Below are 48234 nucleotides of genomic sequence, written 5' to 3'. Positions count from 1 at the left end.
TAGCAAGGGTGGCATTCGCCCTGATGAAGAATCAGGACGAATACACCACCAAAGGCGTCAAACCGGCTTGCTGAAAACCATAGAATCTCCCACAGAGAACACACAAGCCTTGAGCCTTGTGCAGTAAATGTGGGAGCGGGTTTACCCGCGAATGGCCGAGAGGTGGTCTATCAAGCAGGCTCTGCTTCCAGCTCCAGCATCGCCTCACGGTACCGCGCCAGTTCCTCGATGGTCAGCACCGGCAGATTGTACTGCCGCGCATACACCGCTACCTGCTCGCCACGGGCCATGCTGCCATCGGGGTTCATCAGCTCGCACAGCACCGCAGCCGCTCGCAGGCCTGCCAGGCGGGCGATGTCCACCGAGCCTTCGGTGTGCCCACGGCGGGTCAGTACCCCGCCATTGCGGGCGCGCAGCGGGAACACATGCCCCGGGCTGACGATATGGCGCTGTTCGGCGCTGGAGCGCAATGCCGCGCCAATGGTGGTGATGCGGTCCTGGGCGGAAACGCCGGTGGTGATACCTTCGGCCGCCTCGATGGTGACGGTGAAGCCAGTGCCGTGGCGGGCCTGGTTGTTCTGCACCATGGGTGCCAGCTGCAACGCGTCGACGGTGGCTTCGTCCAGGCACAGGCAGACGATGCCGCTGCAATCGCGAATCATCATGGCCATGGTCTGCAGCGTGATGTTCTCGGCGGCGGCAATGATGTCCGCTTCGTCCTCGCGGTCGTCATCGTCGAGCAACAGCACAGGGCGCCCGGCCTTGAAGGCGGCGATGGCCGCGGAAACATTGGGGAATTGCGGGTGTTGAAGGGTGGACATGAAACGCTCCTCGTGAATGATCGATGAACGTCTCGGGGCGAACAAAATGCGCGCGCAGGGGCGCCTGAATGGCCCCTGCCTGACGCCTTCTTTCATCCGGACTATGACCGTCGGCTCTGGAGTTGCACCAGATCTGCTGACCCCCGGCATGGCCGGGGCGCTCGCGGGCTCATCTTTCGATTTACCGCCGGTGGGGACTTTCACCCCGCCCTGAAGACCGGCCAAGCATACCGCACAGGGCTACCCTGTTGGCAACCCGTGGGCCTGCGACCTTTGGCGCAATCGTGCTGTGTCATGGGCTAACAAGTGCGCTGCCCGTGCGGGCCTCTTCGCGGGCGCGCCCGCTCCCACAGGACCACCACAGCGTTCAAGACTTGTGTGGGAGCGGGCATGCCCGCGAAGAGGCCCGCACAGGCTTACCGCGACATCCCTTCAATCACCCGATTCAACGAAGCCGGCAACATCGGGCCATGCCCCAACCCGGAAAACCGCTCGAACCGCACCTGCAACCCCGGCACCCTGGCCAGGTCCGTCACCAGCTCACGTGCCGGCCGCTCCACATCCCCTGGCACCGGCATGCGCGGGTTTGCCGGCTCTTCACCGCCACGCATCAGCAACAACCGCGGCCGGCTGCTGCCCAAGCGCTGCTCCAGCCCCTGCGCTTCGCTCACGATTGCGCCGTCATGCCACCACAGCGAAGGGCTTGCTGCCGCATAGTCACTGAACGCCCCGGGGCGGGTGAACAACGCATGCAGCACAGCCAACCCACCGTAGGAATGGCCCCATAGCGTCTGCCGTTGCACGTCGATTGGGGCCAGCCCGGCCACCATCGGTCGCATGCGTTCGGTCAGCAGGTCAAGAAACGCGTCCGCGCCACCGCTGGGCTCCCCGGTCAGTGGGTCACGTTGCTCTGCCTGCCCAGGTAATGCCGGGGTGTAGTCATAGGTACGCCCGGTGCGCTCGATACGCTGTTCGGTCTGGTACCCAACGGCCACCAGCAAGGGCGCCTGGCCGGCGGCGAGCTTGTCCAGTAGCTGGCTGTCCAGCGCGCCTATCGCGGCATTGCCATCAAGCATCCATAGCACCGGGTACCCCGATACTGGCGCCGGGCGCTTTGGCTGGCCGACCCACAAGCGGTAATGGCGCTGGCCGTCGGCCGAGTCCAGGTCGAGTTGGGTGAAGCGGTAGGCCAGGTCCTGGCGCTGCAGCAGCGAGGTGTCCATCTTCTGGTTTCGCTCGGGCTGCGCCAGGGCAACAGGCGCAGCGAGGGCCAGTGCCAAAGCCAGGGTCAGGGTCATCTTGCTCATCAGGCGTCTCGTCAGGGCTTTGCGAGGGGCGCAAGGCTGTAGCGCCCAGATGATAATCAGTCCTGATTGAGGGTAAAGCGCATTAACTTTCTAAACAGTGCCGGGCGGCGGGCAGGGTCAAATGCAGGCACAAACCAGGGTGACCATTACTGGCCCATAACCGGCCACCTTGCAGTTCGATGGCGCGGCGAGCGATGGCCAGGCCAAGGCCGAAGCCAGCGCCGCTGTCGGCCAGGCGCTGGTAAGGCTTGAAAATGCGTTCGAGGTCGGCGTGCGCTACACCGGGGCCCTGGTCGCTCAGGCGCAGGTGCCATATGTCGCCCTCGCGCCAGCCATCCAGGCTGACCCGGCCCTCGGCCGGGGAGTGGCGTATGGCATTGCGCAGCAGGTTTTCCAGGGCCTGGGCCAGGCTGTCCAGGTGAGCCTCTACCAGGCAGTCGGTTCCCAGCGAGCATGGCAGGCGTGCAGGATCCCAGCCGCTTTCGAAGCAGACGTCCTGGCACAGGGCTTCCCAGACGGAAACCATCAACACCGGCTCGCTCGGCAAGCTGGGTTGTTCGGTGTCCATCCAGGCCAGGTCCAGGGTGTCTTCCAGCAGCTTCTGCATGTCGGCCACTTCGCGGTCCAGGCGCTCGCGCAACTGCGGCGGCGGCAAATCGCTGTCATGGGCAATGCGCAGCCGCGCCAGCGGGGTGCGCAATTCGTGGGACAGCGTACGCAGCAGCAGGCGCTGTTGCTCCAGGCTCTGGCGCAGCCGCCCGGCCATGTGTTCAAAGGCTTGTGCCAGTTCACCCAGTTCATCGCGGCGCTCCTGCAAGGGCAGGGTGGGGCTGTCCAGGTCATCGGCACGCAGGGCGTCGGCGCGGTCGCGCAGGCGGTTGAGCGGCACCACCAGATGCCGGTACAGCGCCAGGCCCAGCAGCAGCGCGAGCAGGGCAGGGGCAACACCGTGGGTAACCACATGGGTCCAAGGTGTCAGGCCGGTGGGCAGCAGGCGTTCGGGCAGTTGCAGTACCAGGCGGCCGTGTTCGGGGTGTTTCGGGAATTCGATGCTGACGTATGGCAGCTCATCCCGCAGTCGCCGGCTCATTGGCCAATCGAGTTTGCGCATGAAGGTCAGGTGGCTGGCCTGCTCGGCGCTCAGCGGCGTGGTGGCAAGGCTTTGCAGGTGCGGCCCGATAACCGCCACCCAGGTGTCCTCGGCTTGTTCCAGTTGCCTGCGCCAGGTCTCGACGCCCACTGCACCGCCTTGCTCCCAGGCGTCTTCAGCTTGTTGCGCATAGCGCGCCAGGTAGTCCTGGTCGGCCTGGGACAGGAAATAGGTGCTGCGCTCCACCGACAGGCCCCATGTCCAGATCAGCCAGACAAGCAACAGGCAGAAGCTGACCTGCAGCAGGGCCAGTTTCCACAACAACGGGTGGCGCCGCATCAGGGCTGCTCCGCGTCGACCAGGATGTACCCCTGGCCGCGCACAGCCTGGATCTGCAGGTGCTGGGCATTGATGTCGGCCAGTTTGCGGCGCAGGTTGCACACGTGCACATCCAGGCCCCGGTCTAGGCGGGTATAGGCCCGGTGCAGCACGGTCTGGTAGAGGAATGGCTTGCTCAAGGCTTCGCCGGGATGCGCCCGCAGCGTCACCAGCAAGCGGAACTCGGACGCGGTAAGGCCCGCGGCACTGCCGTTGTGGATAACATCCTGGCGGTCGTGGTCCAGCATCACCTCACCGACGTCGGCCCGCAGCGCCGTGCCGCGATCGAATGCCACGCGCCGCAGCAAGGCGTCGACCCGTGCGTCCAGCTCCGCCAGGCTGAAGGGCTTGGGCAGGTAGTCGTCCGCACCCCGGGTAAAGCCGCTGATGCGGTCCTGCTCGGCCCCCAGCGCCGACATCAGCATGACCGGCACCGCCTGTTGCCGACGCAGCTCGTCGAGCAGACTGAGGCCGTCCATGCCTGGCAGCATGATGTCCAGCAGCACCAGCTCGAACTGCGATTGCCGTATGGCATTCAGGGCCTGTGTGCCACTGGCGCATGCCTGTACCTGAAAGCCGCGGTTGAGGAAATGGCGTTCCAGGTCATGACGCAGGCTTGCGTCGTCTTCGGCAAGGAGGAGTGAGGTGGGCACGGCGAGCCTTGAATGAGAACTTGTATCAGTTACGAATCATCCCATTGCGCGTGGCCAGAGGGCAACGCCTTGATGTGTTAAGAAGGTTAATGATGCTGCACCCCCGTTTTTCCTCCGGTATCGTTCGCAAAAAGCAACTTGTATCGTTTGCGAATTAATATCATTTGGGCAAAGGGTGTGTCATGACCGGTTTCAAACGTGTGGGGAGCCCGCGACGGGTACGGGGCTTGCTGGTGCTGGGGTTGCTGGCGCCGTTTTCGTTGTCGGCGCTGGCTGAAACGGTAGCGACCCAGGCGGCCGCCGAAGACAGCTCACTCGACCTGCCGGCACTGACCATCGAAGGCAACCGCCTGTACGACATGCTGCCCTCGGAAGCGACCGGTGGCTACAGTGTCGATGCCGCGACCGTGGGCACCAAGACGCCTGCGGCGCTCAAGGACATCCCGCAATCGATCACCGTGTACACCCAGGACTACGTCAAGGACCGCCAGTTCGTGCACCTGGACGACCTGGCCAAGTACACCGCCGGCCTGCGCACCCTGACTAACGACAGCGGCCGCTCGTCGATCTACGCCCGTGGCTACGAGTACAGCGAGTTCAACATCGACGGCCTGCCGGCTCCCATGGCCAGCATCTTCGGCACCGTGCCGTCGCTGGCGGCGTTCGACCGTGTCGAAATCATGCGTGGCCCGGCCGGGCTGTTCAGCAGCACCAGTGAACTGGGTGGCATCGTCAACATGGTGCGCAAGCGCCCGACCGCCGAGTTCCAGGGCCACATTGAAGGCAGCTACGGCACCTGGGACACCAACCACGAAGAAATCGACCTGAGCGGGCCGCTGGATGACGCCGGCCGCGTGCGCGGGCGTTTCATCGCATCCCGTGACGACACCAATGGCGAAGTCGATTACAACGCCAACACCAGCAACAGCTACTACGGCGCGCTGGATATCGACCTGGACGACGCCACCACGCTGTCGTTCGGCCTGATGCACGAAGTGAAGAACATCACCCCGCACAACGGCTACCCGGCAACCTTGTCTGGCGACGTACCCGACTTCAGCCACTCGCGTTTCCTGGGTGCTGACTGGAACTACTTCGACGGCAATACCACCGACCTGGTCGCCGAGCTGACCCACCGCTTCGACAACGGCGGTTATGGCCGTGTCGCCGCACGTGGTTCGCACCGCGACACCAATTACCTGTACGCCTTCACTGCAACCAACGCCACTACCGGTGCCAACTCCGAGCGCGCCAGCGCCCGTGACTTTACCCAGGACACCTACTCGCTGGACGCCAGCTACAGCCAGCCGTTCGAAGCGCTTGGCCAGGTCAGCGAATTCGTGGTCGGCACCGACTACAAGAACTACGACACCGAGTACCTGAACGGCACCACCAACCTGGGGGCCATCAACGTCAACACCTACTCGCCGAAGCAGTTCGCCAAACCGTCGCCCAACTACAGCACCGAGACCGGCATGCAGGAAGAGGAATACGGCCTGTATTCCAAAGTCACCTTCCGCCCGATCGAGCGCCTGGCGCTGATCGCCGGTGGCCGGTTCAGCTGGTATCGCGGTGACTTCTACACCACCACCCTGAGCAGCGGTGCTACCACCAACGACAGCAAGCGCGTGGATGGCCACTTCACCCCGTATGGCGGCCTGGTCTACGACCTGACCGAGAACCACGCGTTGTACGCCAGCTACTCGCAGGTGTTCAAGCCGCAGTCCGACACCGACAGCAACGGCCGGGTGCTGAAGCCGCGTGAAGGCGAGCAGTACGAATTCGGCCTGAAGAGCAGTTACTTCGGCGGCGATCTCAACACCCGCTTCTCGGTGTTCCGCCTGACCGACAAGAACCGCGCCACCACCGAATATGACGAGGATGGCGTAGACACCAACTTCTCGGTTGCCTCCGGTAAAACCCGCGTCAAAGGTGCCGAAGTGGAAGTGAGCGGCAAGCTGACGCCGAACTGGGAACTGCTGGCCGGCTACACCTGGATGGAAACCGAAACCCTCAAGGGTGATGCCGAAACCACGTTCTTCATCATGCCGCGCAACCAGGCGTCGTTGTGGAGCAAGTACACCATCAGCCAAGGCCCGCTGAGCGGCCTGGCCATTGGCGGCGGTGTATCGGCGATGAGCAACTTCTATTCCGAGAATGGCGGCGTGCGCATCGATGCACCGGGGTATGCCACCGTGGATGCGATGCTGTCGTACCCGGTGACCTCGAAGCTGACCGCCACCTTCAACGTCAACAACCTGTTCGACCGGGACTACCTGTCGCGCGTGGGCTCGACCTCGACGTTCAACTTCTATGGGCCGTCGCGCAGCATGATGGTTGGGGCGCGGTATGACTTCTAAAAATCAGTTTTTTCCCGTTGCGTGTAGGTCGTTTCTGAAATAGCTTCCTATCGCCTTTGCGCCATTGCGGTGGTGTTCTCGGCGGCCTAGTCTGGCCCTGTCGTTGCCAAATCAGCGACCGGGTCTGCAAGCCCGTAGAGAGCAAAAAATGTCCACTATCGATAGCCAATGGCAGGCCATTGCGCGCGCTTGATGGTGGCTACGTATGGGAGGTTTTCGAACCTGCCGGGTTTTGCTCTCTGCCGGTCTTGCAGACCCGTACGTGGCCGCCACCCATCACACTGCAAGTCATGGGTGGCAGCTCTAGCCAATCTATAGAGAGTGTCATCATGCTAAATATTGTTCCCGATCCACCCCACGCCGTTCACTCCCTCGAATACAACCTCACTCAGGCCTCGGGCTTTGCACCAAGGCCAAGTTGATCTTTCGGCTGTGTCGAGCCTTTCGTGGGTAAACCCGCAATGAGCTCGGCATGAGACATTGAGCGCTGGATATGTCCTGAAAAGCTTGTAACAAGGGACGCCGTTCATCTCTGGAGTAACCTATAAACTCAGGCCAACGCTATGCCCCGCAGGCGGCAATTGAAGAGGAGAAACCATGACCGACCTGTTTACAAACCTGACAGCACCACCCGAAGGCTATGGCGACTGGTTGTCCGAACTCAAGGTTCGCATTCAAAGCGCGCAGCAGCGTGCAGCTTTGGCGGTCAACCGAGAACTGGTTCTGCTCTACTGGCAGATCGGCCATGACATTCTGGTTCGTCAGAGCCTGCAAGGTTGGGGCGCCAAGGTGATTGATCGGTTAGCCGTGGATTTGCGTGTTGCATTTCCAGAGATGAAGGGCTTCTCACCACGCAATCTGAAATACATGCGGGCATTTGCTGCAGCCTGGCCAGATTCGCAGTTTGTGCAAGAGACGCTTGCACAATTGCCTTGGTATCACCAGTTGACGCTGCTGGAGAAATTGTCCAATGCACAGTCACGTCGTTGGTACGCGGCCCAGGCGATCGAACACAACTGGTCGCGAAATATTCTTGTCATTCAGATTGAAAGCCAGCTGATGGAGCGTAAAGGGCAGGCCCTGAGTAATTTTGAGCAGAGCCTTCCCAAGGTCGAGTCTGACCTCGCACGCGAGTCGCTCAAAGATCCATATCGCTTCGACTTCCTTACTTTGACGGCTGATTCTCAAGAGAGAGAAATTGAGCAGGCTCTGGTCAAGCATGTGACAGACTTTCTACTCGAGCTCGGTTCCGGATTTGCCTTTGTAGGGCGTCAGGTCTTGCTGGATGTTGGCGGGGACGAGTTCTTCATCGACCTGCTCTTCTATCACCTCAAGCTGCGTTGCTACGTGGTGATTGAGTTGAAGGCAGGAAAGTTTAAGCCAGAGCATCTAGGGCAGTTGAGCTTCTATCTGACCGCTGTTGACGCTCAGGTCAAGCATCAACAGGACGGACCGACAATAGGTCTGCTTCTGTGCAAAAGCAAAAACAAGGTTGTTGCGGAGTATGCGTTGCGCGACAGTCGAAGACCCATGGGTGTGGCTGAGTATCAATTGATTGAATCGTTACCACCTGAACTGCAAACTAGTTTGCCTAGTATCGAGGATATCGAGCGAGAACTCGCTCTAGGTAAATGAAGCCGGGTGGCTTAAATGAATCGGTGGAAACACCTGTACGCGCTGTACGCCAGCTACTCGCAGGTGTTCAAGCCGCAGTCCGACACCGACAGCAACGGCCGGGTGCTGAAGCCGCGTGAAGGCGAGCAGTACGAATTCGGCCTGAAGAGCAGTTACTTCGGCGGCGACCTCAACACCCGCTTCTCGGTGTTCCGCCTGACCGACAAGAACCGCGCCACCTCCGAATATGACGAGGATGGCGTAGACACCAACTTCTCGGTTGCCTCCGGCAAAACCCGCGTCAAAGGTGCCGAAGTGGAAGTGAGCGGCAAGCTCACGCCGAACTGGGAACTGCTGGCCGGCTACACCTGGATGGAAACCGAAACCCTCAAGGGTGATGCCGAAACCACGTTCTTCATCATGCCGCGCAACCAGGCGTCGCTGTGGAGCCAATACACCATCAGCCAAGGCCCGCTGAGCGGCCTGGCCATTGGCGGCGGTGTATCGGCGATGAGCAACTTCTATTCCGAGAACGGCGGCGTGCGCATCGATGCACCGGGCTATGCCACGGTGGACGCGATGCTGTCGTACCCGGTTACCCCGAAGCTGACCGCCACCTTCAACGTCAACAACCTGTTCGACCGGGATTACCTGTCGCGTGTGGGGTCGACTTCGACATTCAATTTCTATGGGCCGTCGCGCAGCATGATGGTTGGGGCGCGGTATGACTTCTGACCGCCGCCTGTGAACAGGGCAGGCTCCAGGCGGGTGGGTGTTTTCAGGAGCTAGGCCAATGAAAACAAGGGCTTGCCCCGGCCGCCTGGAGCCATGACAAATTTTTGCCGCTTGGCGTGTGCAATCGGCAAAGGCGCACTAGAGTTAATGCCCAACGGAGCGCTTGCTGTGTAGGCAGGAGGTCTGCAAGGACGCTGGAACGTTGTTGAGATGGACGGCTGGTAATGAGGAGTAAGCCCCATGTAGACAATGAAATCGAGAGTGTCCTGGCATCCCTGCGAGGGGAATATGATTGAAGACCCATACATCCTCTTCACCCGAATTCCTGTTGTCGTAGACCAGCAAGGCAATGTGTTCACAGACCCCCTGTGGGTCAAAGACATAGCGCTGCATCTGGGCTACATAAAGCACTTCAGCATGTGCTGCCCTGTAGAGCACGATGGCAGCATTGACGGGCTGCAAAGCATCAGTCATCTGGATATAAAACGGATTTACGGGTTGCGCAAAGACTATGGGCTTGCGTCAGTCCTGAAGAATTTCATTCCGAATTTCGTCACCGTTTTCATCGCCTGCAAGCGTGCCAGGATCGTCCATTCGGACGGGGCCGGTTGGGCATTCCCCTTGTCCTTCTATGTGTTGCCGCTCAAGCCGTTGTTGCGCTTTCAATGGGTGATTGTCATAGAGTCTTCTTTCTGGATGTTGGCTCAGGGGCAGGCGCGAACCCTCAGGGCACTCATTGACCACCATGTACACACCGTGTTGTTGAAGCGCTGCGTGAAACTGGCGAATGCCAGAATATTTACCCAGTCCTTCTACAAGGATTACTTTCTGGGGCGCAACAACAGCCGCACGTTGATCAACCCTGCCAGCTGGCTCGATAAAAAGTTCATGGCGGCCCCTGAAACTGTCAGAAAACGATTCGACGGCAGGCGTGGCCGTGCACTCCACTTGCTTTACCCGTCACGTCTCGTGCTGGATAAAGGTGTTCTGGTAGTGCTTGAAGCCATTGAGCAGCTGGAGGTCGAATGCATTGATAGCACCTTCACCCTGATGGGGGAGGGTGATTTGAAAGCGCACTGCCTGCGCTTTGCCGCGCAAAAGCGTGGCGGCGTCCAGGTGAAGTTTTTGAACGCAGTTGATTATGGCAAAGACTTTTTCAGCATCATTGCCCAGCATGACTGGCTGTTGGTGCCGACATTGAAGCAGGAACAGCCCCGCATCATTTTTGACGCGTTCAGCCAGGGCGTTCCCGTCATAGGTTCAGACACCTCCGGGGTGCTGGACATCACCAGCGAGCACAACGCATTGACGTTTGAAACCGGGAACCCGTCCAGCCTGGCAGAGCGCATTCGTCATGCTGCCCGGCAGCCCGAACTGGCGTTGGAAATGGGGCTCGCGGGGCTGGATTATGCGACGGGGAAAACTCACTTGCAGATGCATCAGGTGCGCGAGGAGTTCCTCAAGAGCAGCCTGAAGCTCTCTGCCAGCCCGCGCGCCGACCAGGACTGACGACCGGCCAGCCGATCAGCGACTGATAACCACCAGCCCACCCGCCTGTCGAACCTGCAGCCCGTAGGTCTGCGCCAGCATGGCCAACGCCAGCGGCAGGTCGTCGACCGGGAAGGTGCCAGACACCCGCAGCTCGCGCAGGGCAGGGTCGCACTCAAGGCGCGGGTCGGCGTAGCGCATCAGCTCTTGCGCCCATTGTTGCAATGGCATGTCATCAGCCACCAGCAAGCCGCGTTGCCAAGCCAGGCTGGTGTCGCGCACTTCCTCGATACGTCCCATACGCTCCCGGCTGAACCGAACCTGCTGTCCGGCGCGGATGATGTTCTCGCCTGCCGCCGGGCTGGCGCTTTCGGGGCGTACCTGCACGGCGCCTTCATGCACCTCAAGCAAGGTTTCATCGGCCAGCTGGCGCACGCTGAACCGTGTGCCCAGCGCCAGCAATTGCCCCTGCAAGGTTTGCACCCTCAGCGGCCGTGGGTCGGCAGCGGTCACGATGTATACCTCGCCACGGCGCAGGTGCAGCAGCCGTTGCGCGCTGTCGAAAAGCAGCGCCAAGGCACTGTCGGTATTGAGGATGATCTGCGTGCCGTCGGCGAGCCGTGCGTGTTTGCGCTCACCCACAGCCGTTTGGTAGTCACTGGCAAAACGCCCTGCCTGCGAGCGCCAGCCCCACCACGCAAGCGGGGCGGCGCCTATCAGCAGCACCAGGCCGCGCAGCACCGCGCGCCTGCCCGACGGGCGTTGCAGGGTGGGCCTGGCCAGCGTTGGTGGCAGGCTGCCCAGGCGGGACAGCAGGCGCTGCGCCCTTTTCCATGCACGTTCGTGCTCCTCACTGGCAAGCCGCCAGCGTTCCAGTTCGAGCTGCTGGGCAGGCAGCAGCGGCGCTTCCTGCATCAGCATCAGCCATGAGGCAGCCTGGGCAAGCACTGGCTGCGCGATGGCATCGTCGGGCGTTGCAGAAGCGTTATTCATCGGGCATTTGCGTCAGGCAGGCCAGGTAGGCTTCGTGGATGTACTTCTTCACCGTTGGCAGGGCGATGTTCAAGGCCACGGCGATGTCCTTCTGCTTCATGCCGTCCAGTGTCGCCATCAGGAATGCCTGCCTTGCCCGCGGTCGCAGCTTGTCCAGCACTGCGTCGATCTCATGCAGGGTTTCGAGGATCACGCATTGCAGCTCCGGCGAAGGCTGCTCGGGCTCTGGCAGCAACAGCAGCGCTTCGAGCCACGCCTGCTCCAGCGACTGCCGGCGCCGCCAGCTGACCAGCACGCAGTTCGCGATGCGCGTCAGGTAGGCACGGGGTTGACGAATCGGCTCGACCCGCGCGCCCTGGCGGCTGGCCAGCACACGCAGGAACGTATCCTGGGCCAGATCATCGGCCACCCCGCGTCCCCACGACCTCAGCCGGTAGGCAAGCCAGTTACGCAGCCAGGCATGATTCTCGATGTACAGCGTTTCGATGCTGCACGGCTCGGTACTGTTCGGCGGGGAGAAGGGGGCATTCATCGTCGATTGAATTGATTAGGAGGCTGTCGCAAATGCAAACCATTATCACTAGAATTGCTCAACTCACAAGGCCAGTTCGGTAAATTCGGACCCTTCCCGTTCTTTCATATCCTTTTTTCGATCTCGTGCGACAGAGGAGGTAACAGCCCGCCGCCAGTGGCAGGCGCAAACCCTACGAGCGAGAAAAGCATGCTCCCAGTACGTTCTCCTTCACCTGTTCCGCGCCTTCGGCCTTGCCTGTCGCCCATCACCTTTGCCCTGCGTTGCACCATGATCAGCTGCTGCGGCGCAGGCCTGCTGAACACCAGCGTGGTTCTGGCCCAGGGTGCCGACAGGGCTGCGCTCACGGCTACCCGCCTGGACGACGCCACGCTGCGTGACTACAACATTGCCCAAGGCCCGTTGGGCACAGCCCTGGGCAGCTTCAGCAGCCAGTCCGGGCTGCTGGTGTCGTACGAGCCTGAGCTCACCCGCGGGCGAACGGCGCCGGCCCTGAAAGGGCGGTACACGGTCAGCGAGGGCATGCAGCGGTTGCTCGCCAACAGCGGGTTGCAGCTGGTGCCAAGTGCTACCGGGACCTACGTGTTGATGGCACAGGGTACGCCTGCCGGTGCTGCGGCAGAGTTGTCGCCGACAATGGTCGAGGCTGCCGCGCAGGGCCCGCAGGTGGACACCTACAGGGCGCCGCGCTCGTCAGTGCACTTGACCGGCGAGCAGATCGACCGCTTCGGCCGGGTGTCTGCGGGCGACCTGCTTAACGGCGTCCCCGGCGTGCAGGTGGGCGACACCCGTAATGGCGGCGCCCTGGACGTGAACATCCGTGGCATCCAGGGCCAGAGCCGGGTGGCGGTCAAGGTCGATGGTTCCGAGCAGGCCCTGGATGTTTATCGAGGTTATGGCGGTACCCAGCAGCGCAGCTATATCGACCCCGACCTGATCAGCAGCCTGACCGTGAACAAAGGGCCGTCAACCAGGTCCGGGGCCATTGGCGGCACGGTGGAGATGCAGACGATTGGTGTGCAGGACATTCTGCTGGACGGTAACCAGGTCGGCGTACGCCTCAAGGGCGATTTCTGGAACAACGGCGTAGCCCCCGTTCACCGCAGCACCAGTTCCAAAGATGAAAGCCTGTCCGCGCCCCCACGCGACAGCCGCGGCAGCCTGTTTGGCTCCGAGGCCGAATCTGGCAGCGCGGCTTTTGCCTTCACCACCGAGCGGCTGGACGTGGTGGCAGCGTATGCGCACCGCAACCAGGGCAACTACTTTTCCGGCAAGAAAGGCCAGGACCGCTACCGCATCCACGACGAATACGGCCGGGAGCAGCCGAGCGTGGCGATGACCTACAACGCCGGCGAGGAAGTGCTCAACTCTTCATCGAAAACCGACTCGTACCTGCTGAAGGCTACCTGGCGGATAGCCGACGACCATACGCTGGACTTGGGCTATCGCCGCTACGATGGCCGCACTTCCGAGATCATGCCTTCGGACATCTACCGCTTCGGCACTGCGGGTATCTACCAGTACCCCTTGGGCGAGGTGAAGATCGACACCTATACGGCACGCTACCACTACCTGCCTGCCGGCAACCCGTGGGTCGACCTGACCAGCAACCTGTGGATGACCGATGCCACGACCAGCTTGCTGAGCTCGGCCTGGACGGCGCCTGTTTCGCAGTTGTTTCGGTCTGACCGCAGCTGGACCCGCCAGGACAACCGCCGAATTGGTGGCGACCTGAACAACGTCTCCCGGTTCGAGACGGCCCATGGTGACTTCAAACTCGAGATGGGTGGCGCCTTCCAGCTCGAAGACCTGCAACCGCAGAAAAGTGTGCTGATCACCCAGCATGACATCGATGCCAACCGCACCCTGCGCGATGCCTCCCGGCAGGAGTTCAGCTTCAACGGCAAGCTCGAGTACCAGCCGACCGAGCAGCTGACCCTTTGGGGTGGTGGCCGTTACAGCCATTTCCACACCAAGGACAACACCGTGCTCTCCACCGCCCGACGTGAGGACCGTGAGGTGCGATACATTTCGGCAAGTGGCCCGAAAGGCTGGGGCAGCATGACCTGGTTCCCCGACCAGAACGGCCAGTACACCGATGCCACCGACCCCAGGCTGAACAACGGCATCGTCTTCGGCAACAGCAACGAGCCGTTCAATGGCGTGCGCTTCAACGACTTCGGCGCCACCAGCGTGGAGGTCAACCCCGAAGGCATCAGCAGCGTGGTCACCGGCTACGACCATAGCCCGCAGGGCAGCAGCAGTGGCGGCGGCTTCTCGCCGGCATTCGGCATCAACGTCGAACTGATGCCCGACACGTTCTTCTATGTCACTTACACCCAAGGGCTGCGCCTGCCGTCGCTGTTCGAGACCAGCCAGGGCACCCAGCAAGTCGCCCCCGGCAAAAGCCTGAAGCCCGAACGCTCGCAAAGCTGGGAGGTCGGCGTCAGTGCGCTGCGCGACAACCTGTTTACCGAACACGATTCGGCCGCGATCAAGCTTGCCTACTTCGACAACGTGATCAAGAACTACATCACCCGGTATTACGACCCAAGCCCGGGGCTTTGGGGCCTGATGACCTTCAGCAACACCGACAGCTTCAGCACCCGCGGCCTTGAGCTGCAATCGCACTACGACGCCGGCCGTGTGTTCGCCGACCTGTCGGCCACCTACTACCTGAAGACCGAGACCTGCGACGCGGAATTTGCCGGCAAACTGCGCGCCACGGCCAACCCGTACCAGAAGACCGAGAACACACCCAACTGTACGCCGGGCAGTTTCATGGGCTCTTACACCAACACCCAGAACCCGCCGCGGTTTTCCGCCAACCTGACCAGCGGCGTACGCTTCTTTGACGAGGCATTGACCGTGGGTGGACGGGTGACCTACACCTCCGGGCCTACCAATACCCTCGACAAGCCTTGGCAGTCCGGCGCCACCACGCCGCAGATCGAATACCGCTCGGTTGCGCTGTTCGATCTGTTCCTCAAGTACAAGTTGCTTGAGAACACCGAGGTGAATGCGTCGCTGCAGAACCTGACCGACCGCTACTACCTGGACCCGCTGGCGCAAAGCTTCATGCCGGCACCGGGGCGGACGCTGCGGGTGGGCGTGACGTCGCGGTTCTGAGGGAAGGTGAAGGCGGTGGCACAGGGAAAGTTGCCATCGCCTGTAAAACCGAGGGGCATTAAAAAGCCGGCTTGTGGCCGGTTTACTGTTCGCCTAAGTTGAGGATTACGAAGCCTCGCTGCGTGGAACTGCGTGCCTCAAGAGCACCACCGGTGATGCGCAGGCCCACCTCTGCAGATTGGCATGAGCTAGTGCAATTCCAGTACATGTCAAGCTGTAGAGGCAGTGCTTATATTATGCTATTTTTTGATAAATCTAATACAAATATGTCAATTAGCCCTTTAAGATCTTGTGGCAGCATTTCCTCAACGCTATTTTTTAGAGCCTGAGCGGATGTAATTCCATGATTCTTACGTTCGGCGACTGATTCCGTCTCGCCGAACCAAAGTATGAGGTATATACCCTGTGCCTCCGCCTCTGGATGAATGGCGTAGCGCTCGTAAAGCTGAGTTGAAGCTGCGCTATAAAGCTCTCTGTGCCATTGTCCTTTTACTTCGGTTACAAGTAGTCGTCGTTTCCCGTTGATTATTTTTGCGACGGTGAAATCACTTCGTTTTTCTGATTTGAGATGGTGTTCAGGAGTTATGATGATGTTTTGATGTCTAAGAATTAGGCTAAGCCTTTCAGCAATTATTTCGGTGCATGATTCTTCTCCAAGTCTTGCTCCATTGCTATAGAATCGGTCTACCGAATTGTATTCGCCTCCAGAAATGTATTTCTGATATTCCTGTAGTTCTTGGATTATGAGTTGTCGTAGACCTTCCACGGTAACTATGGAGTCACGATCAAGTCTGTTAACTACATCTCGTGTTGAGGGTGGATCGAATGCTTCCAGAGATTTTTTACGAATCTGTGCTGCATGTATGCTCTTCAAATCTGAGTGTGCATCGAGAAACCTTTCATCTGAAAGGAGTCGGTTCAAAACAGGAATGGCTCTAACTGGAGAGTCAGAGCTTATTGACCAAGAGATCTCGCTCAGGAAACGATATGCCTTTTCCTCGGGCGGACTGTCGGACCCCCATAGGGTGGGCAAATGAACTTTTGGCCATTCTTCGATAAACGCTACTAAGATTTTTTCAATTTTGATAGAGTTGAGCTTTGGCCAATGGATGTTGTCATGGTTACTCATGTTTCCAGAGTAGCTACTAAACGCATGAACAATATTTTTATCAGACTTAAGCCAAGCCCAGTATTCTTCTGGAGGATGTTCAAGGAAATACCAGGCACGTAGCAGCCAGAAAGCGCGTCTCTGTGTAGTTTCTTGACTATCCACTGTAATAAAATTTTCAGGCATTAGCTCTGAGCATCGTTGAAAAATTAACTCATTCAGTTCGTCTTTAGGAGCTTCTTCGATGGCGATGTCAAATAAGGTATTGAGCGATTCTAAAGGTGCGTTGCAATATTTTTTGAGCCATTCAAGAGAAAGCTTATGTCTCAGGCTTTTGAATTTTTCATCATATCTCAGTAGCGAGACTTTCGCGCGGGAAGAATGAGAAGAAAGTTGAGGTTCAACGTATTTTCTTAGGAAGTATTCTGCGCTTTCAGGATCGGCGAAGAGAATGCTGTCGACTTCTTTCTTTAATACGTCTCGATCTTTGCTAGATACTGATCGGTAGTGCATGTCTAGGCCGGTGCGAAGAGCCTGCAGTAATCTGTATTCAACTTTTTTTAGAGATCCTTGCTCTCTAAGGATTTCTAAGCATGCAGCGTAAAGTACGACTTCAGATTGATTGTATCTTGAGGATCCATGAAGTTCTGAAAGTTCCTTTAGAGTAGGTACGGTGGATGATATGAAGTCAAGGCAATTTTGTAATGACTTGCGCACTAATTCATTGTCTTCAAATTCTTCTATGATTTTGTCAGGTTGCATCAGAGTAAGCTCTGCGAAGCGAACTAGTAGACTCCAGTGGTGCCCATTCTCAATGAGTTCACGGTGACTCTTTATGTATTCAATATTTCGTGCGTGGATATTTTTTCTCTAATTTTGTGGCGTTTAAATTTCCTGCTGCGCAATAGTCGATAAGTGTCGTACTCACGGGCATGACTAATTGCAACGCGGTTTGATTTAGCCCACTCACGCATAAATGTAGGTTTGATATTTGCTTGCTCGCGCATGTGGCTACGCAAGGTGTCTGGGCCACGATCGCTGATGACCCTATAAAATTTGTGATGGGCTATAAAGCTTGCCCATAATCGTGGGTTGTTTATTTCAAAAGCTAAGTCAATTATGAATCTATAATCTTTTTCTGTTAGGGTTAGTCCAGAGTGCGCATATAAATCAAAGTGATGAAGCTTGGTTTGAAATATTTCATCACTGTCAGTAAGGCTGGAAAATACATATGCTATTATTTCATATCGTAGTCTAATGTTTTCTTGAAGCGTACTGACCGCTATGCTCTGGTTAGCTCCATGTTGATTGATGAAATTTAAATTTTCGACCCAGCCCCAAATCCGAATGGAGTCAAATGGTGGGGCAGAGAGCTCAAAGTACCTGTCTAGAAGAGACCCGATAATTTTACTTATGCCGTTGCGGCAACTGCATTCAAACGATTTTTTTTTGCAGGTACACACCAAACCTTCGGTTAGCTTGTCTAGAAGAACTTCAGTGGTTTCTAGATTTAATTCGGAAATTAGATTTTTAATGAAATATCGAGAGCCTACGGTTCGTTCGCGATATTCAGTGTCAGGATAAAGATGAGCGCAGACTCTCAGGAAAGCAGCAATATGATCGTGGCTGATTGACGATGGAAGTAGTTTTTCAATTATTTTGGCCGAAAGAGTAAGGGAGATGCTAGTAGCTTCGAATATTAAAACACCTAAATCTCCAAGGTGATCATAGTCGGAAACCTCAAGTAGACACCTCATTGCTAATGTTCGAGTGCTTTGGCTCTCCTCGGGTGTAAGAAGCAAGTGGCGGAGCTCATCTCTCAGGAGGCTAGCTGCGGATGAACCCATCAGAAGCTCGAGTATAAGATTTCGTAAATGGCCGTCACTTTTTGTTTTTAGTAATGGCCTTATATCCTCTATTGTCTCGCCCGTAAAGAATCCTGCAACGCTAAATCTGCGCCATAAGTCACTTCGTCGAAAGTATGGGTCAGTTGTTTCAATTTCGACAAGTTTACTAATGAGTAGTTTTTTTGAAGAGCTAAATAGCTGCGAAGGATCACCGTTCGCTAGTACTGCGTATGGATCTAATTCAATTATTTGTTCTTGAGTTGACTTATCGCCTAAAGAGGCCATCCAGCCTAGAAGGCCGCGAAGCTCATCCCTTACCGCTGAGTTTGGCGCTATAATAGGAAGGCACTTTGCTAAATTTAGTGAGTCGCTTGGATCTACTACCCGCTTGGTAAGATAATCGGCGGCGCAATACTCTGCGACTATTTTGTGAGCAGGCCGGTGATGATCCACACAATCACCAGGTTTAAATAATCGGGTTGCTAATATGCTGCTGTTCGGCTGTTGGTGAATAAATAAGGCTTCTAGCGCTGGATACATTCGCTCTTCGGTAGATTCGCTTATACATACACCATCTGAGCCCGCTAGAAGCAGTTTGGCAAAAACTTCTGAGGAAAGGTCTATTTTTTTACTGGTGGAGAGTGTATTTGTTGTTCTAGATGTGCCAAGGTTTGCTTCTTTTGCTAGACGTTCCACTGCTAGAGAAAAAATTGACTTCTTATCAGGGAAGTGTCGATTGCTCTCAATGTACGCATCTGCGAAGAGCTTTAAAAACTGAGGGTTTGGAAGAAGATCTTGTAAGTCGAACTTAGAAACTTCAGATCGGAAATTTAAAAAGCTTTCTTCAGGTGAGTAGTTTTCAAAAATTAGTTTTTGCTCTGATTCTGTGAATTCACAGAGTCTTGCAATGAATGGCTCACAGCCAAAAAACTCTTTAAAAGCAACGTTGTTAGCATTTCCCCACTCGCTTGATCTGCTGGATAGATAGACGTGTGTGGGCTTCGATAACTCCGCTTTGCTTAGTAGCGCGTAGATTCCTGAGGGATCGACCTTGGCGAGTTCATCGAATGCATCAATAACTAATGGGGAGTTCTCTTCTCTTAAGGGAGAGTGCTTGAAACGATTGGCCGTCAAAACGATCGTGTCCAGTTTCTGCGCGATACTCTCCATGAGTACCGTTTTGCCAGCGCCCGGCTCAGCTAGTATTACGACAAATTTTGAGGTATTTAAGAGCGCGTCTTCGGTGAATAAGTCATTGTTGTTGGATAATTTGCGTGGCAGATAGAAATTAGAATTCATAAGAATCCTTCTTGTATTTGCCCGGTCTTGCCGGATAGATTCTGAGCCTGAGTCCAGATAGGCCCGCCCTTCAGAAATCCTACGACATTTCGCTGTTTGAGGGGAGATCCACAGACGACGGTGAGCACAAACTCGGATCAATGTGGAGATGGTAGGCTTTCAGCCGGTAGCAGCGAGCTTGGCCTGAGGGCTGCCCAAAGAACGCGGCGAAGAACCAATTTGTGGGAGTTGGGAACCAAATTTTTGGGCTTCGTCGGGACTAAAATCTACAGCTGCCATGGCACCGTGGTTTTGTTGGCAGTCACACCTGGCTAGGCTTGTTCTGTTTGGTGAAGACGGAGGAAGCCATGGTAACAGTTAACAGCTCAGGTCGTGTGTTGCGCTTGAAACAGGTCCAAGAGAAGACTTGGCTTGGCCGGCCTACGATTTATGACCACCTTAACCCACGGTCGGCTAGGTTTGATAACTCGTTTCCTAGGTTCTGTATGAAGTCCCTTGCAACCCAATTGCTCCCCCCTAGGGCCTGAGTTTTTGTAGAGTCTTCGGCCATCGGCGGAAAGGACTGGTGGGGATTTCTTCGGACAAATAAAAAGCCGGCTTGTGGCCGGCTTCTCGGGGACGCTTCCGACTAATTTATGGTAAGCCGCAATCGCCTTAACTGTGTGGCCATCAAGGGCCTGAAAGAGATGGCAGACACCCGTGTGGGATATCGCCGAGCCCTCTGGACCGCGGCTCGCGCCGGTCGGGGCTGAATGTGCGGCGTAGCATACAAGGGCACGCGCAGGATGCCCAGCAAAAAATGGCACAGGTTGTTTCAGCCGGGCCGCTGCTGGCGGAAATGCGACCAGTGGAATATCCAGCCGATAATCTCCAGACCCTGCGCATGGCGCTGGCTAGGGGTGTAGCGTTCGACTGCGTAGTTGTATCGGTCATGGCTGTGCAGATAAAGCGTGTTCTGCGGGCCGATGCTGAGGTTGTTGACCCTGAGCACGCCGTTGTGCAGCAGGGCATAGGTTTCACCCTCCACCACCCGTTTCATGCCCAGGTCGATGGCCAGGGTAGCCTGCTGCGCAATCAACGGCACCATGTTGCTGTCGGGCATGGCCATGCAGATCGCGTTGTCCGCATGCACGCCCAACCTTCTCAGGGCTTTTTCGGGCAGGCGCAGGTGCTTGTTTGCTACCGGCGCAAGCAGGCCGTTGCGCAGTTCGTAAAAGGGTACTTTCAGCTCCCGGGCACGGTGCGCCCACAGTGGGCTGGGCGGGTTGGCGGGGGCCGGCCGTGGCGGGCAGTTGCGCTGGATAGGGTTTGGGTGTTTGGGCCCTTCGCCCGTGCGCAGCCAGCGCCGATGCACACAGAACAGGTCGGCCAGTTCGTCCAGGCGGGCCAGCGGAACGCCGCGGTTGAACCAGTTGTTGACGTGTTGCGGTGTAACGCCGCGCTGGGCGGCGAAATCGGAAGAGGTCAGGCCGCATTCGTGGAGAAGGGCTTTGAGGCGGTCGCCGGAAGTGTTCATGCCGCGAGTCTAGCGATGGGGTACCCGCAAGGAAATGAACCGCTTGTTGATGGTATTTGTAGGAAATGTGCCTGCTTGTAGGGCGTTGGTGTAGGACTGCGTAGGATTTTTTACCGATAAAGGATTTCGACGTCGCTTTGGGCATAAAAAAACCCGCCGAAGCGGGTTCTTTTTCAAACCGGTATCAGCCCTTGTAGGCAGCAACCGATTTGGTGATCGCGGCACGGGCGGCGTCGGCGCCTTCCCAGCCTTCGATCTTGACCCACTTGCCCTTCTCGAGATCTTTGTAGTTGGCAAAGAAGTGCTCGATCTGCTGGATCAGCAGGGCTGGCAGGTCGGTGTACTCCTTCACGTCAACGTACAGCTGCGACAGCTTGTCGTGAGGAACAGCGATGACCTTGGCGTCGCCGCCGCCGTCGTCGGTCATGTTCAGTACGCCAACCGGACGGGCGCGGATAACCGAGCCTGGTGCTACCGGGTAAGGGGTAACGACCAGCACGTCCAGCGGGTCACCGTCGTCGGCCAGGGTGTTCGGGATGAAGCCGTAGTTGGCCGGGTAGAACATAGGGGTGGCCATGAAACGGTCGACGAACAGAGTGTCGCTGTCCTTGTCGATTTCGTACTTGATCGGCGCGTGGTTAGCCGGGATCTCGATGGCGACGTAGATGTCGTTCGGCAGGTCTTTGCCCGCCGGAATCTTGCTGTAGCTCATTGGGCAGTGCCCCCGTGTTTGACCAAAAAAGTGGCGGCGATTATAGGCATATTCTGCCGGGGCATGCCACGCCTGGCCTGATGTGCGGCCCCGTCAGGCGTGGCTTTCGCGGTATTCGGGGTGATCCGCCTGCAGCCGCAGCAGGCGCGCCAGCGGGTCCTGGCGGTAGAACAGCGACAATTGCTGGTAGACCTGTGGATAAGCCTGCTGGAGCAGGTCGGGGGCACTGAAGAAGTATTCGCTGGTGACGGCAAAGAACTCTGCCGGGTTTTCTGCGGCATACGGGTCGATGGCGGTTTCGGCGTCGGGGTCGTTGTCCAGCTGGCGGTTGAGGTCGTCGTACGCCTGCTGCATGGCCGTTGCCCATGCATCCACTGGCATGCCGCTGTGCAATGGCGGCAGGCCGTTGGCATCGCCATTGAGCATGTCGAGCTTGTGCGCCAGTTCATGGATGACCAGGTTGTAGGCCTCCCAGCCGCCACTGGCCAGCACGCCGTTCCAGGCCAGGATGATCGGGCCCTGTTGCCAGGCCTCGCCGCTGTGCTCGCCGTCCCACACGTGCTCCACGCCGCTGGCGTCGCGGTGGCGTTGCGGGCTCTTGAAGTCGTCGGGGTACAGGATGATTTCGTGAAAGCCCTGGTACCAGTTCAACTCACCCAGGTGCAGCAGCGGCAACTGGGCCTGGGCGGCCAGCAACAGGCGCTGCTCGTCGTCCAGTTCGACACCGGGCAGGCAGGTGAGGTGCTTGTCGAGCAGGAACAGGATGCAGGCTTCGCGCAGCCAGTGGTCTTCTTCGTCACTGATGCCGTCCAGCATCGGCAGGCGCTGGCGCACGGCCTGCCATTGCTGGGGAGCGATGGGGTAGCGCGCCAGGGTGCGCTTGCGCCGCCAGGCGCTGAAGGACCACATTTTCAGGCGTTCAGTGAGCCTTGGCCGCACGGCCCAGGCGGCCACGCAGCAGGCCAAGAATCATCGGCACCAGCGACAGCACGATGATGCCCACCACCATCAGCGACAGGTGCTGTTTGATGAACGGCACGTTGCCGAAGAAGTAGCCCAAGGTCACCAGGCCGCCGACCCACAGCAGCGAACCGGCAACGCTGAAACCGAGGAAACGCGGGTAATGCATGCGGGCGATGCCGGCGACGAACGGTGCGAAGGTGCGCAGGATCGGCAGGAAACGCGCCAGGGTCACGGTCTTGCCGCCGTGACGTTCATAGAATTCGTGGGTGCGTTGCAGGTAGTCGCGGCGGAAGATTTTCGAGTTGGGGTTGTTGAACAACCGCTCGCCGGCCGTTCGGCCGATCACGTAGTTGGTGCTGTCGCCGAGGATGGCGGCAGCCATCAACAGGCCAGCCAGCAGTACCGGGTCCATACCCCCGCCTGCGGCCACGGCGCCGGCGATGAACAGTAGCGAATCGCCCGGCAGGAAGGGCATGACCACCAGCCCGGTTTCACAGAAGATCACGGTGAACAGGATGGCGTAGATCCAGGGACCGTAATTGGTGACCAGCAGATCGAGATAGGCATCGAGATGCAGGATAAGGTCCAGCGGGTTGAAATCCATGTACAGCACCTGTGTTCTGGGGCGTAGGCTCGGTTACCTGGGGATGGGTAAATTTTCACACATGACAGGAGGGGCATTATACGGCTAAGTGAAGAACATGCCCGGGGAGTTTGTAGCGGGGGGTTACGGTGAGGGTGCATTCCTGTGCCGGCCTCTTCGCGGGTAAACCCGCTCCCACAGGGATCTCACCAACCTTGAAGGCAGCGCTTTACCTGTGGGAGCGGGTTCATCGAGGCGTCGAGCCGCCGCGAAGAGGCCGGTACAGTCAATCCTGGCTGATCGGCAGGATGTAGTTCTCGAACTCGGTATCTTTGCGAAAGCCGATGGATTCGTAGGTCTTGTGCGCTACCTCATTGTCCGCGCTGGTCGATACCCGCATACGCACGGCATTGGTCTCCTTGGCCATTTTCTTCGCTTCACGCATCAGGTGGTCAGCCACCAGCATGCGCCGCGAATCTTCGGCCACGTAGATATCGTTGAGTATCCACACCCGCTTCAGCGACAGTGACGAGTAGCTTGGGTACAACTGGCAGAAGCCCATCAGCTTGCTGTCGTCATCATCCGGTAGCGCCAGGTAAATCACCGATTCACCCCGTTTCAGGCGTTTTTCCAGAAAGCTGCGCGAGCTGTCGGGGTAGGGCAGTTGCCCGTAGAACTCACGGTATTTGACGAACATCGGCGTGAGCAGGTCGAGGTGTTCCAGGGTTGCCTTGATGATGCGCATGTGCGGCCCTCAGAGTCCATTTAGGGAAACAGCGGAATGCCTGCAGCGTTCAAGGGCATGCTGCCCAATGCGCTGCACAAGTGCAATCCGCCTTCCGTGACATGTTTCTTACCCTTTGCCGAGCAGGAAGTTACCTTTCTGGTTGGTGCTGTCTTCGCTCTGCAGGCTATGGACCTCGGCTTCGTCCTTCAAATTCACCCCGGAAAGCTGGCGTTTGCAGGCTTCGCGCATCAAGTACAGCAGCCGGTGCGCCGCCATGCCGTAGCTCAAGCCCTCCAGGCGGATGTTGGAAATGCAGTTGCGGTAGGCATCGGTCAGGCCAACCTTCGGTGCGTAGGTGAAATACAGGCCAAGGCTGTCGGGCGAGCTGAGCCCCGGGCGTTCGCCGATCAGCATCACTGTCATGCGTGCACCCAGCAGTTCACCGACCTCATCGGCCACTGCTACGCGGCCCTGCTGGACCAGCACCACCGGGGCGCTGCTCCAGCCGTCGGCGGCGGCCTGTTCCTCGAAGCGGGCCAGCAATGGCAGGGTGTGGCGATGCACGGCCAGGGCCGACAAGCCATCGGCAACCACAATGGCCAGGTCGACGCCGCCGGGGTTGGCCTGAGCGTGCTGGCGCAGGGTGGCAATCGATTCTTCGTTCAACCGCCGGCCCAGGTCCGGGCGCTGCAGGTACTGGTGGCGGTCACTGGCGGCGCTGTGCAGCACCAGGCTTTCGCGCCCTTGGTCACGCAGTTGGGTAGCCAGGCCGGCATGGTCGAAGGCCAGGTGCACGGCATCGCGGGCCTGGGCATGGGCGAACTGGAAGTCCAGCTGCGCCCCGGTCGGCAAGCTGGTGCCGGCGCGGCCCAGGGCGATGCGCGCCGGGGTGAGGTTGCGCAGGGCCAGCCAAGGGTTGTCGGGGGTAGGCGTGCGATGGTCCATGGTCATCCCTATGCAAGCTGTGCCAAGGCCTGGCGGAAGGCCGGCGGCAGGTTGTCACCAAAGCGCACCCGGCCATCGGCCTGGGTGAAGATGCCGGTGCGGGCCAGCCACGCTTCAAATTCCGGCCCGGGCTTCAGGCCCAGGGTCTGGCGCGCGTACAGCGCGTCGTGGAAAGAGGTGGTCTGGTAGTTGAGCATGATGTCGTCGGAGCCGGGGATGCCCATGATGAAGTTGATCCCGGCCACACCCAGCAGGGTCAGCAGGGTGTCCATGTCGTCCTGGTCGGCTTCGGCGTGGTTGGTGTAGCAGATGTCGCAGCCCATCGGCACGCCCAGCAACTTGCCGCAGAAGTGGTCTTCCAGGCCGGCGCGGATGATCTGCTTGCCGTTGTACAGGTACTCCGGGCCGATGAAGCCGACCACGGTATTGACCAGAAACGGCTTGAAGTGACGGGCCACCGCGTAGGCGCGGGTTTCGCAGGTTTGCTGGTCGACGCCATGGTGGGCGTTGGCCGACAGCGCGCTGCCCTGGCCGGTTTCGAAGTACATCAGGTTTTGCCCCAGGGTGCCGCGCTTCAGCGACAGGCCCGCTTCGTAACCTTCCTGCAATACGTTGAGGTTGATACCGAACCCGGCATTGGCCGCCTCGGTACCGGCAATGGACTGGAATACCAGGTCCAGCGGTACGCCCCGGTTGATAGCCTCGATCGAAGTGGTGACATGGGTCAGCACGCAGGCCTGGGTGGGAATGTCGTAACGCTGGATGATGGCGTCGAGCATTTCCAGCAGGGTACAGATCGAGGCGATGCTGTCGGTGGCCGGGTTGATGCCGATCATGGCGTCGCCGTTGCCGTACAGCAGGCCGTCGAGAATGCTGGCGGCAATGCCGGCCGGCTCGTCGGTCGGGTGGTTGGGTTGCAGCCGGGTAGACAGGCGCCCGCGCAGGCCCATGGTGCCGCGGAACTGGGTGACCACGCGGATTTTCTGCGCCACCAGCACCAGGTCCTGTACGCGCATGATCTTCGAAACGGCTGCCGCCATTTCCGGTGTCAGCCCAGGCGCCAAGGCACGCAGGCTGTCTTCATTGGCCTCTTCGCTCAGCAGCCAGTCGCGCAGGCCGCCCACGGTCAGGTGGCTGACCGGGGCAAAGGCCTGGGCATCATGGGTGTCGATGATCAGGCGGGTGACTTCATCGGCCTCGTAAGGGATCAGCGCTTCATTCAGAAAGTGCGTCAGCGGGATATTGGCCAGCGCCATCTGCGCGGCGACACGCTCACCGTCGTTGCTGGCGGCGACGCCTGCCAGATAGTCACCGGACCGTGCCGGGCTGGCCTTGGCCATTACGTCCTTGAGGCTGTCGAAGCGGTAGACCAGGTGGCCGACCGTGTGTACGAAACTTGCCATACAGAATCTCCAGAGCCGCGGGTTGCCCCGCGGCGGGTGGCGACGATCAGTGCAGGGCCTCTTCGGCCTTCTGGATCGCGGCGAATTCCTCTTCCGGTGTGCCCGCAACCAGGTGGTGGCGGCTGTAGAAAGCAAAGTAGGCAATTAATACCGCATAGATCACTGCGGCGCCAATCACCACCCGTGGGTCGACCAGGAAACCGGCCACCACGGCGATGCAGGCCAGCACCAGGGCAATGCCCGAGGTGAAGATGCCACCGGGGGTGCGGTACGGGCGCTCCATTTTCGGCCGGCGGATGCGCAGGGTGATGTGTGCGGCCATCATCAGCACGTAGGAAAGGGTAGCGCCGAATACGGCAACCAGGATCAGCAGGTCACCCTGGCCGGTCAGCGACAGGGCAAAGCCGATGATGCCGGGAATGATCAGGGCCAGCACCGGAGCCTTGCTTTTGTTGGTTTCCGACAGCTTGCGCGGCAGGTAGCCGGCGCGGGACAGGGCGAAGATCTGCCGGGAATAGGCGTAGATGATCGAGAAGAAGCTGGCGATCAGCCCGGCCAGGCCGACCAGGTTGACGAAGCCGCCCATCCAGGTGCTGCCGCCGTAGGCCTTGGACAATGCCTCGACCAGTGGGTTACCGGAGGCTTTCAGTGCTTCGGAGCCTGCACCGCCGGGGCCGACCACCAGAATCAGCAGGGCAAAGGCCAGCAATACCAGCATGGCACCAATCAGACCGCGAGGCAGGTCGCGCTTGGGGTTCTTGGTTTCTTCAGCTGCCAGCGGCACGCCTTCGACAGCCAGGAAGAACCAGATAGCGTAAGGGATGGCCGCCCACACGCCCACGTAACCAAACGGCAGGAAGCTGCTGGCGCCCACGGCGTCCGTTTTGGCGATGTCGAACAGGTTGGCTGCATCAAAATGGGGCACCATGCTCACCAGGAACACCGCCAGGGCAATGGCGGCGATGGCGGTGATGATGAACATCAGCTTCAGTGCTTCCCCCACGCCGAAGATGTGGATGCCGATGAACACGATGTAGAACGCCAGGTAGATCGCCCAGCCGCCGATGCCGAACAGTGACTGGCAATAAGCACCGATGAACACGGCGATGGCGGCGGGTGCGATGGCGTATTCGATGAGGATTGCCGTGCCGGTCAGGAACCCGCCCCACGGGCCGAAGGCGCTGCGGGCAAAGCCGTAGCCGCCGCCTGCGGTGGGGATCATCGACGACAGTTCGGCCAGCGAGAAACACATGCACAGGTACATGGTGGCCATCAGCAGGGTGGCGAGGAACATGCCGCCCCAGCCGCCTTGGGCCAGGCCGAAGTTCCAGCCGGCATAGTCGCCGGAAATGACATAGGCCACGCCCAGGCCGACCAGCAGTACCCAGCCTGCGGCGCCTTTTTTCAGTTCACGTTGCTGGAAATAGTCTGAGCCGACTTTTTCGAAATCGACAGAGGAGCCTGCCGGCGAGCCGGCGGAATGATCGCTTGGCATAGTTTCACCTGTTGTTTTTCTTGGTGGCCGGAAGGGTTCCGGGCCGATGGTGATGGGTACTGCAGGAAGCGAGCCAGAGCAGGTCTGGCCTCTTCGCGGGCTTGCCCGCTCCCACAGGTACTGCGCAGGTCGGGAGCCTTGCGCGGTCCCTGTGGGAGCGGGCGAGCCCGCGAAGAAGGCGACGCGGTTTAGAAGAAGCCCAACGGGTTGATGTCGTAGCTCACCAGCAGGTTCTTGGTCTGCTGATAGTGATCGAGCATCATCTTGTGCGTTTCACGCCCAACCCCGGACTTCTTGTAACCACCAAACGCCGCATGCGCCGGGTACAGGTGGTAGCAGTTGGTCCACACGCGGCCAGCCTTGATCCCGCGGCCCATGCGGTAGGCACGGTTGATGTCGCGGGTCCACACGCCGGCGCCCAGGCCGAACTCGGTGTCGTTGGCAATCGCCAGGGCCTCGGCTTCGTCCTTGAAGGTGGTGACGCTGACCACCGGGCCGAAGATTTCTTCCTGGAACACGCGCATCTTGTTGTTGCCCTTGAGCAGGGTCGGCTGGATGTAGTAACCGGTGGCCAGCGAGCCTTCCAGTTTTTCGACCTTGCCGCCGGTCAGCAGCTCGGCACCTTCCTTCTGGGCGATGTCGAGGTACGACAGGATTTTCTCGAACTGCTGCTGCGATGCCTGGGCGCCGACCATGGTGTCGGTGTCCAGCGGGTCGCCGCGCTTGATCTGCAGCACCTTCTTCATCACCACTTCCATGAACTGCGGGTAGATCGACTCCTGTACCAGTGCCCGCGACGGGCAGGTGCACACCTCGCCCTGGTTGAAGAACGCCAGCACCATGCCTTCTGCGGCCTTCTCGATGAAGCTCGGCTCGGCCTGCATGATGTCTTCGAAGTACACGTTCGGCGACTTGCCGCCCAGTTCCACGGTAGATGGAATGATGTTCTCGGCGGCGCACTTCATGATGTGCGAGCCCACCGGGGTCGAGCCGGTGAAGGCGATCTTGGCGATGCGCTTGCTGGTGGCCAGGGCTTCACCGGCTTCGCGGCCGAAGCCTTGCACCACGTTGAGCACGCCAGGTGGCAGCAGGTCGCCAATCACTTCCAGCAGCACGGTGATACCCAGTGGCGTCTGCTCGGCAGGCTTGAGCACCACGCAGTTACCGGCGGCCAGTGCAGGCGCCAGCTTCCAGGCGGCCATCAGGATCGGGAAGTTCCACGGGATGATCTGCCCGACCACGCCCAGCGGCTCATGGATGTGGTAGGCCACGGTGCCTTCGTTGATCTCGGCTGCGCCGCCTTCCTGGGCGCGGATGCAGCCGGCGAAGTAACGGAAGTGGTCGACCGCCAGCGGGATGTCGGCATTCAGGGTTTCGCGAATCGGCTTACCGTTGTCCCACGTTTCGGTAATGGCCAGCAGTTCAAGGTTCTGCTCGATGCGGTCGGCAATCTTCAACAGCACATTGGAGCGGTCCTGCACGGACGTACGGCCCCAGGCGTCGGCAGCGGCGTGGGCGGCATCGAGCGCTTTGTCGATGTCTTCGGCAGTGGAACGGGGGAATTCGGCGATCAGCTTGCCATTCACCGGGGAGGTATTTTCGAAGTACTGCCCCTTGACCGGAGCTACGAACTCGCCACCGATGTAGTTGCCGTAGCGGCTCTTGAAGGAAACCTTCGCGCCCTCGGTACCGGGATGTGCGTAACGCATGGTGTGTCTCCTGGCTGTTAGTTTTGTTGAGGAGTTGAGAAGCGTAGAGCAAAGGTTGGGCCAGCGTTTCGCACGCCAGTGAATTCAATGACTTGGGTCATCCGGATGGGTTCGGTAAGCGCGCTGTGTGCCAGCCCCGGTACGCGCAGGGGTGACACTTTGTGCCATTTGCGACACGTCACGGGAGGGTGCATTGCAAAGCCTTCCCGGGTGGAGGATGCTGGCGGTACTCTCTATCTGCGGAGAACTACAACAAATGCAGAGCAATCATTTCAGTCGTCATGCCCAGCAAGTCCATACCGTGGCCCATGGTGGCGCCGGGGAGGGCGGCAGTGACCCGTCCATTGCCCGCTCCTGGCTGCGCTGCCTGGAGGACTACCACCTCGACCCTTCGCTGATCGAAGCGCCCGTGGTGCTTGAGCATGGGCGTTTGCTGGAAAGCCGCGAGCGCCTGCGCCAGGTGCTGCACATTGCCGACCATGAAATGAACAGCCTGCACCAGCAGCTTTCCGGGGCGGGCCACGCCGTACTGTTGACCGACGCCCGTGGGGTGATCCTCAATTGCGTCAGCGCGCCCACCGAGCGGCGCAGTTTCGAGCGTGCCGGGCTGTGGCTGGGCGCCGACTGGAGCGAGGCACGTGAGGGCACCAACGGCATCGGCACCTGCCTGGTCGAACGCCAGGCACTGACCATTCACCAGAACGAACACTTCCGTGGCCGCCACACCGGCCTGACCTGCTCGGCCAGCCCGGTGTTCGACCCGCATGGTGAGTTGCTGGCGGTGCTCGATGTGTCGTCGGCCCGGACCGACGCTTCCCGCCAGAGCCAGTTCCACACCATGGCGCTGGTCAACCTGTCGGCGAAGATGATCGAAAGCTGTTATTTCCTGCGCCATTTCGAGCAGCAGTGGCTGCTGCGCTTTCACCTGCAAGCGGAGTCGGTCGGCCTGTTCAGCGAGGGCTTGCTGGCGTTCGACGGCGATGGGCGGATCTGCGCTGCCAACCAGAGTGCGTTGAACCTGCTGGGCAGCGTGCGTGGTGGTGTGCTGGGCAAACCCGTGGAGCGCTTTTTTGCCTGTAGCCACGACGAACTGTTCAGCCGGGCGACGCCTGCCGGCAGTACCGTCTGGCCGTTGCAAACGCGCGATGGCCGCCAGGTATTCGCCTGCATGCGCGGAAAGGCCCGTGCGCCGGTTTGGTCGGTGCCTGTCGCTCAACCCTTGCCCATGCAGCAGGCGGAGCCGGCCATCTGCCTGCTCGATCCTGCGTTGCAGAGCGAATTCCGCCGTAGCGTTCGGGTGTTTGAACGTGACGTGCCATTGTTGCTGCGCGGCGAGACCGGCTGCGGCAAGGAGGCCTTCGCCCAGGCGGTGCACCAGGCCAGTGGGCGGCGCGGCAAGCCGTTCGTCGCCGTCAACTGCGCCTCGATCCCCGAGAGCCTGATCGAAAGCGAACTGTTCGGTTATCGCGGCGGCAGCTTTACCGGTGCACGCAAGGAAGGTATGCGCGGCAAGCTGTTGCAGGCCGATGGCGGCACCTTGCTGCTGGACGAGATCGGCGACATGCCACTGGCGCTGCAAACCCGCCTGCTACGGGTGCTGGAAGAGCGCCAGGTGGTGCCGATTGGCGGCGAACCGCAAGCGGTGGATGTGCGCATTGTCAGCGCTACTCACCGGGACCTGCTGGAGCGGGTGGAGCAAGGCAGTTTCCGCGAGGACTTGTATTACCGCCTGAATGGTCTGGAAGTGGCGTTGCCGGCGGTGCGTGAGCGTAGTGACAAGGCACAGTTGCTGGACTTTCTGCTGCGCCAGGAGGCGCAAGGGCAACTGATCGACATTGAACCCAAGGCACGGCAGGCGCTGCTCGACTTCGCCTGGCCTGGGAACGTGCGGCAGATGCGTAATGTGCTGCGTACCCTGGTGGCGCTTTGCGAAGAACCCTGTATTGCATTTTCGGATCTCCCTGCAATTGTCCGCAGCAGCGCCAACCCTGTGGGAGCGGGCGCGCCCGCGAAGGCGTCCTATCAGGAAATACAGGGCGAGGGCGTTGCCCTCGTTCGCGGGCTCGCCCGCTCCCACAGGTTCAGCGTTAGGTCAGGAATTGACGGTGAAACAATGGGTGCCGAAGTTTTGCAGGACGCGGAGCGGCAGGCACTGATGGATATCCTGGAGGCAAAACACTGGCACCTGACCCGCGTCGCCGAGCACCTGGGCATCAGCCGCAATACCTTGTATCGAAAACTGCGCAAACACGGCATTACCAGGGCTGGCTGAGCGAAACAGCGGGTGCGATTTGTCGCGCCCTGGGCTACCCTGCCTCGATGTTTTGCGAGGTCGACCATGCATATTCACATTCTCGGTATTTGCGGCACTTTCATGGGTTCGCTGGCAGTGCTGGCCAAGGAACTTGGCCATCGCGTCACCGGCTCGGACGCCAACGTCTATCCCCCGATGAGCACCCAGCTCGAAGCCCAGGGCATCGAACTGACCCAAGGCTATGACCCGGCCCAGCTGGACCCGGCGCCAGACCTGGTGGTCATCGGCAATGCCATGTCGCGTGGCAACCCCGCTGTGGAGTACGTGCTGAACAAGGGCCTGCCCTATGTGTCCGGCCCGCAATGGCTGGCTGACCACGTGCTGCACGGCCGCTGGGTACTGGCCGTGGCCGGCACCCACGGCAAGACCACCACCAGCAGCATGCTGGCCTGGGTGTTGGAGCACGCGGGCATGAGCCCGGGCTTCCTGATTGGCGGTGTGCCGCAAAACTTCTCGGTATCGGCGCGCCTGGGCGATACGCCGTTTTTCGTGGTCGAAGCCGACGAGTACGACAGTGCCTTCTTCGACAAGCGCTCGAAGTTTGTGCATTACCACCCACGTACCGCGATCCTCAACAACCTTGAGTTCGATCATGCGGACATCTTCCCGGACCTGGCCTCGATCGAGCGGCAGTTCCACCACCTGGTACGCACCATCCCGGGCGAAGGCCTGGTCATTCACCCCACTACCGAACAAGCGCTGGAGCGAGTGATCGGCATGGGCTGCTGGACCCCGGTGCAGACCACAGGCGCTGGTGGCCAGTGGCAGGCGCGTCTGCTCAGCCCCGACGGCTCGCGTTTCGAAGTGCTGTTCGAGGGCGAGGCCCAAGGCATTGTGGACTGGGCAATGACTGGCCAGCACAACGTCGCCAACGCCTTGGCTACCTTGGCCGCTGCCCGCCATGTTGGCGTGGTGCCGGCCATGGGTATCGAGGGCCTCAGCGCCTTCAAGAGCGTCAAACGGCGCATGGAGAAGGTTGCCGAAGTGCAGGGCGTGACCATCTACGATGACTTCGCCCACCACCCGACCGCCATCGCCACCACCCTCGACGGCCTGCGCAAGCGCGTTGGCGAGGCCCCGGTGATTGCCGTGATCGAGCCACGCTCCAATTCGATGAAGCTTGGCGCCCACCGTGACGGTTTGCCGGAAAGCGTCAACGACGCCGACCAGGTGATCTGGTACGCCCCGGCCAACCTCGGTTGGGACCTGGCTGCCACCGCGGCGAAGTGCAGCGTACCGAGCGTGGTCGCCGACAGCCTCGAGGCGATCATCGCGCGGGTCAAGGGCCAGGCCCGCCCAGGCACTCACGTGGTGATCATGAGCAACGGCGGCTTCGGTGGCCTGCACGGCAAGCTCGCCGAGGCCCTGAAGTGAGCGGGCCGGAACGCATCACCCTGGCCATGACGGGCGCTTCGGGCGCCCAGTATGGCCTGCGCCTGCTTGACTGCCTGGTGCGCGAGGACCGCGAGGTGCACTTCCTGATCTCCAAGGCCGCGCAGTTGGTGATGGCGACCGAGACCGACGTGGTGCTGCCGGCCAAGCCCCAGGCGATGCAGGCCTTTCTCACCGAATACACCGGCGCCGCCAATGGGCAGATCCGTGTGTACGGCAAGGAAGACTGGATGTCGCCGGTGGCCTCCGGCTCCGGCGCTCCGGCGGCGATGGTGGTGGTGCCTTGTTCCACCGGCACCTTGTCGGCAATTGCCACCGGTGCCTGCAACAACCTGATCGAGCGCGCTGCCGACGTCACCCTGAAGGAACGTCGCCAGTTGATCCTGGTACCACGCGAGGCACCGTTCTCCACCATTCACCTGGAGAACATGCTCAAGCTGTCGCAAATGGGCGCGGTTATCCTGCCGGCAGCGCCAGGCTTCTACCACCAGCCGCAGACCATCGACGACCTGGTCGACTTTGTGGTGGCGCGCATTCTCAACCTGCTGAATATTCCCCAGGACATGTTGCCGCGTTGGGGCGAACACCACTTCGGGGTGGATGATTGAAGCGAGCGCTGCTGGGTTTGCTGGCGCTGGGGTTGCTGGGTGGCTGCGCCACGGTGCGTACGCTGGATGCCGCAAAGCCCGGGGCGCCGGTGGTGTACGCCGGTACCCGGCTGGATTTGTACGTGATCAATGGCGGGTGTTGCCCGCGGGACCACTACGGGGCTGAAGCACCGGCCTATCCTGGGTTGGACCTGCCTGGCAGCATGTTGCTCGATACCCTGTTGCTGCCGTTGTCGTTGCTGACAGCGGCCGGTGTGGGCTTCCAGGCCACAGGGGGCCTGTGATGGCCCTTTCGCGGGCGCGCCCGCTCCCACAGGATTGTGTGTCCTTCAGCTGATCACTGTACCTGTGGGAGCGGGCAAGCCCGCGAAGAGGCCCTTTCAGGTGAAGCTTAGATCTTGCCCAGCCTGCGCAACTCATCCGACTCCACAACCCGCACCCCGTCCTCTTCCTCCAGCGCCAGGCGCCACAAGGCCCGGGCCAGGGTACAAGCCTCGATCCCCCGGTACTTACCCGGTATCAGCCTGGAAAACGGCGAAACCAATTGCTCGGTGAGCCGCGGTTCGATCCGCTCGCCCAGTAGCAACGACGGCCGCACGATGGTCAGCTGTGGCCAGTCCTGCGCCTTCAGCGCCTCTTCCATCTCGCCTTTGACCCGGTTGTAGAAAATCGACGATTTCGGGTCGGCGCCCAGCGCACTGACCACCAGCAGATGCCGCGCCCCCATCTCCCGGGCGCGCTTGCTGAAGGCCACCACCATGTCCAGGTCCACCGCGCGGAAGGCCGACTCGGAACCGGCCTGTTTCAGCGTGGTTCCCAGGCAGCAATAGGCGATATCAACCCGCCCGGCCAGCTGCGGCAGGAACACGGCCGGGTCACCCACCGGGTTTTCCAGGTGCGGGTGCTCGGCCAGCGGCCGGCGGGTAGGCGCCAGCACGCGGGTGATGGTGGGTTCGTTGAGCAGGCGGTCTAGCAGGTGTTCACCGGTCAGGCCGGTGGCACCGGCAAGCAGGACATGCTGAGGCGTCAAATACATGATGTCTCTCCCTTGTTACACACAAGTCTAGTGGTTGCCGGGCGTTTTTGCCCGTGGCCCCACGTTGGCCTGTGTGGCGTTACGCAACGCTTCTTCGGCCTGTTGGCGACGCAGCTGCTGCCAGTGCTCAAGCACCGCAGGCGGTGCCCACAACTGCGGTTCCGAGGCCTCGAAGCCTTCCCTTTGTTCCCGTTCGGCAACGCTGGTGCGTGCCAGTTCAAACGCCTGCTTCAGGTCGTCGGTCTGGTTCAACGCTTCTGCGAACAAGGCATCGCCAAAGTAGGTGAAGTCGGCTTCTTCCGAGCAACCGAACGACACCCGGTCAGCCCGCGCGGCGGTCATGATCAGCGTCCGGTCATCCTTGAGCGGGGCGATGTAGCCCCCTGAATAGCAGGCCGAGATGACGATTACCTTGTCGCGGTCCTTCAGCGGCGCCAGGGCAGTGGCCAGTTCGTCGGCGGAAAGGTCGGCCAGCTGCAGGCGCGGCTGGTCGAGCACCAGTTGGTGGTCTTCGCTGCCATGGCTGGTGAGGTAGATGAACACCAGGTCCTCGGGGCCGCTGCGCTCGGCCAGGGTCTGCGCGGCGCGGGTAAGGTTTTCGCGGGTGGCCATGGGGCGGGTGGCCATGTGGTCGCGGTGGTTGACCAGGGTCACTTGGCCACGGGCGCCGAAACGCACCTTGAGCATGTTGCTGACGTAGTCGGCCTCGCGCAGGAACACGCTCTGCTGGCCGTCACCGGCAACCACCAGGCTGTAGAGCTGGATCGGTGCCGCCGAGCGCGGCACCCGGGCCAAAGCCTCTTCCAGCAGGCGGCCCTGGTTGAGCAGGGCAATGTCCAACGGGTCGGGCAGCAGCGTGCCTTTCTGGTCGCGCACGCGCACGCCGTTGGCCCACACGCCGCTTTCGACTTTGCCGCTTGGCAGAATCAACCGGCCACGCCCGTGGTAGGCATCGTTGAGGAAACCGCCGATGTACTTGCTGCCGTCGGCCAGTTGCAGGCTGCCTTCGCCCGACAGGCGCCAGTCGACGAAAGAGCCTTTGTAGTGGCTGCCATCGCTGCCAAGCAGTTCACCTTCGCCATTTAATGAGCCGTCCTTGAATTCGCCGATCCACACATCGCCATCGACGTTTTCATAGCGGCCACGGCCTTCCAGGCGGTTGTCCTTGAACTCACCGATGTACTGTTCGCCATCGACGCTGTCGTAGGTGCCGCTGCCTTGCAACTGGCCGTTGATGAAGTGGCCGCTGAACTGGTTGCCGCTGGCATCGCTGCGCACCCCGGCGCCGTTGGGCTTGCCCTTGGCAAACAGGCCCTGGTAGCGGCTACCGTCGGCCAGTTCCAGCTCGCCTGCGCCGTCGTACTGGTCGTCCTTGAACTGGCCACGGTAGGTCTGGTCCGCTTGCTTGAGGGTGCCTTCGCCGTCGCGGCGGCCATGTTTGAACGTGCCGCCGTAGTGGCTACCCGGCGTGGTCAGGTCGCCCAGCCCCTGGAACAGCCCTTCGGCGAACTGGCCACGGTACACCTCACCGTTCTGGCCATGCCATTCGCCCTGGCCATGCCACTGGCCGTCCTTGAAGCTGCCGGCGTACCAGCTGCCGTTGGGGTAGTCGATACGGCCCTCGCCCTGCAGCAGGCCATCCACCACCTCGCCCCGGTAACGCCCCCCGTCAGGCAGGCGTGCGTCTGGAGGAAGCAGCGATTCGCCATCGCCACAGGCGGCGAGCAGCAGGACCAGGGTGATGGGGAGCAGTGGACGCATGGCGAGGACCGGGAAATAGGTCTGCCGAGTATGACGCAGAATGGGGGGCTGAGACAGATATGGCATAAGCCGATGGGTCATGCGCCGGCGCTTTTTTGTGGGAGCGGGAATGCCCGCGAACACCGGCGAAGCCGGTACCATACACCGAGTCGCCTGCTTCGCGGGCATGCCCGCTCCCACAGGATTTGTGCTGCCCTTGGGGCTTGTGTAGTACCTGTGTGGCTTGCCGGCGATGAGGCCGGTCGGCTCAACCTCAATGCAGATCGCGTGATGGTGGTGAGGGGCATGTCGGGGGATTGGGTGGGGGCTGACAGGTGCATGCCTTGAGTTGGTCTGCGCCTGTGAGATCGAGCGCCGCCCGCGCGGCGCTTCGCGGGACAAGCCCGCTCCCACATCTGTTTCGGGCCAGTCACTCCTGTGAGGTCACCTCTGCCCGCCTTGTTTGTTCCATTCGATATCGAGGTAGGCAACTGCTCTTCATCCATCTCCAGCCATGCACCAAGGCTGCAACCCACCTGACACAGGAATAATTGGCTCGAAACAGATGTGGGAGCGGGCTTGTCCCGCGAAGCGCCGCGCGGGCGGCGCTCGATCTCACAGGCGCTGAAAGACCCAAGGCATGCACCTCCATGCCCCAACGCCACCCCAAGACATACACCTCATCTCCCTCAACGCCCCCGCAAAAACTCCACCATCTTCCGATTCACCTCATCAGCCGCCTCCATCTGCACCATATGCCCGGCCTCCGGTAGCACCAGCACTTCAGCCTCCAGGCCTTCGACATGGCTGGCCGGGATGATCGCGTCCTTGCCGCCCCACACCACCAGTGCCGGATGCTGCCCCAGCACCCCGCGCAGGTCGTGGCGCTGACGCTCGCCGTCGGCGATTGTTGATGCCAGCTGTTGCAGGGCCTGATCCACACCTTCCAGGCGCTTGAACTTGAGCATGTCCTCCAGCATCTGCCGGGTGACCAGAGCCGGGTCCGCGAACAACTGCACCATCTGCGGTTTCAGGGCATTGCGGTTGGCAGCGCTGACGAAGCCTTGCAGGTACTGCCCGTTGATCGCCTCGCCCAGGCCGGCACTGGCCACCAGGCTCAGGCTGGCCACCCGCTGCGGTGCCAGGCGCGCCACGTTCAGGCTGACCGCGCCGCCCATGGAGTGCCCGGCCAGGTGCGCCTTGGCGATGTCCAGATGGTCGAGCAGGGCCAGCACGCTTTCGCTCAGCTCATCCAGGTCGCCGCGTTGCAGGGCCTTGGCCGACTCGCCATGGCCCGGCAAATCAAGGGCGATCACCCGGCGCTCGGCTGCCAGTGCCGGGTGGTTGAACAGCCAGTTGTTGAGGTCACCAGCAAAACCGTGCACCAGCACCAGTGGCGTGCCGCCTTCGCCCAGTTCGAACCAGCGCAGCAGGCGCCCGCCCACTTCAGCCTTCTGCGGGGCCGGCCCCTGTGCCTGATCGGCGCCGCCTTCGGCAACGAACTCGGCCTGGAAGCGCTGTACCACCGCATCAATTTCGGATTCCTCGGCTTCGCCTTCCACCACTACGGCCAGCAACGCGCCAACCGGCAGGGTTTCATCCGGCCTGGCCACCTGGCGGCGTAGCACACCACTGAAAGGGGCTTCGACGCTGCTGCTGATCTTGTCGGTCTCGACGTCCAGCACCTCGTCGCCCTTGTTGATCTCGTCACCTTCCTGCTTGAGCCAGGTGTCTACCCGGCCCTCGGTCATCGACAAGCCCCACTTGGGCATGGTCAGCGTATGGATCTGGCTCATGCGGCGCTCCTTGCGGCTTCGATCACCTTGCGCACGGCCGCTTCGATCTTCGCCGCGTCAGGGATGTACAGGTCCTCCAAGGCATCGGAGAACGGTACCGGGGTGTGCGGGGCAGTGACCATTTCGATGGGGCCCTTGAGCGCAGCGAAGGCCTTCTGCGCCACCAGCGCACTGATGTCGGTGGCCATGGAACAACGCGGGTTGGCTTCGTCGATCACCACCAACCGGCCGGTTTTTTCCACGCTTTCCAGAATGCTGTCTTCATCCAGCGGGCTGGTGGTGCGCAGGTCCAGTACTTCGCAGTCGATGCCCTGGCGGGCAAGGTTGTTGGCGGCCTCCAGGGCCACATGCACCATGCGGCCATAGGTGACCAGCGTCACGTCGTCGCCATCGCGCAGGAAGTTGGCCTCACCAAACGGCACGCTGTACACCTCTTCCGGCACCTCGCCCTGCATGCTGTACAGCAGCTTGTGCTCGCAGAAGATCACCGGGTCGTTGTCACGGATCGCCTGGATCAGCAGGCCTTTGGCATCGTAGGGCGAGGACGGGCAGACCACCTTCAGGCCGGGGATGTGCGTCCACAGCGAGGTGAGCATCTGCGAGTGCTGGGCGGCAGCGCGCAGGCCGGCGCCGTACATGGTGCGCATCACCAGCGGGGTGACCGCCTTGCCGCCGAACATGTAGCGGAATTTGGCAGCCTGGTTGAGGATCTGGTCCAGGCAGCAGCCAGCGAAGTCGACGAACATCAGTTCGCACACCGGGCGCAGGCCCTGGGTGGCGGCACCGACGGCGGCGCCGACGTAGCCGATCTCCGACAGTGGCGCGTCGAGCACGCGGCCCGGAAACTGGTGGTACAGGCCTTTGGTCACGCCCAGCACGCCGCCCCAGGCGTCATCCTCGCCGGGCGCGCCGGCACCACCGGCCACGTCTTCACCGATGATGAACACCGTGTTGTCGCGGCGCATTTCCTGAGCCAGGGCTTCGTTGATGGCCTGCTGGTAGCTGATCTTTCTTGCCATGGTGGTTCTCCTGTTGTTCTTGTAATCCGCGGCTCAGGGGTAGGCGACGTAGACGTCGGTGAGCAGGTCGGCGGGCTGTGGCTTGGGATCGGACTTGGCACGGCGCACGGCGTCTTCGATCAGGTCCTCGATGCGGGCGTCGATGGCGTCCAGTTGCTCGGCAGTGAGCAGGCCGGCACGGGTGGTCTTGTTGCGGAACTGCATCAGGCAGTCGCGGGTTTCGCGCAGGTTCTTCACTTCATCGGGTGCACGGTAGGTTTGTGCATCACCTTCGAAGTGGCCGTAGTAGCGGCTGAGCTTGACCTCGATCAGCGATGGCCCTTGCCCGGCACGCGCGCGCTCGATGGCGGCGCCAGCGGCTTCGTACACGGCAAAGAAGTCGAAGCCGTCGATGGTGACGCCAGGCATGCCGAAGCCGGCGGCGCGGTCGGCAATATGGTCGCAGGCTACTGACCAGTTGGAGGCGGTGGCCTCGGCGTAGCCGTTGTTCTCGGCCACGAAGATGCAGGGCAGGTTCATGATCGACGCCATGTTCATGGCCTCGAACACCGCGCCTTCGTTGGAGGCGCCATCGCCGAAGAAGGCCACTGACACATCGTCGCGGCCCTTGATCTTGGCCGCCAGCGCCGCCCCGGCCACCAGCGGCGCGCCGGCACCGACAATGCCGTTGGCACCGAGCATGCCTTTTTCCAGGTCGGCAATGTGCATCGAGCCGCCCTTGCCGCCGCACACGCCGGTCTTCTTGCCGTAGATCTCGGCCATCATGCCGTACACGTCTACGCCCTTGGCAATGCAGTGGCCATGGCCGCGGTGGGTGGAGGCAATGCAGTCGCTGTCGCGCAGGTGGGCCATGACCCCGGCTGCGGAGGCCTCTTCGCCGGCATACAGGTGAACGAAGCCGGGGATCTCGCCGGTGGCGAACTCCACGTGCAGGCGTTCTTCGAATGCACGGATGGTGCGCATCACTTCATAGGCATGCAGCAGTTGTTCGGTACTGAGTTGATTGGACATCTTGTTGTTCTCCAGGGTTGTCTCAACGCGGGTATGCAGGGTGCAGCCGGTGGCCGCGCGGTACGGCCAGCAGGTGATGGCGGGCGGCGTGCGCCAGTACGGCCTCGACATCCACGCTTAGCGGGCCTTGGTGGTCGAGGGTGACGGTGGGCGTATCGTGCTCGGCGAACTCGATCTCGCGTTCGCCGTCCAGGGCCAAGGTGCCGCTGGCCAGGCTCAGGCGGTGGGCCACGCCGGGCGTCAGCGGGCCGCTGGCGGTGATGCCGCAGGCTTGCAGCAGGCCAGGCGCCAGTGGCGCCAGCAGCGCCTGCTCGGCACCGGGGTTCAGGCGTACCCAGGCGCCATGCGGGTCCTGGCGCGACACTGGGTGCCACAGGCCACACAGGGCGGAAAGGCCAATGGCATGGGGCTCGGCGAAACAGGCAAACACCTCACACAGGTCTTCGCTGCGGCTGAGTGCACGGGCACCGATGAAGCGCTGGGGCGATACCGCCACCTCCACCAAGGCCCATTCGGCAAGCTGTTGTTCTGGCACCTTCACCAGCAGGCGCTTGTTGCGGCGCAGGCCGATGCTGGCCGGTACCCGGCCGCTTGCAAGCAGGCCACCCGCCAGGCCCGCGCTGGTGGCCTCGCGCAGTTCGGGGAAGGCATTGTTGGTGCCGGTAGACAGGGTCAGCAGCGGCACGTCACCGGCTTCGGCAGCGACCGCCTTGTGGGTGCCGTCGCCACCCAGCACGGCGATCATCGCCACGCCGCGCTCGACCATGCGTCGAGTGGCCAGGCGGGTATCGGCAACCGTCTGGGTCAGCGGCAGGTCGAGTATTTCGATGGCCGGCCAGTGCTGGTCGGCGGCGACCGGGCCCTGGCTGGCCTTGAGCACGGCGGCGGCGATGCCGGTCATGTCGCTGGGAAGCAGGACCTGGCCGATACCGGTGCCGCCGAAGGCCGCCAGCAGGCGCTGGATGGCCGAGGCCTTGTCGGTGCTCGAATAGAGCCCGGCATTGGCGGTGAGGCGGCGCAGGTCGCGGCCAGAGGCAGGGTTGGCAATGATCCCGACGATCGGGGCGGGTAGCGGCATGGCGCACCTCGTATTTTTTGTTTGCCAGAGCAGGAGCAAGCGCGGTGCCAGCTTTGTTGTGACTGGCTGAAAAGCCTTTGGCAGAGCAGTTGTTGCGTTCCACGGCAGCGGCCATTGGCAGCGCGAGCGAGACGCGGGGTGCCAGCGCTGGGCTAACCTGGGCGAGACGCTGAGACGCAGCGTCTCAAGCCAGCCGGTAATCACGCAGTGCTTGTCGGGGCATGCCTGGAAGCGCTTAATGGCCGGACAACGATAAAAACAGCAACGAGAACCGGAGGGCCTGAATGCTTGCCGCGAACTCCCGAGCCCATGTCGACTGCGTCAGCCGGGTGCTGAAGAATGCCGAGCGCCTGCCACAGGCGCCGGTGCCACCGCTGATCCTCGATTCATGGCGCCGATCCATGGAGCTGTACCGCCTCGACCCTGGGTCCCAGCAGGGGCCGCGTATTCTTTCCCAAAGCCTGCTCAACGAATGCCGCGAACGCGCCGAACTGTTCCTGCGCATCGCCAGCGATGCCGTGGCACGCCTGCACGAGCGCGTACGCGGCGCCGACTATTGCGTGCTGCTGACCGATGCCCAGGGGCGCACCATCGATTACCGGGTCGAGTCGGCCATACGCAACGACTGTCGCAAGGCCGGGTTGTACCTGGGTACCTGCTGGTCGGAGGGCGAGGAGGGCACCTGCGGCGTGGCGGCGGTGCTGACCAGCAAGGCGCCGGTCACGGTGCACAAGCGCGATCACTTTCGCGCTGCCTTCATCGGCCTGACCTGCACCGCGGCGCCGGTATTCGACCCACAGGGCGAGTTGCTGGGCGTGGTGGATGTTTCGGCGTTGCAGTCGCCGGATGACCGCCGCAGCCAGCACCTGATCCGCCAACTGGTCGAGCAGACCGCCCGTGAAATCGAAAACGCCTTCTTCATGCACAGCGCCCAGGGCCACTGGGTGATGCGCGCCCACGGCACGCCGGGCTATGTGGAAAGCCAGCCTGACTACCTGCTGGCCTGGGATGCCGATGGCCGCCTGCAGGCCATCAACAGCCTGGCGCGGCAACGGTTGGTGGAGCGCCTGGGGCGGTTGCCCGAACATATTGGCGAACTGTTCGACATGGACCAGCTGCGCCGCGTGAACGCTGCCTCCGCCCAGCGCCTGCCTGGCTTGGGCGGCTTGTATGGCCGGGTAAGCGCGCCGCAGCAGCGCCAGCGCACGCAGCCTTTGCACCAGGCTCAGGATGCCCGTATCGAGCAGCACCTGCGGTTGGCCACGCGGGTCAAGGACTGCAACCTGGCGGTGCTGGTGCAGGGTGAGACAGGCGCGGGCAAGGAAGTGTTCGCCCGCCAGTTGCACCGGCAGAGCCAACGGCGTGACGGCCCATTTGTGACGCTGAACTGCGCGGCTATCCCGGAGAGCCTGATCGAGAGCGAGCTGTTCGGCTACGTGGCCGGGGCCTTCACCGGGGCTTCCAGCAAAGGCATGCAGGGGCTGTTGCAGCAGGCTGATGGTGGCACGCTGTTTCTCGACGAGATCGGCGACATGCCGCTGAACCTGCAAACGCGCCTGTTGCGGGTGCTGGCCGAGGGTGAAGTGGCGCCATTGGGTGCGGCGCGGCGTGAGCGGGTGGATATCCAGGTGATCTGCGCCACCCACCGCGACCTGGCGGCGATGGTGGAAGATGGGCGTTTTCGTGAGGACCTGTATTTCCGCCTGGCCAACGCCCGGTTCGAGTTGCCGCCGCTGCGTGAGCGTGAGGATCGGTTGGGGCTGATTCATCAGCTACTGGCCGAAGAGGCCGATGCGTGTGCTGTCGAGGTGATGCTGGCAGATGATGCGCTGCACGCATTGCTGGTTTACCGTTGGCCGGGGAACCTGCGCCAGCTGCGGCAGGTGTTGCGCTATGCCTGCGCGGTGAGCGAGGGTGGGCAGGTGCGGGTGCAGGATTTGCCGCAGGAAGTACGCGGTGAGGTGGTTGGCACAGCTGAAAGCGCCGTGTCGTGCCCGGCGCGGCAGCTGTTGCTGGATGCGCTTATTCGCCACCGCTGGAAGCCCGCTGATGCGGCGCGGGCGTTGGGGATATCGCGGGCGACCTTGTATCGGCGGGTCCATGAGCACCGCATCGAGATGCCGCGGATGAAGGGGTAGGGCCATGGGGCTGCTTTGCAGCCCATCGCCGGCAAGCCAGCTCCCACCTTGACCGCGCAGGCTTCAAGCCATGCGCAATACCTGTGGGAGCCTGGCTTGCCAGCGATGAGGCCCTGGCAAGTAATAAAAACCCCGGCACAAGGCCGGGGTTCTGGTACATCACACTACTCGATCAATGCTCGTTGGCCAGCTTGTGTTCGAGGTAGTGAATGTTGACGCCGCCTTTGCAGAAACCTTCATCACGCACCAGGTCGCGGTGCAGCGGGATGTTGGTCTTGATGCCGTCGACGACGATCTCGTCCAGGGCATTGCGCATGCGCGCCATGGCTTCGTCGCGGTCCTTGCCGTAGGTGATCAGCTTGCCGATCAGCGAGTCGTAGTTCGGCGGAACCGAGTAACCGCTGTACAGGTGCGAATCAACACGTACGCCGTTACCACCCGGGGCGTGGAAGTGCTTCACCTTGCCTGGGCTCGGGATGAATTTCTTCGGGTCTTCGGCGTTGATACGGCATTCCAGCGAGTGGCCACGAATCACCACGTCTTCCTGGCGGAACGACAGCTTGTTGCCAGCGGCGATGCTCAGCATCTCCTTGACGATGTCGATACCGGTCACCATCTCCGACACCGGGTGCTCAACCTGCACGCGGGTGTTCATCTCGATGAAGTAGAAACGGCCGTTTTCGTACAGGAACTCGAAGGTACCGGCACCGCGGTAGCCGATCTCGATGCACGCATCGACGCAACGCTTGAACACTTCCTGGCGGGCTTTCTCGTCGATGCCCGGGGCTGGTGCTTCTTCCAGTACCTTCTGGTGACGACGCTGCAGCGAGCAGTCGCGGTCGCCCAGGTGGATAGCGTTGCCCTGGCCGTCGGACAGTACCTGCACTTCCACGTGGCGTGGGTTGGTCAGGAACTTCTCCAGGTACACCATCGGGTTGCCGAAGGCAGCACCGGCTTCGGTACGGGTGAGCTTGGCCGAGGCGATCAGGTCCTCTTCCTTGTGCACCACGCGCATGCCGCGACCACCACCGCCACCGGCGGCCTTGATGATCACCGGGTAGCCGACGTCACGGGCAATCGCCAGGGCGACTTCTTCGTCTTCCGGCAGTGGGCCATCAGAGCCCGGCACGGTCGGTACGCCCGACTTGATCATCGCGTCCTTGGCCGAAACCTTGTCGCCCATCAGGCGAATGGTGTCGGCTTTCGGGCCGATGAAGGCAAAACCGGACTTTTCCACCTGCTCGGCGAAATCGGCGTTTTCCGCGAGGAAGCCGTAGCCTGGGTGAATGGCGGTAGCGCCTGTCACTTCAGCCGCGGCGATGATCGCCGGGATGTGCAGGTAAGAATCTTTGGACGAAGCAGGACCAATGCAGACCGACTCGTCTGCCAGGCCCAGGTGCATCAGTTCGCGGTCGGCCGTGGAGTGCACGGCGACGGTCTTGATGCCCAGCTCTTTGCAGGCACGCAGGATCCGCAGGGCAATTTCCCCGCGGTTGGCGATCAGGACTTTTTCCAGCTTCCCAGACATCGTTGGCTCTCCGCGAATCAAACGACGGTGAACAGCGGCTGGTCGAACTCAACCGGCTGGCCGTCTTCTACCAGGATGGCGTCGATGACACCGCCAACATCGGCTTCGATGTGGTTCATCATCTTCATGGCTTCGACGATGCACAGGGTGTCGCCTTTCTTCACGGTCTGGCCAACTTCAGCGAAGTTTGGCGAGGTCGGCGAAGGCTTGCGGTAGAAGGTACCTACCATCGGCGAACGGATCACGGTGCCTTTCAGGGCTGGGGCAGCAGCGGCAGCTTCGGCAGCCGGTGCAGCAGCTGCAGCGACCGGGGCAGCAACAGGTGCGGCAGCCATCGGTGCAGGTGCGTAGAACTGCTGGGCAGCTGGGGTCTTGCTGTGACGGCTGATACGGACCGACTCTTCGCCTTCCTTGATCTCCAGTTCGTCGATGCCAGACTCTTCCAGCAGCTCGATCAGTTTCTTGACTTTACGGATATCCATTAATCATCAACTCCCAAAGGTTCGGTCAGGGGGCGAAATACAAAAAACGTATCGATACGTTTCTATCGAACCCTGGCCCACTGAGGCCAGGGTTTCATCATTTGGGCTGTGCGTTGGCAGCCAGTTGTTCCAGCGCGGATTCCAGGGCCAGGCGATAACCGCTGGCGCCCAGGCCGCAGATCACTCCTACGGCAACATCGGAAAAGTAGGAGTGGTGACGGAACGGTTCGCGTTTGTGCACGTTGGACAGGTGCACTTCGATGAATGGGATGCTCACCGCAAGCAATGCGTCACGTAATGCGACGCTTGTGTGGGTGAAAGCAGCCGGATTGATCAGGATGAAGTCCACACCCTCGTTGCGTGCGGCGTGAATGCGGTCGATCAGTTCGTATTCGGCATTGCTCTGCAGGTACTGCAGATGGTGGCCTGCGGCGCGGGCACGTTGCTCCAGGTCCTGGTTGATCTGGGCCAGGGTCACGGCGCCGTAGTGGCCTGGCTCGCGGGTACCGAGCAGGTTGAGGTTGGGGCCGTGGAGCACCAGTAGCGTTGCCATCTGCGGATTCCTTGGATTTGTAGGGCAATTCGACACAGCGCGGCGAGTGTGCCGCAAAGCGACGGCAGGTGTCCAGTTCCCGGCAGTAGCCAGCACGATGTCCGAGATTCGCGCGAAGTATGTGACCAAATAATTAAATCTGGTCACTCGTTTCAGGATTTTTCCCGGCACGCGGGAAGTTATAGACCGACTTTGCCGCGCACGCGTGTCAGAATTTGCGCAAATTCACCGGCGTTTATCTCGCCAATCACCCGATCGGCGGTCATTTCGCTGCCGTTCGCGGCAAAGAACAGCAGGGCGGGGGGGCCGAACAGCTGGTAACGGTCCAACAGCGTGCGTTGCTCGGCATTGCTCTCGGTGATGTCGAAACGCAGCAGCTTGAAGGCCGCCAGTTGCGGCTGCACCTGTGGTGCGTTGAGTACTTCGTGTTCGATCACCTTGCAACTGATGCACCAGTCGGCGTACCAGTCCAGCAACACCGGCTGGCCAGCCGCCTTGGCCTGGGCCAGGGCCGCGTCCAGGGCCTCGGGGGTGGTGATGGTCTGCCAGGCATCGGCCTTGGCCGCCGCGCTGCTGGCACTGGCCGCAACCGTTGCCGCCGGCAGTGGCCGCAGCGGGTCACCCTGGCCACTGAGGGCGCCGTACCAGCAAGCCAGGGCGTACACCAGCAAGGCCAGCCCCAGCAGTTGGGCGAGGCGCTGGCGTGGGCTCTTGACGACGAACTCCAGGGCACCGAGGAACAGCGCCACGCCAGCGGCGAGGAAGCCGACCAGCAGCAAGGTCACCGGGCCCGGCAACACGCGGCTGAGCAGGCCGATGGCCAGCCCCAGCAGCAGCACGCCGATGGCGTTCTTCACGGTATTCATCCAGGGGCCGCTCTTCGGCAGCCAGGCTGCGCCACCGGTGGCTACCAGCAGCAGTGGCGCGCCCATGCCGAGGCCCAGGGCAAACAGCTTGAGGGCACCGCCCAAAGCATCGCCGCTGGCGCTGATGTACAGCAGGGCACCGGCCAGGGGCGCCGATACGCACGGCGAAACCAGCAGGCTGGACAGCACGCCCAGCACGGCCGCGCCAAGCAGTGAACCGCCTTTGGTGCGGCTGGCGACGTTATCCAGGCGGTTGCTCAGGGCCTGTGGCAGCTTCAGTTCGAACAGGCCGAACATGGCCAGGGCAAACGCCACGAAGAACAGTGCGAAGGGTACCAGCACCCAGGCCGATTGCAGGCGTGCCTGCAGGTTCAGGCCGGCGCCGAACAGGCCCATCAGCGCGCCAAGCGCCGCGAAGCTGGCGGCCATTGGCAGCACGTACGCCAGTGACAACGACAGCCCGCGCAGGCCGCCGACCTGGCCACGAAGCACCACGCCAGACAAGATCGGCAGCATCGGCAGTACGCAGGGGGTGAACGTCAGGCCGACCCCGGCGAGGAAGAACAGCAGTAGCGATTTCCAGTTCCAGCCGGGTTCGGCGGTTGCAGGGGCGTTTGCGCCGCCTTCGCCATCGATGCTCAGCCGCGCGGTTTCCGGTGGGTAGCACAGGCCCTTGTCGGCGCAGCCCTGGTAGCCCACCAGCAGGGTGAAGGCGCGCGGGTCGGTGCGCGGCAGTTCGATGTCGAGCACCCCGTGGTAAACCTCAACGTCGCCGAAGAACTCGTCGTGTTTGGCCTCGCCCTTGGGGATGTTGGGCGTACCCAGGGAGATGTCGGCCGGCTCGGTGCGGAACTGCAAGCGGTGTCGGTAGAGGTAGTAGCCCTCGGTGGCGACGAAGCGCAGCCTGATGGTGTGTGCATCGGCCTGGACCAGGTTGAGCTTGAAGGCCTCGTGCACCGGCAGGAAGTCGGCATTGTTGGCCAGCGAAGCGGCGCCGAGGGTGGCGCTGGGGCGGTTGTCGAGCAGGCCCGTGGCAAAGGCAGGGCTGGCCAGCAGCAGGAACAGCAGGAAAAACAGGCGGCGCATGGCGGACTCGCGAGGTGGAACGTGCCGGGCATGATAGCGGAGTTGGTGGGGGTTTGGGCCAGCAGTGCTTGCCATGACATGTTTGGCGCCTGGGAGATCGAGCGCCGCCCGCGCGGCGCTTCGCGGGGCAAGCCCGCTCCCACATTTGTTGCAACGTGGCCATGCCTGTAGAAGCGGCGT

37 protein-coding genes, 1 pseudogene and 1 riboswitch are annotated in these 48234 nt (G+C 61.1%); of the genes and pseudogenes, 11 read left to right on the top strand and 27 right to left on the bottom strand.

The genetic code is table 11. The features are described from left to right. Nucleotides 1-170 precede the first annotated feature (170 nt). The 4 genes from ribB to ACIQUI_RS26380 form a co-directional block, all read right to left on the bottom strand. Entirely contained in the window at nt 171-821 is a 651-nt protein-coding gene (ribB, locus tag ACIQUI_RS26395; protein WP_403203673.1) for a 3,4-dihydroxy-2-butanone-4-phosphate synthase, read from the bottom strand. Between the two features lie 80 nt (nt 822-901). After that, nucleotides 902-1043: riboswitch (FMN riboswitch) on the bottom strand. A gap of 194 nt (nt 1044-1237) precedes the next feature. Next, entirely contained in the window at nt 1238-2128 is an 891-nt protein-coding gene (locus ACIQUI_RS26390) for an alpha/beta hydrolase (RefSeq protein WP_403203671.1), read from the bottom strand. A gap of 82 nt (nt 2129-2210) precedes the next feature. Further along, nucleotides 2211-3557: a histidine kinase sensor domain-containing protein gene (locus ACIQUI_RS26385; RefSeq protein ID WP_403203669.1), complete on the bottom strand. Its 1347-nt coding sequence runs from the start codon at nt 3555-3557 to the stop codon at nt 2211-2213. Then, nucleotides 3557-4249, bottom strand: a complete 693-nt coding sequence (locus ACIQUI_RS26380) for a response regulator transcription factor (RefSeq protein ID WP_403203667.1) — start codon at nt 4247-4249, stop codon at nt 3557-3559. The genes ACIQUI_RS26385 and ACIQUI_RS26380 overlap by 1 nt, the downstream gene beginning before the upstream one ends. 182 nt (nt 4250-4431) lie before the next feature. Between ACIQUI_RS26380 and ACIQUI_RS26375 the strand changes: the two genes are divergently transcribed. The 4 genes and pseudogenes from ACIQUI_RS26375 to ACIQUI_RS26360 all read left to right on the top strand — a co-directional run bounded on the left by ACIQUI_RS26375 (nt 4432) and on the right by ACIQUI_RS26360 (nt 10467). Continuing rightward, nucleotides 4432-6609: a TonB-dependent siderophore receptor gene (locus tag ACIQUI_RS26375; protein ID WP_403203665.1), complete on the top strand. Its 2178-nt coding sequence runs from the start codon at nt 4432-4434 to the stop codon at nt 6607-6609. Nucleotides 6610-7206: 597 nt separating this feature from the next. Continuing rightward, nucleotides 7207-8244 carry a YhcG family protein gene (locus tag ACIQUI_RS26370; protein ID WP_201199869.1) on the top strand — a complete coding sequence of 346 codons (1038 nt, stop codon included), beginning with the start codon at nt 7207-7209 and terminating at the stop codon, nt 8242-8244. Nucleotides 8245-8280: 36 nt separating this feature from the next. Then, nucleotides 8281-8958, top strand: a pseudogene (locus ACIQUI_RS26365) (TonB-dependent siderophore receptor); the annotation flags it as partial. Nucleotides 8959-9246: 288 nt separating this feature from the next. Beyond that, nucleotides 9247-10467: a glycosyltransferase family 4 protein gene (locus ACIQUI_RS26360; protein WP_403203663.1), complete on the top strand. Its 1221-nt coding sequence runs from the start codon at nt 9247-9249 to the stop codon at nt 10465-10467. 15 nt (nt 10468-10482) lie between these two features. Here the strand turns inward: ACIQUI_RS26360 and ACIQUI_RS26355 are convergent, their stop codons facing one another. Together ACIQUI_RS26355 and ACIQUI_RS26350 are read right to left on the bottom strand one after the other, a co-directional pair. After that, on the bottom strand, nt 10483-11439 hold the full coding sequence (locus ACIQUI_RS26355) for a FecR domain-containing protein (protein WP_403203661.1): 957 nt from the start codon (nt 11437-11439) through the stop codon (nt 10483-10485). Next, nucleotides 11432-11971, bottom strand: coding sequence for a sigma-70 family RNA polymerase sigma factor (locus ACIQUI_RS26350; protein WP_403203659.1), 540 nt, complete (start codon nt 11969-11971; stop codon nt 11432-11434). Before ACIQUI_RS26350 ends, ACIQUI_RS26355 begins: the two co-directional genes overlap by 8 nt. A 189-nt stretch (nt 11972-12160) precedes the next feature. Between ACIQUI_RS26350 and ACIQUI_RS26345 the strand changes: the two genes are divergently transcribed. Next, nucleotides 12161-15100 carry a TonB-dependent receptor domain-containing protein gene (locus tag ACIQUI_RS26345; protein WP_403203657.1) on the top strand — a complete coding sequence of 980 codons (2940 nt, stop codon included), beginning with the start codon at nt 12161-12163 and terminating at the stop codon, nt 15098-15100. 229 nt (nt 15101-15329) lie between these two features. Here the strand turns inward: ACIQUI_RS26345 and ACIQUI_RS26340 are convergent, their stop codons facing one another. Both ACIQUI_RS26340 and ACIQUI_RS26335 read right to left on the bottom strand, forming a co-directional pair. Then, nucleotides 15330-16970, bottom strand: coding sequence for a hypothetical protein (locus tag ACIQUI_RS26340; protein ID WP_403203655.1), 1641 nt, complete (start codon nt 16968-16970; stop codon nt 15330-15332). Between the two features lie 71 nt (nt 16971-17041). Beyond that, nucleotides 17042-19354, bottom strand: coding sequence for a hypothetical protein (locus tag ACIQUI_RS26335; RefSeq protein WP_403203653.1), 2313 nt, complete (start codon nt 19352-19354; stop codon nt 17042-17044). Nucleotides 19355-19701: 347 nt separating this feature from the next. On the opposite strand from ACIQUI_RS26335, the gene ACIQUI_RS26330 reads away from it, so the two are divergent. Beyond that, nucleotides 19702-19881, top strand: coding sequence for an AlpA family phage regulatory protein (locus ACIQUI_RS26330; RefSeq protein ID WP_403203651.1), 180 nt, complete (start codon nt 19702-19704; stop codon nt 19879-19881). A 287-nt stretch (nt 19882-20168) separates the two neighbouring features. On the opposite strand, the gene ACIQUI_RS26325 is transcribed toward ACIQUI_RS26330, so the two are convergent. From ACIQUI_RS26325 to ACIQUI_RS26285, 9 genes are all read right to left on the bottom strand, one after another. Then, nucleotides 20169-20870, bottom strand: coding sequence for a helix-turn-helix transcriptional regulator (locus tag ACIQUI_RS26325; RefSeq protein ID WP_403203649.1), 702 nt, complete (start codon nt 20868-20870; stop codon nt 20169-20171). 184 nt (nt 20871-21054) lie between these two features. Continuing rightward, a complete protein-coding gene (ppa, locus tag ACIQUI_RS26320; RefSeq protein ID WP_003255365.1) occupies nt 21055-21582 on the bottom strand; it encodes an inorganic diphosphatase in 528 nt (175 codons plus the stop codon). Between the two features lie 93 nt (nt 21583-21675). After that, nucleotides 21676-22491 carry a zinc-dependent peptidase gene (locus ACIQUI_RS26315; protein WP_403203647.1) on the bottom strand — a complete coding sequence of 272 codons (816 nt, stop codon included), beginning with the start codon at nt 22489-22491 and terminating at the stop codon, nt 21676-21678. A 10-nt stretch (nt 22492-22501) separates the two neighbouring features. Continuing rightward, nucleotides 22502-23149: a DedA family protein gene (locus tag ACIQUI_RS26310; protein ID WP_403203645.1), complete on the bottom strand. Its 648-nt coding sequence runs from the start codon at nt 23147-23149 to the stop codon at nt 22502-22504. Nucleotides 23150-23414: 265 nt separating this feature from the next. Beyond that, a complete protein-coding gene (locus ACIQUI_RS26305) occupies nt 23415-23873 on the bottom strand; it encodes a GNAT family N-acetyltransferase (protein ID WP_403203643.1) in 459 nt (152 codons plus the stop codon). A gap of 108 nt (nt 23874-23981) precedes the next feature. Beyond that, the gene (eutC, locus tag ACIQUI_RS26300; RefSeq protein ID WP_403203641.1) at nt 23982-24800 is read right to left on the bottom strand and encodes an ethanolamine ammonia-lyase subunit EutC; all 819 of its coding nucleotides are present in this window, start codon (nt 24798-24800) and stop codon (nt 23982-23984) included. 8 nt (nt 24801-24808) lie between these two features. Further along, nucleotides 24809-26203, bottom strand: coding sequence for an ethanolamine ammonia-lyase subunit EutB (locus ACIQUI_RS26295; RefSeq protein WP_403203639.1), 1395 nt, complete (start codon nt 26201-26203; stop codon nt 24809-24811). Between the two features lie 46 nt (nt 26204-26249). Continuing rightward, the gene (gene eat, locus ACIQUI_RS26290; protein ID WP_403203637.1) at nt 26250-27698 is read right to left on the bottom strand and encodes an ethanolamine permease; all 1449 of its coding nucleotides are present in this window, start codon (nt 27696-27698) and stop codon (nt 26250-26252) included. A gap of 188 nt (nt 27699-27886) precedes the next feature. Further along, entirely contained in the window at nt 27887-29407 is a 1521-nt protein-coding gene (locus ACIQUI_RS26285) for an aldehyde dehydrogenase family protein (RefSeq protein ID WP_403203635.1), read from the bottom strand. 256 nt (nt 29408-29663) lie between these two features. On the opposite strand from ACIQUI_RS26285, the gene ACIQUI_RS26280 reads away from it, so the two are divergent. The 4 genes from ACIQUI_RS26280 to ACIQUI_RS26265 all read left to right on the top strand — a co-directional run bounded on the left by ACIQUI_RS26280 (nt 29664) and on the right by ACIQUI_RS26265 (nt 34005). Continuing rightward, entirely contained in the window at nt 29664-31679 is a 2016-nt protein-coding gene (locus ACIQUI_RS26280) for a sigma-54-dependent Fis family transcriptional regulator (RefSeq protein ID WP_403203633.1), read from the top strand. 66 nt (nt 31680-31745) lie between these two features. After that, nucleotides 31746-33095, top strand: coding sequence for a UDP-N-acetylmuramate:L-alanyl-gamma-D-glutamyl-meso-diaminopimelate ligase (gene mpl, locus ACIQUI_RS26275; protein ID WP_403203631.1), 1350 nt, complete (start codon nt 31746-31748; stop codon nt 33093-33095). Beyond that, nucleotides 33092-33721, top strand: coding sequence for a flavin prenyltransferase UbiX (ubiX, locus tag ACIQUI_RS26270; protein WP_403203629.1), 630 nt, complete (start codon nt 33092-33094; stop codon nt 33719-33721). The genes mpl and ubiX overlap by 4 nt, the downstream gene beginning before the upstream one ends. Beyond that, complete coding sequence (locus ACIQUI_RS26265; protein WP_403203627.1) at nt 33718-34005, top strand: YceK/YidQ family lipoprotein; 288 nt, start codon at nt 33718-33720, stop codon at nt 34003-34005. Before ubiX ends, ACIQUI_RS26265 begins: the two co-directional genes overlap by 4 nt. A 107-nt stretch (nt 34006-34112) precedes the next feature. Here ACIQUI_RS26265 and ACIQUI_RS26260 read toward each other — a convergent pair whose 3' ends face one another. The 6 genes from ACIQUI_RS26260 to ACIQUI_RS26235 all read right to left on the bottom strand — a co-directional run bounded on the left by ACIQUI_RS26260 (nt 34113) and on the right by ACIQUI_RS26235 (nt 41401). After that, nucleotides 34113-34757 carry an oxidoreductase gene (locus ACIQUI_RS26260; RefSeq protein WP_403203625.1) on the bottom strand — a complete coding sequence of 215 codons (645 nt, stop codon included), beginning with the start codon at nt 34755-34757 and terminating at the stop codon, nt 34113-34115. Nucleotides 34758-34784: 27 nt separating this feature from the next. Beyond that, nucleotides 34785-36518 carry a C13 family peptidase gene (locus ACIQUI_RS26255; RefSeq protein ID WP_403203623.1) on the bottom strand — a complete coding sequence of 578 codons (1734 nt, stop codon included), beginning with the start codon at nt 36516-36518 and terminating at the stop codon, nt 34785-34787. Between the two features lie 668 nt (nt 36519-37186). Continuing rightward, nucleotides 37187-38293, bottom strand: coding sequence for an acetoin dehydrogenase dihydrolipoyllysine-residue acetyltransferase subunit (locus ACIQUI_RS26250; RefSeq protein ID WP_403203621.1), 1107 nt, complete (start codon nt 38291-38293; stop codon nt 37187-37189). Further along, nucleotides 38290-39312, bottom strand: coding sequence for an alpha-ketoacid dehydrogenase subunit beta (locus tag ACIQUI_RS26245; RefSeq protein ID WP_403203619.1), 1023 nt, complete (start codon nt 39310-39312; stop codon nt 38290-38292). The genes ACIQUI_RS26250 and ACIQUI_RS26245 overlap by 4 nt, the downstream gene beginning before the upstream one ends. A gap of 33 nt (nt 39313-39345) precedes the next feature. Further along, nucleotides 39346-40323, bottom strand: coding sequence for a thiamine pyrophosphate-dependent dehydrogenase E1 component subunit alpha (locus ACIQUI_RS26240; protein WP_403203617.1), 978 nt, complete (start codon nt 40321-40323; stop codon nt 39346-39348). 22 nt (nt 40324-40345) lie between these two features. Continuing rightward, complete coding sequence (locus ACIQUI_RS26235) at nt 40346-41401, bottom strand: ATP-NAD kinase family protein (protein WP_403203615.1); 1056 nt, start codon at nt 41399-41401, stop codon at nt 40346-40348. 284 nt (nt 41402-41685) lie between these two features. Here ACIQUI_RS26235 and ACIQUI_RS26230 point away from each other — a divergent pair, with 284 nt between their 5' ends. Continuing rightward, complete coding sequence (locus ACIQUI_RS26230; protein ID WP_403203613.1) at nt 41686-43539, top strand: sigma-54-dependent Fis family transcriptional regulator; 1854 nt, start codon at nt 41686-41688, stop codon at nt 43537-43539. Nucleotides 43540-43711: 172 nt separating this feature from the next. On the opposite strand, the gene accC is transcribed toward ACIQUI_RS26230, so the two are convergent. The 4 genes from accC to ACIQUI_RS26210 all read right to left on the bottom strand — a co-directional run bounded on the left by accC (nt 43712) and on the right by ACIQUI_RS26210 (nt 48054). Beyond that, on the bottom strand, nt 43712-45067 hold the full coding sequence (gene accC / locus ACIQUI_RS26225; protein ID WP_198751441.1) for an acetyl-CoA carboxylase biotin carboxylase subunit: 1356 nt from the start codon (nt 45065-45067) through the stop codon (nt 43712-43714). Nucleotides 45068-45084: 17 nt separating this feature from the next. Beyond that, entirely contained in the window at nt 45085-45549 is a 465-nt protein-coding gene (accB, locus tag ACIQUI_RS26220; RefSeq protein ID WP_403203610.1) for an acetyl-CoA carboxylase biotin carboxyl carrier protein, read from the bottom strand. Nucleotides 45550-45646: 97 nt separating this feature from the next. After that, nucleotides 45647-46102, bottom strand: a complete 456-nt coding sequence (gene aroQ, locus ACIQUI_RS26215; RefSeq protein ID WP_003255330.1) for a type II 3-dehydroquinate dehydratase — start codon at nt 46100-46102, stop codon at nt 45647-45649. Nucleotides 46103-46281: 179 nt separating this feature from the next. After that, nucleotides 46282-48054 carry a protein-disulfide reductase DsbD gene (locus ACIQUI_RS26210; protein ID WP_403203608.1) on the bottom strand — a complete coding sequence of 591 codons (1773 nt, stop codon included), beginning with the start codon at nt 48052-48054 and terminating at the stop codon, nt 46282-46284. Nucleotides 48055-48234 lie beyond the last annotated feature (180 nt).

This window comes from Pseudomonas sp. NPDC090592, assembly GCF_044769185.1.
In the GTDB taxonomy this organism is placed as follows: domain Bacteria; phylum Pseudomonadota; class Gammaproteobacteria; order Pseudomonadales; family Pseudomonadaceae; genus Aquipseudomonas.
This window is presented reverse-complemented; position numbering and strand designations above follow the sequence as displayed.

What these genes read in the sequence shown, in the direction of transcription:
- ribB (WP_403203673.1), bottom strand. Translation starts at nt 821, where the DNA reads ATGTCCACCCTTCAACACCCGCAATTCCCCAATGTTTCCGCGGCCATC.
- ACIQUI_RS26390 (WP_403203671.1), bottom strand. Translation starts at nt 2,128, where the DNA reads ATGAGCAAGATGACCCTGACCCTGGCTTTGGCACTGGCCCTCGCTGCG.
- ACIQUI_RS26385 (WP_403203669.1), bottom strand. Translation starts at nt 3,557, where the DNA reads ATGCGGCGCCACCCGTTGTTGTGGAAACTGGCCCTGCTGCAGGTCAGC.
- ACIQUI_RS26375 (WP_403203665.1), top strand. Translation starts at nt 4,432, where the DNA reads ATGACCGGTTTCAAACGTGTGGGGAGCCCGCGACGGGTACGGGGCTTG.
- ACIQUI_RS26370 (WP_201199869.1), top strand. Translation starts at nt 7,207, where the DNA reads ATGACCGACCTGTTTACAAACCTGACAGCACCACCCGAAGGCTATGGC.
- ACIQUI_RS26360 (WP_403203663.1), top strand. Translation starts at nt 9,247, where the DNA reads ATGATTGAAGACCCATACATCCTCTTCACCCGAATTCCTGTTGTCGTA.
- ACIQUI_RS26355 (WP_403203661.1), bottom strand. Translation starts at nt 11,439, where the DNA reads ATGAATAACGCTTCTGCAACGCCCGACGATGCCATCGCGCAGCCAGTG.
- ACIQUI_RS26350 (WP_403203659.1), bottom strand. Translation starts at nt 11,971, where the DNA reads ATGAATGCCCCCTTCTCCCCGCCGAACAGTACCGAGCCGTGCAGCATC.
- ACIQUI_RS26345 (WP_403203657.1), top strand. Translation starts at nt 12,161, where the DNA reads ATGCTCCCAGTACGTTCTCCTTCACCTGTTCCGCGCCTTCGGCCTTGC.
- ACIQUI_RS26340 (WP_403203655.1), bottom strand. Translation starts at nt 16,970, where the DNA reads ATGCAACCTGACAAAATCATAGAAGAATTTGAAGACAATGAATTAGTG.
- ACIQUI_RS26335 (WP_403203653.1), bottom strand. Translation starts at nt 19,354, where the DNA reads ATGAATTCTAATTTCTATCTGCCACGCAAATTATCCAACAACAATGAC.
- ACIQUI_RS26330 (WP_403203651.1), top strand. Translation starts at nt 19,702, where the DNA reads ATGGTAACAGTTAACAGCTCAGGTCGTGTGTTGCGCTTGAAACAGGTC.
- ACIQUI_RS26325 (WP_403203649.1), bottom strand. Translation starts at nt 20,870, where the DNA reads ATGAACACTTCCGGCGACCGCCTCAAAGCCCTTCTCCACGAATGCGGC.
- ppa (WP_003255365.1), bottom strand. Translation starts at nt 21,582, where the DNA reads ATGAGCTACAGCAAGATTCCGGCGGGCAAAGACCTGCCGAACGACATC.
- ACIQUI_RS26315 (WP_403203647.1), bottom strand. Translation starts at nt 22,491, where the DNA reads ATGTGGTCCTTCAGCGCCTGGCGGCGCAAGCGCACCCTGGCGCGCTAC.
- ACIQUI_RS26310 (WP_403203645.1), bottom strand. Translation starts at nt 23,149, where the DNA reads ATGGATTTCAACCCGCTGGACCTTATCCTGCATCTCGATGCCTATCTC.
- ACIQUI_RS26305 (WP_403203643.1), bottom strand. Translation starts at nt 23,873, where the DNA reads ATGCGCATCATCAAGGCAACCCTGGAACACCTCGACCTGCTCACGCCG.
- eutC (WP_403203641.1), bottom strand. Translation starts at nt 24,800, where the DNA reads ATGGACCATCGCACGCCTACCCCCGACAACCCTTGGCTGGCCCTGCGC.
- ACIQUI_RS26295 (WP_403203639.1), bottom strand. Translation starts at nt 26,203, where the DNA reads ATGGCAAGTTTCGTACACACGGTCGGCCACCTGGTCTACCGCTTCGAC.
- eat (WP_403203637.1), bottom strand. Translation starts at nt 27,698, where the DNA reads ATGCCAAGCGATCATTCCGCCGGCTCGCCGGCAGGCTCCTCTGTCGAT.
- ACIQUI_RS26285 (WP_403203635.1), bottom strand. Translation starts at nt 29,407, where the DNA reads ATGCGTTACGCACATCCCGGTACCGAGGGCGCGAAGGTTTCCTTCAAG.
- ACIQUI_RS26280 (WP_403203633.1), top strand. Translation starts at nt 29,664, where the DNA reads ATGCAGAGCAATCATTTCAGTCGTCATGCCCAGCAAGTCCATACCGTG.
- mpl (WP_403203631.1), top strand. Translation starts at nt 31,746, where the DNA reads ATGCATATTCACATTCTCGGTATTTGCGGCACTTTCATGGGTTCGCTG.
- ACIQUI_RS26260 (WP_403203625.1), bottom strand. Translation starts at nt 34,757, where the DNA reads ATGTATTTGACGCCTCAGCATGTCCTGCTTGCCGGTGCCACCGGCCTG.
- ACIQUI_RS26255 (WP_403203623.1), bottom strand. Translation starts at nt 36,518, where the DNA reads ATGCGTCCACTGCTCCCCATCACCCTGGTCCTGCTGCTCGCCGCCTGT.
- ACIQUI_RS26250 (WP_403203621.1), bottom strand. Translation starts at nt 38,293, where the DNA reads ATGAGCCAGATCCATACGCTGACCATGCCCAAGTGGGGCTTGTCGATG.
- ACIQUI_RS26245 (WP_403203619.1), bottom strand. Translation starts at nt 39,312, where the DNA reads ATGGCAAGAAAGATCAGCTACCAGCAGGCCATCAACGAAGCCCTGGCT.
- ACIQUI_RS26240 (WP_403203617.1), bottom strand. Translation starts at nt 40,323, where the DNA reads ATGTCCAATCAACTCAGTACCGAACAACTGCTGCATGCCTATGAAGTG.
- ACIQUI_RS26235 (WP_403203615.1), bottom strand. Translation starts at nt 41,401, where the DNA reads ATGCCGCTACCCGCCCCGATCGTCGGGATCATTGCCAACCCTGCCTCT.
- ACIQUI_RS26230 (WP_403203613.1), top strand. Translation starts at nt 41,686, where the DNA reads ATGCTTGCCGCGAACTCCCGAGCCCATGTCGACTGCGTCAGCCGGGTG.
- accC (WP_198751441.1), bottom strand. Translation starts at nt 45,067, where the DNA reads ATGTCTGGGAAGCTGGAAAAAGTCCTGATCGCCAACCGCGGGGAAATT.
- accB (WP_403203610.1), bottom strand. Translation starts at nt 45,549, where the DNA reads ATGGATATCCGTAAAGTCAAGAAACTGATCGAGCTGCTGGAAGAGTCT.
- aroQ (WP_003255330.1), bottom strand. Translation starts at nt 46,102, where the DNA reads ATGGCAACGCTACTGGTGCTCCACGGCCCCAACCTCAACCTGCTCGGT.
- ACIQUI_RS26210 (WP_403203608.1), bottom strand. Translation starts at nt 48,054, where the DNA reads ATGCGCCGCCTGTTTTTCCTGCTGTTCCTGCTGCTGGCCAGCCCTGCC.